At 65.9% G+C, this 56935-nt stretch carries 55 protein-coding genes (1 of these 55 running past the window's edge); 18 read left to right on the top strand and 37 right to left on the bottom strand.

Annotated features, from left to right (window positions below):
• The 12 genes from ACWEO2_RS29965 to ACWEO2_RS29910 form a co-directional block, all read right to left on the bottom strand.
• Positions 1-1273 carry the 5' portion of a serine/threonine-protein kinase gene (locus tag ACWEO2_RS29965; RefSeq protein ID WP_452408381.1) on the bottom strand. 269 nt of this gene lie to the left of the window's left edge, so the window shows 1273 of its 1542 coding nt (coding positions 1-1273); the start codon lies at positions 1271-1273; its stop codon lies off the left edge, out of view.
• Between the two features lie 4 nt (positions 1274-1277).
• Positions 1278-2522, bottom strand: coding sequence for a DUF7373 family lipoprotein (locus ACWEO2_RS29960; protein WP_452408380.1), 1245 nt, complete (start codon positions 2520-2522; stop codon positions 1278-1280).
• Between the two features lie 19 nt (positions 2523-2541).
• Entirely contained in the window at positions 2542-4038 is a 1497-nt protein-coding gene (locus tag ACWEO2_RS29955; RefSeq protein ID WP_452408379.1) for a serine/threonine-protein kinase, read from the bottom strand.
• 23 nt (positions 4039-4061) lie between these two features.
• The gene (locus ACWEO2_RS29950) at positions 4062-5624 is read right to left on the bottom strand and encodes a serine/threonine-protein kinase (protein ID WP_452408378.1); all 1563 of its coding nucleotides are present in this window, start codon (positions 5622-5624) and stop codon (positions 4062-4064) included.
• Positions 5621-6880 carry a DUF7373 family lipoprotein gene (locus tag ACWEO2_RS29945; RefSeq protein ID WP_452408377.1) on the bottom strand — a complete coding sequence of 420 codons (1260 nt, stop codon included), beginning with the start codon at positions 6878-6880 and terminating at the stop codon, positions 5621-5623. The genes ACWEO2_RS29950 and ACWEO2_RS29945 overlap by 4 nt, the downstream gene beginning before the upstream one ends.
• Positions 6867-8336, bottom strand: a complete 1470-nt coding sequence (locus ACWEO2_RS29940) for a serine/threonine-protein kinase (protein ID WP_452408376.1) — start codon at positions 8334-8336, stop codon at positions 6867-6869. The genes ACWEO2_RS29945 and ACWEO2_RS29940 overlap by 14 nt, the downstream gene beginning before the upstream one ends.
• Positions 8337-8458: 122 nt before the next feature.
• On the bottom strand, positions 8459-9394 hold the full coding sequence (gene era / locus ACWEO2_RS29935; RefSeq protein ID WP_452408375.1) for a GTPase Era: 936 nt from the start codon (positions 9392-9394) through the stop codon (positions 8459-8461).
• Positions 9363-9722: a cytidine deaminase gene (locus ACWEO2_RS29930; RefSeq protein WP_452408374.1), complete on the bottom strand. Its 360-nt coding sequence runs from the start codon at positions 9720-9722 to the stop codon at positions 9363-9365. Before ACWEO2_RS29930 ends, era begins: the two co-directional genes overlap by 32 nt.
• The gene (locus tag ACWEO2_RS29925; protein WP_452408373.1) at positions 9715-11067 is read right to left on the bottom strand and encodes a hemolysin family protein; all 1353 of its coding nucleotides are present in this window, start codon (positions 11065-11067) and stop codon (positions 9715-9717) included. The genes ACWEO2_RS29930 and ACWEO2_RS29925 overlap by 8 nt, the downstream gene beginning before the upstream one ends.
• Positions 11064-11618 (bottom strand): rRNA maturation RNase YbeY, encoded by a 555-nt coding sequence (gene ybeY, locus ACWEO2_RS29920; RefSeq protein WP_354952823.1) that lies wholly within the window; start codon positions 11616-11618, stop codon positions 11064-11066. Before ybeY ends, ACWEO2_RS29925 begins: the two co-directional genes overlap by 4 nt.
• A 22-nt stretch (positions 11619-11640) precedes the next feature.
• A complete protein-coding gene (locus tag ACWEO2_RS29915) occupies positions 11641-12729 on the bottom strand; it encodes a PhoH family protein (protein ID WP_452408424.1) in 1089 nt (362 codons plus the stop codon).
• A 219-nt stretch (positions 12730-12948) separates the two neighbouring features.
• Positions 12949-13866: a LysR family transcriptional regulator gene (locus tag ACWEO2_RS29910; protein ID WP_452408372.1), complete on the bottom strand. Its 918-nt coding sequence runs from the start codon at positions 13864-13866 to the stop codon at positions 12949-12951.
• Between the two features lie 98 nt (positions 13867-13964).
• Here ACWEO2_RS29910 and ACWEO2_RS29905 point away from each other — a divergent pair, with 98 nt between their 5' ends.
• Together ACWEO2_RS29905 and ACWEO2_RS29900 are read left to right on the top strand one after the other, a co-directional pair.
• Positions 13965-15206 (top strand): MFS transporter, encoded by a 1242-nt coding sequence (locus ACWEO2_RS29905; protein ID WP_452408371.1) that lies wholly within the window; start codon positions 13965-13967, stop codon positions 15204-15206.
• Between the two features lie 38 nt (positions 15207-15244).
• The gene (locus tag ACWEO2_RS29900; RefSeq protein WP_452408370.1) at positions 15245-15655 is read left to right on the top strand and encodes a hypothetical protein; all 411 of its coding nucleotides are present in this window, start codon (positions 15245-15247) and stop codon (positions 15653-15655) included.
• A gap of 54 nt (positions 15656-15709) precedes the next feature.
• Here the strand turns inward: ACWEO2_RS29900 and ACWEO2_RS29895 are convergent, their stop codons facing one another.
• A complete protein-coding gene (locus tag ACWEO2_RS29895) occupies positions 15710-16336 on the bottom strand; it encodes a TetR/AcrR family transcriptional regulator (protein WP_354952832.1) in 627 nt (208 codons plus the stop codon).
• Between the two features lie 248 nt (positions 16337-16584).
• On the opposite strand from ACWEO2_RS29895, the gene ACWEO2_RS29890 reads away from it, so the two are divergent.
• Both ACWEO2_RS29890 and ACWEO2_RS29885 read left to right on the top strand, forming a co-directional pair.
• Complete coding sequence (locus tag ACWEO2_RS29890) at positions 16585-17520, top strand: metal-dependent hydrolase (protein WP_452408369.1); 936 nt, start codon at positions 16585-16587, stop codon at positions 17518-17520.
• Positions 17520-18707 (top strand): hypothetical protein, encoded by a 1188-nt coding sequence (locus tag ACWEO2_RS29885; protein ID WP_452408368.1) that lies wholly within the window; start codon positions 17520-17522, stop codon positions 18705-18707. The genes ACWEO2_RS29890 and ACWEO2_RS29885 overlap by 1 nt, the downstream gene beginning before the upstream one ends.
• On the opposite strand, the gene ACWEO2_RS29880 is transcribed toward ACWEO2_RS29885, so the two are convergent.
• Positions 18678-19133, bottom strand: a complete 456-nt coding sequence (locus tag ACWEO2_RS29880) for a MerR family transcriptional regulator (protein ID WP_452408367.1) — start codon at positions 19131-19133, stop codon at positions 18678-18680. The genes ACWEO2_RS29885 and ACWEO2_RS29880 overlap by 30 nt on opposite strands.
• Positions 19134-19213: 80 nt before the next feature.
• Here ACWEO2_RS29880 and ACWEO2_RS29875 point away from each other — a divergent pair, with 80 nt between their 5' ends.
• Positions 19214-19828, top strand: coding sequence for a class I SAM-dependent methyltransferase (locus tag ACWEO2_RS29875; RefSeq protein ID WP_452408366.1), 615 nt, complete (start codon positions 19214-19216; stop codon positions 19826-19828).
• 2 nt (positions 19829-19830) lie between these two features.
• Here ACWEO2_RS29875 and ACWEO2_RS29870 read toward each other — a convergent pair whose 3' ends face one another.
• From ACWEO2_RS29870 to ACWEO2_RS29855, 4 genes are all read right to left on the bottom strand, one after another.
• Positions 19831-20571: a 16S rRNA (uracil(1498)-N(3))-methyltransferase gene (locus ACWEO2_RS29870; RefSeq protein ID WP_452408365.1), complete on the bottom strand. Its 741-nt coding sequence runs from the start codon at positions 20569-20571 to the stop codon at positions 19831-19833.
• Positions 20572-20574: 3 nt separating this feature from the next.
• The gene (dnaJ, locus tag ACWEO2_RS29865; protein WP_354952843.1) at positions 20575-21726 is read right to left on the bottom strand and encodes a molecular chaperone DnaJ; all 1152 of its coding nucleotides are present in this window, start codon (positions 21724-21726) and stop codon (positions 20575-20577) included.
• Between the two features lie 142 nt (positions 21727-21868).
• Positions 21869-22900 carry a heat-inducible transcriptional repressor HrcA gene (gene hrcA / locus ACWEO2_RS29860; protein WP_452408364.1) on the bottom strand — a complete coding sequence of 344 codons (1032 nt, stop codon included), beginning with the start codon at positions 22898-22900 and terminating at the stop codon, positions 21869-21871.
• Between the two features lie 424 nt (positions 22901-23324).
• On the bottom strand, positions 23325-24128 hold the full coding sequence (locus ACWEO2_RS29855; RefSeq protein WP_452408363.1) for an alpha/beta fold hydrolase: 804 nt from the start codon (positions 24126-24128) through the stop codon (positions 23325-23327).
• A 180-nt stretch (positions 24129-24308) separates the two neighbouring features.
• On the opposite strand from ACWEO2_RS29855, the gene ACWEO2_RS29850 reads away from it, so the two are divergent.
• A complete protein-coding gene (locus tag ACWEO2_RS29850; RefSeq protein WP_452408423.1) occupies positions 24309-24599 on the top strand; it encodes an AraC family transcriptional regulator in 291 nt (96 codons plus the stop codon).
• Here ACWEO2_RS29850 and ACWEO2_RS29845 read toward each other — a convergent pair.
• The 3 genes from ACWEO2_RS29845 to ACWEO2_RS29835 form a co-directional block, all read right to left on the bottom strand.
• Entirely contained in the window at positions 24596-24814 is a 219-nt protein-coding gene (locus ACWEO2_RS29845) for a hypothetical protein (protein ID WP_354952849.1), read from the bottom strand. The two genes, ACWEO2_RS29850 and ACWEO2_RS29845, sit on opposite strands and share 4 nt — an antisense overlap.
• Positions 24815-25073: 259 nt before the next feature.
• Complete coding sequence (hemW, locus tag ACWEO2_RS29840) at positions 25074-26276, bottom strand: radical SAM family heme chaperone HemW (protein WP_452408362.1); 1203 nt, start codon at positions 26274-26276, stop codon at positions 25074-25076.
• 243 nt (positions 26277-26519) lie between these two features.
• A complete protein-coding gene (locus ACWEO2_RS29835; RefSeq protein ID WP_354952851.1) occupies positions 26520-26924 on the bottom strand; it encodes an SgcJ/EcaC family oxidoreductase in 405 nt (134 codons plus the stop codon).
• Positions 26925-27028: 104 nt separating this feature from the next.
• On the opposite strand from ACWEO2_RS29835, the gene ACWEO2_RS29830 reads away from it, so the two are divergent.
• From ACWEO2_RS29830 to ACWEO2_RS29805, 6 genes are all read left to right on the top strand, one after another.
• Positions 27029-27229: an Ms4527A family Cys-rich leader peptide gene (locus ACWEO2_RS29830; protein WP_452408361.1), complete on the top strand. Its 201-nt coding sequence runs from the start codon at positions 27029-27031 to the stop codon at positions 27227-27229.
• A 134-nt stretch (positions 27230-27363) separates the two neighbouring features.
• Entirely contained in the window at positions 27364-29163 is a 1800-nt protein-coding gene (locus ACWEO2_RS29825; RefSeq protein WP_452408360.1) for a nitrite/sulfite reductase, read from the top strand.
• Positions 29127-29912, top strand: a complete 786-nt coding sequence (locus ACWEO2_RS29820; RefSeq protein WP_452408359.1) for a phosphoadenylyl-sulfate reductase — start codon at positions 29127-29129, stop codon at positions 29910-29912. Before ACWEO2_RS29825 ends, ACWEO2_RS29820 begins: the two co-directional genes overlap by 37 nt.
• 73 nt (positions 29913-29985) lie before the next feature.
• A complete protein-coding gene (gene cysD, locus ACWEO2_RS29815; protein ID WP_452408358.1) occupies positions 29986-30915 on the top strand; it encodes a sulfate adenylyltransferase subunit CysD in 930 nt (309 codons plus the stop codon).
• Between the two features lie 117 nt (positions 30916-31032).
• Positions 31033-32322, top strand: coding sequence for a sulfate adenylyltransferase subunit 1 (locus ACWEO2_RS29810; RefSeq protein WP_452408357.1), 1290 nt, complete (start codon positions 31033-31035; stop codon positions 32320-32322).
• A 58-nt stretch (positions 32323-32380) separates the two neighbouring features.
• Positions 32381-33145 carry a sirohydrochlorin chelatase gene (locus ACWEO2_RS29805; RefSeq protein ID WP_452408422.1) on the top strand — a complete coding sequence of 255 codons (765 nt, stop codon included), beginning with the start codon at positions 32381-32383 and terminating at the stop codon, positions 33143-33145.
• A 60-nt stretch (positions 33146-33205) separates the two neighbouring features.
• Here the strand turns inward: ACWEO2_RS29805 and ACWEO2_RS29800 are convergent, their stop codons facing one another.
• Together ACWEO2_RS29800 and ACWEO2_RS29795 are read right to left on the bottom strand one after the other, a co-directional pair.
• Positions 33206-33517, bottom strand: coding sequence for a hypothetical protein (locus ACWEO2_RS29800; RefSeq protein WP_452408356.1), 312 nt, complete (start codon positions 33515-33517; stop codon positions 33206-33208).
• A gap of 27 nt (positions 33518-33544) precedes the next feature.
• The gene (locus tag ACWEO2_RS29795) at positions 33545-33949 is read right to left on the bottom strand and encodes a spore-associated protein A (protein ID WP_354952868.1); all 405 of its coding nucleotides are present in this window, start codon (positions 33947-33949) and stop codon (positions 33545-33547) included.
• A 218-nt stretch (positions 33950-34167) separates the two neighbouring features.
• On the opposite strand from ACWEO2_RS29795, the gene ACWEO2_RS29790 reads away from it, so the two are divergent.
• On the top strand, positions 34168-35118 hold the full coding sequence (locus tag ACWEO2_RS29790) for an AraC family transcriptional regulator (protein WP_452408355.1): 951 nt from the start codon (positions 34168-34170) through the stop codon (positions 35116-35118).
• Positions 35119-35170: 52 nt separating this feature from the next.
• On the opposite strand, the gene ACWEO2_RS29785 is transcribed toward ACWEO2_RS29790, so the two are convergent.
• Complete coding sequence (locus tag ACWEO2_RS29785; RefSeq protein WP_452408421.1) at positions 35171-35782, bottom strand: TetR/AcrR family transcriptional regulator; 612 nt, start codon at positions 35780-35782, stop codon at positions 35171-35173.
• A 106-nt stretch (positions 35783-35888) separates the two neighbouring features.
• On the opposite strand from ACWEO2_RS29785, the gene ACWEO2_RS29780 reads away from it, so the two are divergent.
• Both ACWEO2_RS29780 and ACWEO2_RS29775 read left to right on the top strand, forming a co-directional pair.
• Positions 35889-37313: an MFS transporter gene (locus ACWEO2_RS29780; protein ID WP_452408354.1), complete on the top strand. Its 1425-nt coding sequence runs from the start codon at positions 35889-35891 to the stop codon at positions 37311-37313.
• 11 nt (positions 37314-37324) lie between these two features.
• Positions 37325-38014, top strand: coding sequence for an SGNH/GDSL hydrolase family protein (locus ACWEO2_RS29775; protein WP_452408353.1), 690 nt, complete (start codon positions 37325-37327; stop codon positions 38012-38014).
• A gap of 72 nt (positions 38015-38086) precedes the next feature.
• On the opposite strand, the gene ACWEO2_RS29770 is transcribed toward ACWEO2_RS29775, so the two are convergent.
• Positions 38087-38530, bottom strand: a complete 444-nt coding sequence (locus ACWEO2_RS29770) for a hypothetical protein (RefSeq protein WP_452408352.1) — start codon at positions 38528-38530, stop codon at positions 38087-38089.
• Between the two features lie 171 nt (positions 38531-38701).
• The gene (locus tag ACWEO2_RS29765; protein ID WP_452408351.1) at positions 38702-39643 is read right to left on the bottom strand and encodes a helix-turn-helix transcriptional regulator; all 942 of its coding nucleotides are present in this window, start codon (positions 39641-39643) and stop codon (positions 38702-38704) included.
• 98 nt (positions 39644-39741) lie between these two features.
• Between ACWEO2_RS29765 and ACWEO2_RS29760 the strand changes: the two genes are divergently transcribed.
• Positions 39742-40149: a VOC family protein gene (locus tag ACWEO2_RS29760; protein ID WP_452408350.1), complete on the top strand. Its 408-nt coding sequence runs from the start codon at positions 39742-39744 to the stop codon at positions 40147-40149.
• A 519-nt stretch (positions 40150-40668) separates the two neighbouring features.
• Here ACWEO2_RS29760 and ACWEO2_RS29755 read toward each other — a convergent pair.
• Together ACWEO2_RS29755 and ACWEO2_RS29750 are read right to left on the bottom strand one after the other, a co-directional pair.
• Complete coding sequence (locus ACWEO2_RS29755) at positions 40669-41463, bottom strand: HAD family hydrolase (RefSeq protein ID WP_452408349.1); 795 nt, start codon at positions 41461-41463, stop codon at positions 40669-40671.
• A gap of 228 nt (positions 41464-41691) precedes the next feature.
• On the bottom strand, positions 41692-44424 hold the full coding sequence (locus ACWEO2_RS29750; protein WP_452408348.1) for an Hsp70 family protein: 2733 nt from the start codon (positions 44422-44424) through the stop codon (positions 41692-41694).
• A gap of 599 nt (positions 44425-45023) precedes the next feature.
• On the opposite strand from ACWEO2_RS29750, the gene ACWEO2_RS29745 reads away from it, so the two are divergent.
• On the top strand, positions 45024-45785 hold the full coding sequence (locus ACWEO2_RS29745) for a glucose 1-dehydrogenase (RefSeq protein ID WP_452408347.1): 762 nt from the start codon (positions 45024-45026) through the stop codon (positions 45783-45785).
• A 162-nt stretch (positions 45786-45947) separates the two neighbouring features.
• Here the strand turns inward: ACWEO2_RS29745 and ACWEO2_RS29740 are convergent, their stop codons facing one another.
• The 9 genes from ACWEO2_RS29740 to ACWEO2_RS29700 form a co-directional block, all read right to left on the bottom strand.
• A complete protein-coding gene (locus tag ACWEO2_RS29740) occupies positions 45948-47567 on the bottom strand; it encodes an FAD-dependent oxidoreductase (protein WP_452408346.1) in 1620 nt (539 codons plus the stop codon).
• Between the two features lies 1 nt (position 47568).
• Positions 47569-48573 carry an AurF N-oxygenase family protein gene (locus ACWEO2_RS29735; protein WP_452408420.1) on the bottom strand — a complete coding sequence of 335 codons (1005 nt, stop codon included), beginning with the start codon at positions 48571-48573 and terminating at the stop codon, positions 47569-47571.
• Between the two features lie 127 nt (positions 48574-48700).
• Positions 48701-49846 carry an Hsp70 family protein gene (locus ACWEO2_RS29730; protein ID WP_452408345.1) on the bottom strand — a complete coding sequence of 382 codons (1146 nt, stop codon included), beginning with the start codon at positions 49844-49846 and terminating at the stop codon, positions 48701-48703.
• Between the two features lie 491 nt (positions 49847-50337).
• Positions 50338-51057, bottom strand: coding sequence for a hypothetical protein (locus tag ACWEO2_RS29725; RefSeq protein ID WP_452408344.1), 720 nt, complete (start codon positions 51055-51057; stop codon positions 50338-50340).
• Positions 51058-51361: 304 nt separating this feature from the next.
• Positions 51362-52357 (bottom strand): sulfate/molybdate ABC transporter ATP-binding protein, encoded by a 996-nt coding sequence (locus ACWEO2_RS29720; protein WP_452408343.1) that lies wholly within the window; start codon positions 52355-52357, stop codon positions 51362-51364.
• On the bottom strand, positions 52354-53160 hold the full coding sequence (gene cysW / locus ACWEO2_RS29715) for a sulfate ABC transporter permease subunit CysW (protein ID WP_355184104.1): 807 nt from the start codon (positions 53158-53160) through the stop codon (positions 52354-52356). Before cysW ends, ACWEO2_RS29720 begins: the two co-directional genes overlap by 4 nt.
• Entirely contained in the window at positions 53157-53957 is an 801-nt protein-coding gene (gene cysT, locus ACWEO2_RS29710; protein WP_452408419.1) for a sulfate ABC transporter permease subunit CysT, read from the bottom strand. Before cysT ends, cysW begins: the two co-directional genes overlap by 4 nt.
• A gap of 215 nt (positions 53958-54172) precedes the next feature.
• Positions 54173-55231, bottom strand: a complete 1059-nt coding sequence (locus tag ACWEO2_RS29705) for a sulfate ABC transporter substrate-binding protein (RefSeq protein ID WP_452408342.1) — start codon at positions 55229-55231, stop codon at positions 54173-54175.
• A gap of 170 nt (positions 55232-55401) precedes the next feature.
• A complete protein-coding gene (locus tag ACWEO2_RS29700) occupies positions 55402-55491 on the bottom strand; it encodes an Ms4533A family Cys-rich leader peptide (RefSeq protein WP_309546086.1) in 90 nt (29 codons plus the stop codon).
• Positions 55492-55597: 106 nt separating this feature from the next.
• On the opposite strand from ACWEO2_RS29700, the gene ACWEO2_RS29695 reads away from it, so the two are divergent.
• Positions 55598-56668 carry a M48 family metallopeptidase gene (locus ACWEO2_RS29695; RefSeq protein ID WP_452408341.1) on the top strand — a complete coding sequence of 357 codons (1071 nt, stop codon included), beginning with the start codon at positions 55598-55600 and terminating at the stop codon, positions 56666-56668.
• Positions 56669-56935 lie beyond the last annotated feature (267 nt).

Genomic DNA, 56935 nt, shown 5'->3' with positions numbered 1-56935 from the left:
GTTCCAGCGGATTGCGGTCACCGTTGCAAGATAGGTAAGTTGTCGCGCCCACCGCCTGGTTTACATCGATCGGCCGCTTGTCCGCGTCCACCGCGACACATCGCATCCCCTGATAGCCGCTGTCCGCCGGGGTCCTGGGCAGCAGCTCGGGCAGCACCCGCACCATGTAGTTATGACCGCCCCACGATGCGGCGCCAGCGGCGACCGTAGTTGCCGGTGGCATCGTGGCACTGGTTGGCGAGACCACCGTACTCGACCCCGCCGTCATACCGGTCGACCGTACGTCACTCGAATTCCTGTTCAGTGCAAGCGCACTCGCGACGCCGAGCGCGACGACCGATGCCGCGATACCAAAAGCCACCGCGATGTGACGACGGGACCGCTGCTTCGTTCGCGGCCAAGGATCAAGCGCGGCCACATCCCCCCGACGACCGAAAGCGGCCGCCGCCGCAAGCGCGAGCGCACCACAGGAGTGATGGCGATGGTGCGGGTTCTTCGCCATCGCCTGCGCGATCACGTCATCGATAGCCCGCGGCAGTGCCGGATTCGCTATGGAGGCACGTGGGGGCCGATCCTGGATATGCGCCTGCATCACCGCGACGGCGGTAGTCCGCGGAAAGGGCTTCTGTCCGGTCAGCAGTTCGTACAGTGTGCAGCCCAGCGCGTAGACATCGGCCCGGTGATCGATCTGGCCCGCCATCAGCTGCTCCGGCGCGGCATAGGCGAGCGTAGCCAGGACGGCCCCCGCCTCGGTCAGCGCCGTGGTTTCGATTGCGGCCCTTGCAATTCCGAAATCGGTGACATACACGCGATCCGGCTGACCGGGCCGGGGCTGCAGCAAGATATTCGCCGGTTTGACGTCGCGGTGCAGCATCCCGACCCGATGCGCCTCGTCGAGACCGCGCGCGGCGGCATCGATAATGTGCAGCGCCCGTTCGGGGGTCAGCTCCGCGGGGCCGCGGCGGATGAGCTGCGCGGCGTCGATACCGTCGACGAACTGCATCGCGATCCAGAGACGGCCGTCCTGCACGCCGCGGTCGTGCACGGCCACGACATTCGGATGGTCCAGCCGGGCAGCGAGATCGGCCTCGCGAATGAACCGCGCGCGAAACTCCGCGTCCGCACCGTGCTCATCCGAGAGCACCTTCAGCGCATCGTGGCGCGGCAGCCGCGGATGTTTTGCCACATACACCGAACCCATCCCGCCACTGCCGAGCATCCGCTCGATCACATATCCGGCGAAAACCGTCCCCGGAACGAGCCTTCCAGCCATATCCCTACTCGCTGTTCAACAGCAGACCGAGCTGCGCCGCGACCCGCTGATGGGTGCTCTTCAGATCGCGGCCGCGAATCAGCGCGATGTAGCGGCCGTGCATGAGCCTGCAGGTGAATCGGAGCGGGATCTGCGGGGGAACGTCGAGCTGCTCGAAGCAGCGGACGTCGGGCACTGCCTCCGGCGTAGGCGCGACACGCAGTTCCGGCTCCTGTCCCCGCGCGGGATCCGAGAATGCCCGGCGGGCGGCAACCGCATCCGGATAGCGTTCGAGCTCATTCCAGCCGTTGACGGCGTTGAGCTCGATCGAGCTCGGGCGCTGGCGCGAGCCGTACAGGTAGGTACCACGCAGGCCGTAGACGATCCCCGTCACGGTGGCGGCGACCTGCCAGCCCGCATTCTGCTCATAGTCGGTCATCGCCACCGTCGGAAAGGGCCAGCGCCCAGGTACTTCGGCGATCAACCTGCCCAGCATGCCGTCGCTGTCGAGCGGCAGCGCGGTGAGCCGGTCCCGCGGTGTGGCCGAATAGTCGCGCAACCGGGTCGACTGTGCTTCGAAAGCCTGGCGCGCCACTGTGGTGAGCACGGCGAGATCCGGACTCGTATGCCCGACGAGCACACTGATCACGAAGGATTCGTGCGCCATCGTCGCGGCCAGTGTCGGCACGTTCGGACGCCAATGCGCGGACGCCGACGGCTGATCCGGGATGGCAACGGACACATTGTCGGGACTCGCCGCGGCATCGGTCGCGTCCATCTCCCGAGCGGCCTGCCGAGCCGCGGCCGCATCCGGGAAGCGAAGCAGCACAACAGTCAGCAATCGGGACCGACCGATGACGGGTGGACCGATCTGTTCCTTGTCCGCGCCGCCGACCATGAAACCGGCCAGCATCCCGTACCGTTCGAGCACCGGGCGGACCGATTTCGCGAGCACTCGGGTCGCCTTCGCGGGCGTCGGTAGCGGCATTGCGCCGCCGGTCTCGAATGTGAATTTCAGGGATGCGTCGGCCTCGACCGGATCGATGATCGCCTCCGCCATCCGGACCGATTCCAGTGTCCGCCCATAGCTTTCGTTGTCGTTGGGCGGCACCTCGAGGGGTTCGATGCTGTTCAGGCCGACATCGAGTGCCTTCGGATTCGGGTTCGCCGGTACCGGATGCCCCTGGAGCGCACAACCCGCCGTCAAGACCAGCACCATGACCGCTACCGCCGTGGCAGCCACCGAACGAGTCCGGTCGGCGCGGTTCATTCTCGCGCGATCGTTCACCTCACAGTGGCGCATCGAGCCACCACCGCGTCCGCAGATCCGCACCGGACCGATCGCCGATTACCCGCATCCGACAGAAGTTCCGATTCGGACTATCGAACGACACCTCCAACTCGCCCAACACGCCTCCCAGCCGGTTCGTGTAGTTGCCCCAGTGCAGTTCGCCCGAACCGGACGGCCGGCTCCAGCGCTCGGCGCCCTCGGACCGTTCTTGCGCAGCTGCCGCCGGCATGACCGAACGATCGGTGTTGCAGGTGAGGATGACCTGTTCCATCGGATCCTGGTCGCCGGTGCAGTTCAGCCGATCGATCGGCACCCGCGCATCGAACGACATGGGGTTACCCTGCTGATCGAGGAACTTGCAATCGTGCAATTCCCGATAGCCGACACCCAGTGGTGTGGCCGGTAGCAGATCGGAAAATGCCGCGAAGACGGTGGCATGCGGGCTCCATGCCGCGGCCGATGCGGCGGCCGCACGGTCGACGCTGGTGGTCGGCCCCGGCGCGGCGGTCGTGGCCGATGTGTCGCGACCGATCCGGTGCACCGCCGAAACCACCACCGCGACAAGGGCAATGGCGAGCACCGTCGCACCGAGCAGCAGCCGCCGATCCCGCCCGCGCGATGCGGGAGCTGGTGCGACCGCGGTCGGATCCGATTCGGGCAGCAGCGCTGCCGTCGCCGCGGTCGCGAGTGCTCCGCAGCTCGGGTACCGATCCGGCGGCTGCTTTGCCATGGCCTTGGCGATCACTGCATCGAATGCCGTTGGCACGCTGGGGTTTCTGCGCGAGGGCCGGGGCGGGGGATCGTTCAGATGCGCGTGCATCACCGCCCCCGGACTGTCCCGAGGGAACGGGACCGAGCCGGTGAGCATGTGGTACAGCGTGCAGCCGAGCGAATACACATCGGCGCGGTCGTCCACGGCGTCACCGCTGATCTGCTCCGGCGCCGCATAGGCCACCGTCCCGGGCATACCGCCGCCACCGGCCACTGTCGTCACATCGCCGACGGCGCGGGCGATGCCGACATCGGCGACCAGCACCCGCTCCGGCCCATCCTCCTGTTCGGCGACGAGGATGCTGCCCGGCCGCACATCCCCGTGCAGCAGGCCCGCACGATGGATCTCGTCCAGTCCGCGGGCGGCCTCAACGACTATGTGAACAGCGCGCTCCACGTTCAGCTCGGTTCGGCCGCGCCGGATCAACTCACCGACATCGACGCCACCCACATACTGCATCGCAATCCACAGTCGGCCGTCCTGTTCACCGCAATCCCGGACCGCGGCGACATTGGGATGCTGCAGCCGCCCGGCGACTTCGGCCTCGCGCAGGAAGCGCGCGCGGAAATCGGGCTCGGCGGCATAGTCATCGGACAGAATCTTCAGCGCGTCCCGACGCGGCAGCCTCGGATGCTGCGCCAGATAGGTGGTGCCCATATCGTCGGCGCCGAGGCGGCGCTCGATGCGATATCCGGCGAATGTGGTGCCTCCGGCAATATCCACGGCGTCTTCCTCCCTAACTCGGTTCAGAACGGCGCGCTACCCCACCAGCGGTCGTACAGGTCTTTGCCGGAGTTCCCGCCGAATACGAACAGCGAACAGAAATTCCGCTGGGGATCGTCGAACAGAATCCGGATCAGGCCCTGGGGCCGGTTGGGGCCCAAGGGGTCATTGTCCGGAGTGCTGGTGTCGAACCAGAGAATTCGGCCGCGCCCGGATCGGCGCTCCCATCGTTCATCACCGATCGGGACGAAATCGGGGTCCGCGCGGTAGTTGGTCGGACTGCGATTCGAATTGCAGCCCACGAAGATCGTCTCCACCGGATCCCGGTTTCCGGTGCAATCCAGATTGGCGACCGCGGGCGCGGTTTGGTTCACATCGACGGGACGATTTTCCAAGTCCCGCGCGACGCACCTGAGGCCCTGATACCCGCCCTCGACCGGACTGGCGGGAAGCAGTTCGGGAAAGGCTTGCGCGATAAAGGTGTGGCTGCCCCACGACAGCCGAGCGTTGCTGGTCGTTGCGGTGGCGGCGGGCGGGCTGGTCGCCGCCACCGCGGTGCTCGATCCGATCGTGGCGGTGGTCGCCGCTGGTTGCGTCGAATTCCTCATCAGCGCAACAGAACTCGCGATTCCGATGACAACGACCGATGCGGCGATACCGATCGCGAGCCCGACGCGCCGCCGACGCACCGGAGGTCGCGGCTCGGCATTGGGCACCTCGACGGTGACCGCCTCCGCGCGGCCGTCGAGCGCGGCCGCCGCCGCATCGGCCAGCGCACCACACGACGGATAGCGATCATTCGGGTTCTTCGCCAACGCCCGCGCAATCACCCGATCAATGACCTGCGGCAGCAACGGATTCGCCGCGGTGGCACGGGGCGGCGGGTCCTGGATGTGCGCCTGCATCACCGCGACGGCGGTCTTGCGTGGAAACGGCTTTGTGCGGGTGAGCAGTTCATAGAGCGTGCAGCCCAGCGCGTACACATCGGCCCGCTGATCGACCACGCCACCCATGAGCTGTTCCGGCGCGGCGTAGGCCAAGGTCGCGAGCACCGACCCTACCGAGGTCAGTGCGGTCGATTGTCCAGCGGCCCTGGCTATTCCGAAATCGGAAAGGAAAACTCGATCGGGTTCGCCGGGTCGCGACTCGAGCAGGATATTGGCCGGTTTGACGTCACGGTGCAGCAGTCCCGCGCGATGCGCGGCATCCAGACCACGCGCTGCCGATCCGACAATGTGCGACGCCCGCTCCGGTGGCAGCTCGGCGGCATCGTGGCGGATGAGTTCGGCCGCATCGATACCGTCGACGAACTGCATCGCGATCCACAGCCGACCGTCGTACACGCCTCGGTCGTGCACTGCGACGATATTGGGATGTTCGAGCCTGGCCGCGAGTTCGGCCTCTCGAATGAATCGAGCACGGAACTCGTCATCACCACTGTGGATCTGCGCGAGCACCTTGAGCGCGTCGTGGCGCGGGAGCCGCGGGTGGCGCGCGACGTACACCGTTCCCATCCCGCCGGTGCCCAGCACCCGCTCTATCAGATACCCGGCGAATACCGTGCCCGGAGCAAGGGTCTCGGTCATGTACCCCGCTCACTGTTCACCAGCAGCCCGTATTGAGCAGCGACCCGCTGTTGGAAGTCGCGCAGATCCCGACCGAAAAGCACTGCGACATAACGCCCGTACAACACAGTGCAGCTGTAGACGAACGGACGCGCGGTCAGCTCGCCCGGATCCTTCGCGCAGGCGACATCCGGCACCCCGGTTGGGCCGGGGATCGATCGCCGCCCGTTCTTATCGACTCCGTCCTGCGCCTTCGCGAAGGACTTGCGCGCGGCAGCCACATCGGGGAATCGCATCAGACCCTCTAAACCATTGAAGGCCATGAGCTCCGGCGGATTCGGTTTTCCGACACCCCGGTACAACAAGGTGGCATGTGTGCCGTATACGACGCCACTTGCCTGGGGAGCGCTATTCCACCCCGCGTTTTCCTGTTCGGTACCGAAGGCCACGGCGGGAAACGGCCAGCGCCCCGGCGCTTTCGGCACCATGCGCGCGACCATGCCGTCGCGGTCCAGCGGCAGGGCCGCGAGCTGTTCGCGCGGAGTGAGCGCGAACCCGCGCAGTCTGGGCAGCTGGGCATCGAATGCCTTGCGCGCCAACATGGTAAGGGCGTTGAGGTCGGCAGCGGTATGTCCACCGAGCAGCGTGACGACAAACGACTCGTGCGCGAGCGAGACCGCTATCGTCGGCACATTCGGACGCCAATGTCCGTGTGCGGCCGGATATTCCGGGATGGTGACGGACACATTCTCGGGACTGACCGACGCATCGACCGAGTCGATCTCCTCGGCGGCCCGCTGCGCCGCGGTGGGGTCGGGGAATCGCAGCACCAGCACGGTCAACAGCCGGGCGGTGCCGACGACCGGCGTAAGCTCGACCTCCTTGTCGATGCGACCGACGGCAAAACCGGCCAGCATTCCCCACTTTTCCAGGACCGGACGGACCGGGGCCGCGAGATACGCACCCGCTTTGGCGGACGTCGGAAGCGGCACGGCCGTGAAGCCACTCAGCGGGAAGGTCAAGGTCGAATCCGCCTCTGAAGGATCGGCCATGACCTCGCCCAGCCGCATCGATTCCATAACCCTGCCGAATCTCTCATTATCGACGGCCGGTTCGCGGAGCGGTTCGAGGCTGTATCCGCCGATATCGAGCGAGCCGAGGTCGGGCCGTTGCGGCATCGGCTGCCCGTGCGCGGTACAGCCGGTGGCGAGCGCCAGCACCGCCACCGTGCTGGCCAGGGCGGCACGGACTTTGCGTACCCGATCACAGCGGCGCATCAGGCCACCACCGGTCGTGTAGCTCGGTGCCCGACGCGGCACCGTCCACCTGCACCGTGCAGAAATTCCGGCCCGGATCGTCGAAGTAGACCTCCAATTGACCGCGGATCTTGCCATCGATTTCGATATCGGAACCCCAGTTCACATGCCCCGTGCCGGACGAGCGGACCCAGCGTTCATCGCCCTCTATCCGAGCGAAGAAGCGATCGGGGAAGATCGCCGACCGGTTGGCATTGCATTTGACGGTCATGGTGCGCGCCGGGTCGCCATCACCGATGCAGAACACTTCGCCGACTACGGCAGGTGCGTCGAAGGAAGCGGCATGGCCTTCCTTGTCGAGTGGAATACAGCCCCCGACATCCTTGTACCCGGTCGCCAATGGCGAGGGCGGCAGCAGTTCGGGAAATGCCTGCGCCATATAGGCGTAGGCACCCCACTCGGCGGTGTTCACATTCGGCGGACCCGCGGTGGTCGAGGGTGGTGGCATGCTCGCCGGTGCACCGCCGGTCCACAGAACCGTCGAAATCGCGCTTGCCACAACGACGACAACCAGCAGCCCCGCCGCGAGCAACCGGTCGCGGCGCTTGGTCCGAGCCGCGTCCGGTCCGGAACCGGTGAGCGCGCCCCCCACCAGTGCGGCCCGCGCCGCCGCCGCGAACGCCGCACAACTGGAGAACCGCTCGTCCGGCTGCTTTGCCATGGCCTTGGCGATCACCGCGTCGAATGCCGGTGGCACGCTGGGATTTCCGAGCGAGGGCCGGGGCGGGGGATCGTTCAGATGCGCGTACATCACCGCCCCCGGACTGTCCCGAGGAAACGGGACCGAGCCGGTGAGCATGTGATAAAGCGTGCAGCCCAGTGCGTAGACATCGCCCCGATGGTCCATCGGATCACCGCTGATCTGCTCCGGCGGCGCATAGGCCAGGGTGGCTGTGGTCCCACCGGAGGCGAGGGTGGTCGAATCATCAGCGGCACGGGCGATTCCGAAGTCGGTGACGAGCACCCGATCCGACCCGTCAGGCTGCGCGGCGACGAGGATATTGGCCGGCTTCACGTCGCGGTGCAGCAGGCCCGCCTGGTGGATCTCATCCAGACCGCGCGCCGCCTCCCCGAAAATCCGAACGGCACGTTCGATGGGGAGCGCGTTCATCTTGATCAACTGGGCGACATCGACACCGTCCACATACTGCATCGCGATCCACAATCGACCATCCTGCTCACCCCTGTCCCGCACGGCGACCAGATTGGGATGTTGCAGCCGCGCGGCGATTTCGGCCTCACGCAGGAATCTGGCCCGGAACTCCGGGTCTCCGGCATGGACATCGGCGAGGATCTTCAGCGCGTCCTTGCGCGGCAGCCGCGGATGCTGGACGAGGAAGACGGTGCCCATCCCGCCTGCACCGAGACGGCGTTCGATCTGGTACCCGGCGAATACCGCGCCCTCGACCACGTCCACAGCTCAGCCCTCCGTATGCGTCGGGACCCTTCCGACGCACGTACGGCCCCGGAATGATCACGGACAGCCGCCAACGGGCCGACTATAGCAGCGGCTCGGGCATCACATCCCATGTTTCCAGGTCAGAACCCAAGTTTGCCAAGCTGTTTCGGGTCGCGCTGCCAATCCTTGGCAACCTTGACGTGCAGATGCAGGTAGATGCGGACGCCGAGAATGTGTTCGATCTGTTTGCGCGCGTTGGTGCCGACCTCCTTGAGGCGGGCACCGCCCTTGCCGATAATGATGGCCTTCTGCGACGGACGTTCGACATACAGCAGGGCATGCACGTCGAGCATGTCTTCGTTCTCTTCGCGTGGCAGCACCTCTTCGATGACCACCGCGAGCGAGTGCGGAAGTTCATCGCGGACACCTTCCAGGGCGGCCTCGCGAATGAGCTCGGCCATAAGGGTTTCCTCGGGCTCGTCGGTGAGCTCGCCATCGGGGTAGAAGGCCGGGCCCTCCGGCATTTTGGAGGCGATGACGTCGACGAGAACCTCGACCTGTTCCCCCTTGACCGCGGAAACCGGCACCACATCGTGGTCCGGACCGAGCAGCTGCGATAGCGCCATCAGCTGTTCGGCGACCTGGTCGCGGCTCACCTTATCGATCTTGGTAACCACACCCAGCAGCGTCGTCTTCGGCGCCATCTGCTTGATCTGCTGCAGGATCCACTTATCGCCGGGACCGATCTTCTCGTCGGCCGGAATACACAGCGCGATCACATCGACCTCGGAATAGGTATCGCGGACGAGGTCGTTCAGGCGCTGGCCGAGCAGGGTGCGCGGGCGGTGCAGGCCGGGGGTGTCGACCAGAATGAGCTGGGCGTGGTCGCGGTGCACGATGCCGCGGATGGTGTGGCGGGTGGTCTGCGGACGCGAGGAGGTAATCGCGATCTTCTGGCCGACCAGGGCATTGGTCAGCGTCGATTTGCCGGTATTCGGGCGGCCGACGAAACAGACGAAGCCGGAACGGAATTCGGCGCTGTTATCAGCCACCCTGCACCTCCGCACCCTCGGCATCGTCGACGATCTCGAAGACCGCGCCCGAGCGGTCGGTGAAGATGATGCGCGCCTCGGCCGCCACCTCGCGCACCGCGAAGACCCCGGCGTCCGACAACCTGCCCCCGACGACCACGGCCGCCTCGAACCCCTCCGCGCCGCTGGAGATCGCGGCCGCGACGGCGGCCTGCAGCGCGGTCAGCCGCAGCGACGACAGGGAAACCTCACCGGCGGAGTACGTGCGGCCGTCGGTATCGCGGATGGCCGCGCCCGAACTGCCACCGGTGCGGCCGAGCGCCCCCTTCGCCAGCACCAGTAGCTTATTGTCCTCGGCATCCAGTTCAGCCATCGCTGTCTCCGTTCTGATCACGATCGTTCGGGATATCCCGTTCTGACCCGTTACTTTTGCGCCTGCCATTGGACTTCTCGGCATGCGATTTCTCCGGCGCCTTGCGCACGACAATGGTGTGCACTCGCACCCGACCCCGCGCGTCCGCGCCGCCTTCACCGCGCAGTACCAAGCCGTGCGCAACGGCTTTGGAGCCGGGCAGCGGCACCCGGCCCAGTGCGTGTGCGAGCAGTCCGCCGACGGTATCGACGTCCTCCTCCTCGATCTCCAGGCCGTACAGCTCGGCCAGATCATCGACCGACAGCCGCGCCGACACCCGGTAGCGGCCCTCGCCGAGGTCCTCGATGGGCGGGGTCTCATCGGTGTCGTACTCGTCGGCGATCTCACCGACGATCTCCTCGAGCACATCCTCGATGGTCACCAGTCCGGCAATGCCGCCGTATTCATCGACCAGCAGCGCCATATGGTTTCGCCTGCGCTGCATTTCGTCGAGCAGACTGTCCAGCGGTTTGGAGTCGGGCATGAACACGGCCGGGCGCATCGCATCGCGCACCTGTACCTTGCGACTCCTATCCGCATACGGCACAAGGTCTTTCAGATACACCACGCCGAGAATATCGTCGACGTTCTCCCCGATCACCGGAATGCGGGAGTGCCCACTGCGCACCGCGAGCGACATCGCCTGTGCCGCGGTCTTATCCGCTTCGATCCAGACCATCTCGGTGCGCGGCACCATGACCGCGCGGGCCGGGGTGTCGCCGAGTTCGAAGACGGACTGGATCATCCGGCGTTCGTCATCGGCCACCACGCCGCGTTCGCTGGCCATCTCGAACACTTCGCGCAGCTCGATCTCGGATGCGAAGGGGCCGTTGCGAAATCCCTTACCGGGGGTGATCGCATTGCCGATCAGGATCAGCAGCCTGCTGACCGGACCGAGTACCGTGCCGATGAACTGCAGCGGCAGCGCCGAGGCCAGTGCGATGGAGTAGGCGTGCTGGCGGCCGAGCGTGCGCGGGCCGACCCCGATCACCACATAGTCCACCAACACCATGACGACGGCGGTGAAAAGCAGCGCCCAATCGTCGTCCCAGAGCGGAATCAGTGCCGCCGCCAGCAGTATCGTCGCGCTGATCTCGCACAGAATACGAAGCAGCACAAGAAGATTCACATACCGCGGCCGGTCGGCCACGATTCTGGTCAGCCGCACCGCGCCCGGCCGCTCGGCCCGGACCATATCCTCGAGTCGTGCCGGTGAGATGGTGTTCAGCGCCGAATCGACACCGGCGAAAACCCCGCCCACCGGGACGAGCAGCACCGCCAGCAGGATGAGGGTCAGCGAATTCACGCGGGGCCCAGCGCCTCACCCGGTGTGGTGAAGCCCGCCTTCCCCAGCAGCCTGGCATCGCGTTCGGCCAATTCGGCCCGCAATTGCGCCTCGCGCAGGCTCTCGTACCACTCCTCGAGCAGCCGGGCCTGTAGCGCGAACATCTCCTTCTCCTCCTCGGGCTCGGCATGGTCGTAACCGAGGAGGTGCAGCACGCCGTGCACGGTGAGCAGCGCGAGTTCATGATCGAGCGAATGACCGGCCTTGCGGGCCTGACCCGCGGCGAATTCCGGGCACAGCACGATATCGCCGAGCATGGACGGACCCGGTTCGGCGCTGTCGGGGCGACCACCCGGCTCCAGTTCGTCCATCGGGAACGACATCACATCGGTCGGGCCGGGTAGGTCCATCCAGCGCATGTGCAGATCGGCCATGGTGTCGAGATCGACGAGCACCATCGACAGCTCGGCCGCGGGGTGCACGTCCATCCGGCCGATGACAAATCGCGCGACACTGACCAGGTCTTCTTCGGGTACGTCGATACCCGATTCGTTGGCGATCTCGATGCTCACCGCATCAGCCTATAAGCCGACGTCAGCGCCGATCTCCCCGGCTCGCGGCGCGACGCTGGGCGCGATTGCCCGGATAGTGCGGCCCGACCTGGGGGACCCGCTCGGCTTCGGCCCGTTCGTAGGCGTCGACAATATCGGAGACCAACCGGTGCCGAACCACATCGCTGCTGGTCAGCAGGGAGAAATGGATATCATCAATGCCGTTGAGGATCTCGCTGGCCACGCGCAGACCCGAACGCGCGCCATTGGGCAGGTCGACCTGGGTGACGTCACCGGTCACCACGATCTTCGAACCGAATCCGAGCCGGGTGAGGAACATCTTCATCTGCTCGGCCGTGGTGTTCTGCGCCTCGTCGAGAATGATGAACGAATCGTTCAGCGTGCGTCCGCGCATATACGCCAGCGGTGCGACCTCGATGACACCGGCCGCCATCAGCTTCGGAATGGCCTCCGGATCCATCATGTCGTGCAGCGCATCGTAGAGCGGGCGCAGGTACGGATCGATCTTCTCGTTGAGCGTGCCGGGCAGGAAGCCGAGCCGCTCACCCGCCTCGACCGCGGGACGGGTGAGGATGATCCGGTTGACCTGCTTGGTCTGCAGCGCCTGCACGGCCTTGGCCATCGCCAGATACGTCTTGCCGGTGCCAGCGGGGCCGATGCCGAACACGATGGTGTGGGCATCGATCGCGTCGACATAGCGCTTCTGATTGAGCGTCTTGGGCCGGATGGTCTTGCCGCGGCGGGACAGGATGTCCAGGCTCAGCACCTCGGCCGGGGATTCCGAGGAACCCTCGGTGAGCATCGATACGGTGTGGCGCACCGCCTCCGGAGTCACCACTCGATTGCGACCGGTCAGCGCGACGAGCTGTTCGATCACCCGTTCGGCGAGGGCGACATCGGCCGCCTTACCGGTGAGTGTGACGGAATTGCCGCGGACGTGGATATCCGCATCCAGCAGCTGCTCGAGTTCACGCAGGTTCTGGTCGGCCGCACCAAGGAACGGGAACACGGATTCGGGAGCGAGTTCGATGCTGGAGCGCACGGTGCGTGCTGCCGGACCCGAGCCGTTGTCCGCTCCACCGGGGATGGAAGCCGGGGTGGCTGAGCTGATGCCTGCCGCGGGTGTAGTTGGGTCGCCGATCTCGCCTTGTGTTCTCAAAAGTGGTTATAGCCTGCTTCCGGTCTCGAATTGCTGCGTCGTTGATGAAAGTTTAACGCGCCCCACCGACAAGACGCAGTGAATAAACGGCTACCCCGCCCGTCACGACCGCGCGCAGATCGCTCGAAACGGCCAGCCGTCCGGCGCGGGCGATAGCCTGCGGATCGCTCGCTACCGCCGTGGCATCTGGATTCCCCCGCGCCGCCGGGCCCAATCCTCGGTGAAGTCACGAAATCGACGCACGGCGTCCGATGGCGGGGCGGTCGCCGACCAGATCAGCCCGACATCGCGTACGGCCCCCGCATCGGCGAGCGGGACGGTCACCAGGCCCGATAGTGCGCCCGTGGCCGGAATCGGATCTTCCAGCGGTAGCACCGCAACGCCGAGCCCGGCCGCGACCAGACCCGCGACCGTGACCAGATCGGTCGACTCGAAGGCGATGCGCGGACGGATATTCGCGGCCGCGGACAATTCCTCGAGTATTCGGCGCATACCGAAACCCGTTGGCATCGTGATGAATTCCGTATCGGCGAGATCGGCGAACCGAATATGCCGACGCGCGGCCAGCCGGTGTTCGGCGGGGACGGCGAGCACCAGCGGCTGGTCCAGCAGTTTGTGCCAGCCCAGTCCGGCGGCCGATGGCCGGGGCGACACGATCGCCAAATCCGCTGTGCCATCGAGTATCTGATCGACCACCGCGTCGAACGCGCCCTGCCAGAGGGTGCACGAGATGCGGGCCGAACCGCGGCGGAAGCCGCCGATCAGCTGCGGCACCAGCCAGCGGCCGAAGCTGTGCAAAAATGACAGGCGGACAACACCTTTCGCGGGATCGGTGCGGTCGGCGACAGCCTGGGCGGCCGCGTCGAGTTCGGACTGTGCGCGACGGGCGTGCTCATAGTAGATGCGGCCGCAGTCGTTGAGCTCGATGCGTTTGCCGTGGCGGTCGAACAGTTCGGCGCCGAGGCGGCGTTCCAGGCGCGCGAGCATGCGCGAGAGCGTCGGCTGGGCGATGTGCAGCCGTTCGGCGGCCGCGCCGACGCGCTCCAGTTCGGCGAGTGTCGTGAACCACAGCAGGTCGTCACCCAGCACGATCGGAGCTCTCCTTATGCGTTCGAGGCATTAGATACCAGATTACTATTCATTTCCTTTCTTGAAGTCGGCTGCCGATCCTGGATGCAGGAGGCGCCATGACCAGCACGGATACCCGCTCGACCAGTGTCTCGGGCACATCGCACGAACGTCGGATCACCACCGCACTGTTCGCCGCGGGGCTGACCACCTTCGCCTCGATGTACAGCGCGCAGGCATTGCTGCCCAGCCTGTCGGCGGCCTTCGGCGCCGATCCGGCGCACGCGGCCTTGGCGGTCTCACTGACCACCGGATTTCTGGCACTGGCGATCATCCCGGCAGGCGCACTGTCCTCGCGGCTCGGACGCACACGCGTCATGACGGCATCCGCGGTGCTCGCGGCGGCGGTCGGTTTGCTACTGCCGCTGAGCCCGTCGCTGGACGTATTGCTCGCGGGCCGAGCTGTGCAAGGAGTGGTGCTGGCCGGAGTACCCGCCGTCGCGATGGCCTACCTCGCCGAGGAGATCGGCAGCGCCGGATTGGGTGCCGCGATGGGGGTATATGTCGCGGGCACCTCGATCGGCGGGCTGGCGGGGCGGTTGATTCCGGCCTTCGCCCTCGAGCTGACATCCTGGCGGATGGCCCAGGCCGCGATCGCGATCGCGGCGGCCATCTGCACGATCTGGTTCGTGCGCGGGTTGCCGCCCTCGCGCGGATTCGTCGCTCGACCCGCCGGAATGCGTACCGTGCTCGGCGATCTCGGCACGTCGGTGCGCCACCGCGGACTGCTCGCACTGTTCGCGCTGGCGTTCGTGCTGATGGGTGGCTTCGTATCGATCTACAACTTCCTCGGCTACCGCTTGGCCCGGCCGCCCTTCGAATTGCCTGCCGCCGTAGTGGGTTCGTTGTTCCTGCTGTATCTGGCCGGCACATTCGCCTCGGCCGCCGCCGGACGCATGGCCGATCGCATCGGCAAGCACCGAGTGCTCGCGGCATCGGTCGCGCTGATGGGCGTCGGCGTTCTCGTTACCATCCCGGACCAGCTGATCGCCGTCGTTGTGGGGATAGCGCTATGTACCGCAGGGTTTTTCGGCGCCCACGCGGTGGCCAGCACCTGGGTCGGCGCGATGGCGCCCGGCAACCGTGGCGCCGCATCATCGCTGTACCTGTTCACCTACTACCTCGGTAGCGCGGTCATCGGCAGTGCCGCGGGCTTCGCCTATGCGAAGGGCGGTTGGATCGAACTGGCAGGCTGTGTCGGCGCGCTGGTGGCAATCGCGGGAGTCCTGGTGTGGTACCTGACGGGCCACACGCGGTCGGCCGTCGGCATGGCGGGTCCGCCGACCCGGGCGAGCGGGTAGGGTAACCGGCGTCAGATTTTCTATCTCGGGGGTTTCACATGCTCATCTGGGGCTGGCAGAAGCGCATTCACACGCTCGCCATGATCACCTTGGTCTGCGGCAACTGCGGCAATCCCGCCGCACACGCACTGCGCAAACTCGTCACCAAATTCACGCTCTTCTTCATCCCGCTGTTCCCGATCAGCACCAAGCACTCGCTGGAATGCACATGGTGCGGTGCGTCGTCGAACGTATCCGGCGACCGCGTCAATGAACTGCTCGCGCAGGCCAACAGCGCAGGTATGCCGGGGCAGTACCAGCAGCCCGCACCGCAGCAACCGAACGCGCAGTGGCCGCAGCAGCCGAACGCGCAATGGCAGCAGCCGAACGCGCAATGGCAGCAGCCCAATGCACAGTGGCCGCAGCAGCCCACCCCCGGCGCACCCGACGCCCACCGGCAGCAATACTGACCCGAGCGACATACGCTCGCCGACAGCGGTTTTGCGCCGCCGTCGGCGAGCGGGTCAATCGGTGCGTTCGCCGTCCGACTTCGGTTGCGCGATGATCGCGGCCCCCATCCAGCGCCGTAGATATCGACGCAGCTCATCGTCGCTGCGTGGCGGATTGCCCGGAGCGATGAAGAACGACTGCATCGTTCGCAGGATGTATTCGACGAGTTCCTGCAGAGCTGCGTCGTCGTACCCGTACTGCGCCCAATCGACATCGAAGCGTTTGATCATCGTCATTCCGAAGATTTGCGCCTCTTCGGAGGTAAGGCTTTCGGGGTGCACATTCGAATATGTGCTCGAGAGCAGAATCCCCAGGTGGGGCGTCCGGCGTACCTCGGCAAGCGTGTAGACCACGCCCTCGGTCATGGCTTCGACCGGGTCCTCGATGCCGCTCACCTGTTGTGTCAGCCGGTCCAGAAAACCATCGACCGACGCGATCGCCGCGGCCCGCATCAGCGCGTCCGCACTGGGGAAGTATCGGTACACCGTCTGACGGATGACACCGAGTGACTCCGCGACGTCGGCAATGCTGATCTCCGAACCCGTTCGTCCGATCAACTCGACCGCGGCGGTGACTATTCGACGGGACGCTTCTGCATCGCTGGTCGGTGGACTCCCGCCCCACCCACGCCTTCCTGCCACTGCTCGCTTCCTCGGCTCGAACCTATGTCCGTCGCGTGCGAAACCGACTGCGGGCCGAGCCCGCCGACTGTCCGGATCAGGGGCTCGACGCTACCACAGGGTCGCCCCATCGCCGTTGTCCCAGTTCAGGCCAGCAAATACGATTTAGATCATACACATGCATCGATGTATGTATGATCAGCCGCATCGAGGCTTCGGCGCGTCCGAACACGGCTACCAGACCATTTCCGAAACAGAGGTATAGCCAAGTGACCGATCTACAAGTCCGAAAGATGCGATTCGCCTTCGCGGACTACGACGTACCGTTCCTGTGGAACGAAGCGAATCCGGCCTTCTCGTCCATGGCCAATGCGGTGTCCTTCCTGGCGATCGGCTTCGAGAAGATGATCGTCAATATGATTCGCGAGGCCATGCCGCGGATCACCGATCCCGCGGTCGCGGCGGAGGCGGATGCGTTCGTGCGTCAGGAGGGGCAGCACTCGACCGCCCACCGCCAGCACGCCAACGCTCTGATCAGGCGATACCCAGGGCTGCAAGAGACACTCAACGAAGTGATCGCGGAATTCGACCGCCTCACCGTGCACACCTCGCTGGAATATCGGCTCGCCTACACCGCCGATCTGGAGGCAACCTTCACCCCGGTGTTCAAACTGATGCTCGACAACGATGCGACCCTGTTCCGGCCGGGCGACGACCGGGTCGCATCGCTGTTCATCTGGCACTTCGTCGAAGAAGTCGAGCATCGAAGTTCCGCGCTGATCATCTTCGATTCCATGGTCGGCAGCGATGCCTACCGGATGCGCATGGCACCGTCGATCTTCCGGCACGTCATGAAGGTCATCCGGGTGGCGTGCGCCGGCTTCAATAAGCATGTGCCGCTGGCGGATCGGGGCATCGATGCACTGGCAATGTTCGCGACGCACCGGGGTAAGCAGAAGCTGCGCAAGTGGTTGCGGCTGCACGTCGAGGACAACGGCCCGATGTCGCGCGCATTCGATGATCTACGACTCGGCGAACAACTCATCGCGCTGGTAGGGATCATTCGCAGTCAATTGCCCAGGCACAATCCGGACCACGAGAAGCTGCCCGCACTCGCCGATGTGTGGTTCGAGCGCTATGACGCAGGTTACGACGTATCGCACTGGTACACCGCCGATACCGCCGCAGCGCCGCAGGGGGACTGATGGCCGATCATTGCGCACCCACCTTCGACCAACTCGCGAAGGCGCTCGGCTTTTCCTGTCAGGAGGCCGGTGGACTCGTCGAGGTGCGAAACCCTGCTGCATTGGAGAACTGGACGCTGCCGGTTCTCGAGTTCACCATCGTCCTCGGCGCGGTGCTCGCGCTGATCTACGCGATTGTACGCTTGCGTCGTCACGGCGATCCCACCAACCTCGTGGTCTGGTTCGGCGCGACGGCCTACCTGTTCATTATCGAACCGCCGCTGTACTTTCCCGCGGCCTTCGGTATCGACGCACACGTCGACACCATGTTCGCGCACAACGTTTTCACCGTGGATTTCCTCTGGGGCCGACTCCCGCTCTATATCGTCGCGATCTACCCGCTGATGGCCACACTGGCCTTCGAAATCGTCAGAATGCTCGGCGTTTTCCGTCGGTACGGCGTTCTCGTCGGTGCCGTCTGCGTGGGCTTCGTCCACCACAGCTTTTATGAGATCTTCGACCATCTCGGACCGCAGCTGCGCTGGTGGGAATGGTCGATCGAAAACCCGCTCAATCAACCGATGTTCGATTCGGTACCACTGCCGAGCGTGGTGGTTTTCGCCGCGCTGTGGCCGATGTCGCTGGCGTTCTTCGTCCAGTTGATCGTCGGTCGCCATGTCGATGCGGGTCGCACCTTCGCCGGACCGCAATTGGTCTGGCGCACTGCCGTTATCGGCATACTCGGGTCTTTGGGGACGGCTGTATTGCCCATCCCGGCAACGCTGTTCGGCGTCGGGAACACCCCGTTGCGGGGATTTCTCTATGCGGCCGAACTGGTCATTGTCAGCATTGTCGCGATCCCGGTTCTCACTCGCCAGTGGCTCCGGCTGCGCCAAAACGACTCGGACACACCGCACTACACGAATGGCTTCGTGCGAATTTACAGCGTGGTGTATCTGTGCGTAATGGCGTTGCTCTGGGTGACCGCATTGCCCGATTACTTCGACGCCGTGGACGGCTCGACGAGCAAAGGCGACCCCATCGGGAACCTCTGGTACACGCTGGCGTGCTGCACGGTCGCAATCCTCTGCGTGGTCGCCGTCTTCACCGTGCCACACCGAGCATCCGACCCGCTACCAGCGGAACGTCAACGCGTCCAAGGCGATGGCGGCGGAATTTCAGCCCGGGGCGGGCTCGTCGGATCGTGACCGATCGCCGTGTTCGGCGGTCAGTTGTTCGAAGGTCATACCTTCGACGAGCCGGTCCAGCCCGCCCATCATCGTCGCGCATTCGCGAGCGGGATGGTCGGTCGGGCAGTGCAGCGCGTGATTCAGGAACTCCTGCGCGCTGCGCGCCTGCTCGATCACCTGCTCCAGCTCGGCGATCCGCGCACGGACGGTCTCGCGCCACTGCGTGCCCGGAGCGTCGAGTACGGCGGCCGCGGTGTCCAGCGGCAGACCCAGCCGGTGCACGACCTTGATGAACGCCAGGCGGCGTAGCTCTTCGGGGCCGTACATGCGGCGGCCCGCCTGCCGCGTCCGCGGGCGCACCAAACCCCGCTCGTCGTAGTACCGCAGGGCCGACTGGCTCAGCCCGAGCCGAGCCGCGGCCGCGCCGATCGGAATCAGTTCCATGTCGCCATTTGACTTCAAGTCGACCTGAACCGGCAAGGTCGGTGGTACCCACGAGCAGGTTTCACGAGAAGGGACGACCGATGGACATTTCGCCAACCACCGCCGCCAACCACCACGCCGACCACCCCGGTTTCGCCGGGGCCGCCGGACTATTCTTCGGCCTCGTGATGGCGGTCATGGGGCGCGCCAAGGCTCGGTTGGTGCTGGATCTGGCCGCGGTATCGGATGCGGATCGCGTCATCGACATCGGCTGCGGCCCCGGTACCGCGGCCCGGGCGGCCGCCCGCCGCGGCGCGCACGTGACCGGTGTGGATCCGGCGCCGGTAATGCTCCGGCTCGCGCGGCGCCTGACCCGCGACCCCCGCATTGTCTGGGCCGAAGGCACTGCCGAGCATATCCCGGTCCAAGACGGTTCCGCGACGGTTGTCTGGTCGATGGCCTCGATACACCACTGGCGCGATGTCGCCGCAGGAGTGGGCGAAGTGCACCGAGTGCTGTTGTCCGGCGGGCGATTTCTCGCCATCGAGCGCCAGGTGCTGCCCGGCGCCACCGGCCTGGCGACCCATGGGTGGACCGAACAGCAGGCCGAATCGTTCGCGGCATGCTGCCGCGCGGGCGGCTTCGACGACATACGCACCGAACGCCACGGGAACGGACGAGGTGCCGTGTGGGTGATCAGCGCCGTCCGGCCCTGACTTCACCAACGAGAGGTCAGTGCCCCCAGGGCACCGAGGGCGACGGCGGCCGCGGTCGAGGTGCGCAAAACGGTTGGGCCGAGCAAGGTTATGTCCGCACCCGCGTCCGCGAAGGCGGTGAGTTCCGACTCGTCCAGTCCGCCTTCGGGGCCGACGATCAGCATGATCTCGGTGGCCTTGTCGAAGGGGAGTTCGACGAAGCGGGCGGCGCCGGATTCGTGCAGGGCCACCACGATTCCGCCCGCGGCGATGATTTCGCGGATGGTGTCGAGCAGGTCGCGGGTGTGATGTAGGTCGGCCACCTCGGGGATGTAGGCGCGCCGGGATTGCCTGGCAGCCGAGCGGGCGGCGGCACGCCATTTCTCGACGGCCTTGTGCGCCTTGCCTTCCCAGTTCGCGATGCAGCGGTGCGCCTGCCACGGAACGATGGCGTCGGCACCCGCCTCGGTCATCAGCTCGACCGCCAGCTCGGAACGGTCGGACTTCGGCAGTGCCTGCACAACCGTCACCCCCGGCCGCGGCGGGTCGGTCCGCACCCGGTTCAGGACCGTCAGTTCCAACCGGTCCTTCTGTGCCGCAACGACTTCCGATTCGGCCAGCAAACCGTTCCCGTCGGACAGCGTGATCGCCTCGCCGACCCGGATGCGGCGCACCGTCGCGGCGTGCCGCCCCTCCGGGCCGTCGAGGATCGCGATGGCGCCGGGCTCCGGTATGTCGTCGAGATAGAAGACCGTGGCGGCCAACGGCTATCGCCCGCTGAACGACGCCCGCAGGCGGGCGAACAGACCGCTGTTGTGCTCGGACTGCGCCGACATCACCTCGGCACGTTCACCGGTGCGCATGCCCTTGTACTTGCGCAGCATGTCGGTCGACTTGGCATCGAGTTTGGTCGGCACCACGATGTCCAGATGCGCGAGCAGATCACCGCGCGCACCCGAGCGCAGTCGCGGCATGCCGTGGCCGCGCAGCACCGAGATCTCACCCGGCTGGGTGCCCGGCGGAATGGTCAGCTCGGTCGGCCCGTCCAGGATGGTGTCGACGACGACGGTGGTGCCGAGTGCGGCATCGACCATCGGCACCCGAATGGTGCAGTGCAGATCGTCGCCGTCGCGGACGAAGACGTCATGCGGCTGCTCGACGATCTCCACGTACAGATCACCCGCATGTCCGCCGCCGGGTCCGACCTCACCCTGCGCGGCCAGCCGCACCCGCATGCCATTGGCAACACCCGCCGGAATCGGCGCGGCGATCTCGCGGCGCGCCCGCACCCGACCGTCACCGCCGCATTTGTGGCACGGATCGGGGATGGTCTCGCCCGCACCACGACAGGTCGGACACGGCCGCGAGGTCAGCACCTGACCGAGGAACGAACGCTGCACGGACTGGACTTCACCGGCACCACCACAGGTTTCACAGCGCACCGGCTTGGACTTGCCGTTGGTGCCAGCGCCGTGGCAGATATCGCACAGAATGGCGGTGTCGACGGTCAGATGCTTGGTGACACCGACCGCGCATTCGGCCAGGCTGAGCCGGGTCCGCAGCAGCGAATCCGCACCGGGCTGCACCCGGCCGCGCGCCTTGCGCGTCCCGCCGGAGCCGCCCATACCGCCGAAGAACGCCTCGAAGACATCGCCGAGCCCGCCGAATCCGGCACCCGAGAAGCCCGCGCCGCCGCCGCCGGACTCCAGCGGGTCACCGCCCATATCGACGATGCGCCGCTTCTCCGGGTCCGACAGCACCTCGTAGGCGGTCGACACTTCCTTGAACTTGGCCTGCGCCGTCTCGTCGGGGTTGACGTCGGGGTGGAGTTCCCGCGCCAGCTTGCGGTAGGCGCGCTTGATCTCCTGGTCGGTCGCGTTCTTCGCGACGCCGAGCAGTCCGTAGTAGTCCCGTGCCACTTGAGTTCTCTAGTCCTTGGTTTGCAACAGCATTAGTCGGATGCACTCAACTTTATCCGCCGAAAGGTCGAGGGTAACAGCGACGCCGGCTGACCGTTTCGAGCGACCTGCAAGCAATCGCTGAACGGCCTGCCGCCGCCCCTCAGCGCTCCGCGAGCACCTCACCGATATAACGGGCGACGGCCGCGACCGATGCAATGGTCCCCGGATAGTCCATCCGGGTCGGGCCGAGCACGCCCATGCCGCCGAGAACCGCACCCGCCGCACCATAGCCGGTCGACACCACCGAGGTCCCGCGCATCTGCTCGACCTGGGTCTCCTCGCCGATGCGCACCGTCACGGTGCCGGGGTGCTGTGCCGCCGCGAGCAGCTTCAGCACGATCACCTGCTCCTCCAGCGCCTCGAGCACATCCCGCAGCGAACCGGGGAAGACGAAGTCGGCGGCATTGCGGGTCAGGTTGGCGGTACCGCCGAGGACCAGACGCTCTTCCGGATGCTCGACCAGGGTCTCGACGAGTACGGTCGAAACGCGCACCAGCACGTCCTTGAGTCGCTGCGGAGCCCGCTCGGGTAGTTCGGAGACAGCCGCCGAGGCTTCGGACAGTCGCTTGCCATCCATCGCGCCGCCGAGCATGCCACGCAGCGCGGCGAGATCCTGGTCATCGACGAGCGCGCCGAGTTCGACGAGACGCTGATCGACGCGACCGGTATCGGTGATCACCACCAGCAGCAGCCGCGCCGGATTCAGCGCGACCACCTCGATGTGGCGGACCGTCGAGGCCGAAACGGTCGGATACTGCACGACCGCGACCTGCCGGGTGAGCTGGGCCAGCAGACGCACCCCGCGGCGCAGCACATCGTCCAGATCGACGCCGGACTCCAGGAATTCCATGATCGCCCGGCGCTCGGCGGGCGAGAGCGGCTTCACCTCGGAGATGCGATCGACGAACTGCCGATAGCCCTTGTCCGTGGGAATGCGGCCGGAACTGGTGTGCGGCTGGGTGATATAGCCCTCCGCCTCCAACACCGCCATATCGTTGCGGACCGTCGCGCTGGACACCCCGAGGTTGTGCCGCTCTACCAGCGTCTTCGACCCGATCGGTTCCTTGGTCGCGACATAGTCCGCGACGATCGCCCGTAGGACCTCGAAGCGCCGATCCTCGGTGCTCGACATGGCCCCACCTCCTCGCTCGTCCTCGGGTACGTCTGTTTATCCAGTCTAATTGCCCGCCCGACAATTGCCGTTCCCATGCCCGCGAACTACCGGGCCTCCTGTGATCTGGGTCTCACCCGCTACTGCGCCGCACGCCGCGAACTCCGCAGGGCCAGTTCGAAACCTGCCGCAGCGCACCGAGACCTGTTGCCGGATCGACCGATCCCCGTCATGATCCGAGGCTCCGGAATCCGGCGATGCCCCGGCCCGCGTAGTCGCCCTCCTGGACCGACACTGCAGCCGCGGTACCTGGACGAGCTTCGCCGCGGGTGTTCACGCCCGCGGCGAAGCTCGTCCGATATCGCCGGCCGTCGACCGAGCCCACACGAAACGTGCTGGTGCGTCCGTTGGGAGCTGTCGACCGCACCACTCGACAGGCCAGTGGTCATTGGCCGGCGGCGGACTCCACCACGGCGGCAACCTCGGCGGGGTGGGAGACCAGGGAGGCATGGGATGATGCGATTTCGGAGGTGGTCGCGCCCATTCGGTTTGCCATGAAGCGTTGGGCGGCAGGGGGAATCACGTGGTCGTAGGCCGAGACGAGGAACCGGCTCGGGATCGAGGACCATGCGGGTGCGCCGGAGGGTTCGATGTTGGCGGCGACGGCGAGGGAGCGTTGGTGGGCGATCAGATCGGCCGCGACGTCGGGGCCTACGTCTTGGGCGAAGACTTCGTTGAAGCGGTCGGGTGCGATATAGCTGTCGAGATTCCTGCCCGCCAAGCCATTTGGATCGTCAACGACGCTGAATTGCAGTGTCGGCGGCACCAGCTGGCTGCCGGGGAAGCGGATCGGGTCGAGTTCGAGCAGCCCGATTTCACCCTGCACCGGGGCGAAGGCCGCGATGTAGACCAGCGCTTGAACTTTCGGGTCGTGCACATTGCTGATGACGAAACCGCCGTATGAATGACCGACCAGCACAATGGGTCCCGAGATCGTGTCCAGGGCCCGCTGCACGGCTGCGGCGTCGTTCGCCGGGCCGCGCAGCGGATTGTCGGGAACAACCACCGGATAACCGTGGTCGCGCAGCACCGCGGCGACGCCGTTCCAGCTCGTGGTGTCGGCGAAGGCGCCGTGCACCAGCACGATCGTCGGCAGGGGTGCGGCGGTCGCGGGAGCAACCGCCAGGACGGGCGTGAAAGCGAGGATGAGCGCTGCAAGAGCGGCGCGGAAGCTACGGGTGATCTTCATTCGGAGTCCCTACCCTTTCGCTGATGAGTCGTTCTTCGCCAGGAAATCCAGTGCGGCATCGTGAACCGGCCGTATCAGCGGTCGGGACACGAGACCTCTTCGGGATAGGTGGAGCCAACCTGCGTCGATCACTGTTTCGAAGCCTAGAAGCGGCCGCGCCAGCAGTCCCGACTTTGCACGATTCTCGACCGACAGTGCACGACCGGCCGCTATCGGCGAGCGAAACCGGCCGGTGACAGCGCCGCACCGCCGAACGCCGGATACCGCCGCGAGCAGCGGATCATCAGCCAGTGGCGGGACCGGGTGCGCGGCGAACTGGTCCGCGCCCAGACAGCAGACATCGCTCTATCCGCGATGATCGCGCGCCGCTGGGGCCTGCACGACCCATCGCATTTCGCCCGCCGATTCCGCACGGCATACGGCATGTCGCCGCGCGAATGGCGGCAGGTGGCCGCACTCGCGGGAGGTTAGAGCTGGGCCTGCGCGCTCTTGGCCATCTTGCCCGCCATCGCGTCCAGACCGAGCATTGCCAATAAGGCCACACAGTCTGCGGCATTCTCGGCGTGGCTGGCGACGGTCCGCGCGGCAATCGCACTCTGACGTGCGTTTTCCGCCTTTTCGGCGGCCCGCGACTCGGCGAATTCACCTTGTTCGGAGATCAGCGTGATGTGACGTGCCGGTGGCATAAGACTCCTTGGGTTGCTGCGCAGCCTACGCGCCTTTACCGATCTGTGATAGTGCAACCAACATTATTCGGCGGGCCTACCGCAGACATTCGGAGAACTCACAAGACCCGGATGTCCCACCAGCGGATGCACCACCGAAGACGGGACCTTGTCGACCGCACGCACTGTCGGATCGCCGCGATCCGCTGCCGTGTGCCCACCGCTGATCGAAGAAGAGTCCGGTAGCGGCGCGCAAGCGTTGGCGGCAGAAAGAATGCGGTCAGGTCAGGAGATCGCGGACGACGCCGTCGGCGAGCAGTCGGCCGCGGTCGGTGAGGATCAGCCGATCGCCGGACCGAATTGCCAGGCCGTCTGCGATGATTCGGTCTGCGGCGGCGGTTTCCGCTGGGGCCAGTTCGTTCAGCGGTAGGCCGGTGCGCAATCGGACGGTGAGCATGACGCGTTCGGTGTGCTGTTCGTCGGCGGTGAGGGTTTCCCAGCCTGCCGCGGGCAGTCCGCCGCGAGCGACCGTATCGGCATAGCGCGCCGGGTGTTTGACATTCCACCAGCGGACACCACCGACATGACTGTGTGCGCCGGGGCCAGCGCCGAGCCAGTCACCGCCGTCCCAGTAGCCCAGGTTGTGGCGGCAGCGGGCGGCATCGCTTGCAGCCCAATTGGATACCTCGTACCAGGCCAGGCCCGCCGCGCTCAGCCGGGAGTCGATGCGCTCATACCTGGCGGCGAGCACATCGTCATCGGGGGCGGGCAGTTCACCGCGGCGGACGCGGCGCGCCAGGGCGGTGCCGTCCTCGACGATGAGCGAGTACGCCGAGACGTGATCGACGCCCGCACTCAGCACCGCGTCCAAACTCGCGTCGAGATCGCCGTCGCGCTCGCCGGGGGTGCCGTAGATCAGGTCCAGGTTCACATGGTCGAATCCGGCGGCGCGCGCTTCCCATGCCGCGGCGACGGCTCGGCCCGGCGTATGGGTCCGATCCAGCACCTTCAGCACATGCTCGGCGGCGGACTGCATCCCCAGCGACACCCGGGTGAACCCGGCCGCACGGATCCGCTCGAAGAACTCCGGCGACGTCGACTCCGGGTTGGATTCGGTGGTCACCTCGGCATCGGCGGCGAGGGTGAAATGCGCGCGCACCGCGGCCAGCACGGCGGCCAAACCGTCACCGCCGAGCAGCGACGGCGTGCCACCGCCGACGAAGATCGTCGCCACCTCGGGCGTCGCCGTCGGCAGCGCCGCGAACCGCTCGGCCGCCGTCGCCAATTCACCGCGCAGCGCATCCAGCCAGGATTGCGGTGACGCCGACGTGCCCAACTCCCCGGCGGTGTAGGTGTTGAAATCGCAGTACCCACAGCGTGTCGCACAGAACGGCACGTGGATATAGATCCCGAACGGCCCGCCCCCGAAGTCGCGCAGCACGAGGGCCGGCGTCTCGGCTTCGATCGGGGCAGCAGAACTCACCCCACCATTTTGATTCCTCCCCCGCCTGAAGCTGAAGGCGGGGGCTACCTGGCTCGAGGGTCGCTCAGCGAGCGCCCCGGTGGCGGCGCCCGCTCAGCATTTCGAGCGGCAGGCCCAGCCACACGTGTGAACCGGGACCGCGTCGGGCGCAGAGTCGACGCGTTTCTCCTCGCCCTGAAGGACGAGGTATTCACGCTGCGTTCCTGCGGTGCCCGCCGCTCCCCCGAGCCGATGCCAGTGGGTTCAGTCGGCGACGACGGTGTTCTGGTTCGCGGTGAGCAGCCAGCGGCCGCTTTCCTTGGACATGACGTACATGGGCGACCCCTGCCCGGACAGCTGCCCGTCACCGTCGAAATAGCGCTGGACCACCTTGACCGCGGCGACATCCGGGCGGATGAACAGCACATGTTCGACCTCGTAGGTCGCGGTGCCGTTGCGCATCGCACCCGGCAGCACCTGGGCGGTGAATTCGGCGATGGCCGCACGCCCGAACAGCCGCTTACCGCCACCGGTGGTCCAGATCGCGTCTTCGCGGAACAGGCCGACGAATTCGTCGACGAGTTCGTTCTGCTGTGAGTGCTGGATGGTGGCGACGACCTCGCGGATAGCGTCGAGGTCGGTATCGGTGGCGGCAGCTGTGGTACTCATGGCACAGAGCGTGCAACCTCGAGGTAGCTCGAGGTCAATATGCCGTGAGACGGGTCACCTACGATGATCATGACGAATCATGCGACGCATTCAGCCCGCTAACTATGACCACCATCACAATCGACACCGACAGTCCAGGGAATTTCCCTCGATTTCGCGGGAAATACGGCCTGGCGGTCCGAACGGCCATCCTGACGTGGCACAATAGGCGCATGCGCGGATCTGGAGTACGACTTGTGGCACGTCGCCACGTCGACTACAAGCGCGTATGCAGTGCCTGCTGTCTGCCCGGTTCCTCCCGGTAGCTCAGCGGCGCCCATTCCCGGATTTCCCGGTCATCTCCCGATTCCGATGGACATCGGCCCGCTGACACCGCACGCGTGAGTCAGCCCCTCACGCTCTCAGCACGGATGTACCCCCACCCAGCAGGAGCGACCCCATGACGTCGAGCACCGACGCCGGTCACCCGGATCAGCCCGGTTCCGGGCCGCACGCGCGCCCGCAGCGCCCGGCCTCCGAGCGGCGCGTCCGCCCGGACCGTCCCCGCAGCGAGGCGCCGGCCGGCCCGCGTGCCCGCACCGGTAAGCCGGTGCGCCGCAAGGCCGAGGGCCAGTGGGCGCTCGGCTACCGCGAGCCGCTGAACCCGAACGAGCAGTCCAAGAAGGACGACAACCCGCTCAACGTCCGGGCCCGGATCGAGAACATCTATTCCAAACAGGGTTTCGACAGCATCGACAAGGGCGATCTGCGCGGCCGGTTCCGCTGGTGGGGTCTCTACACCCAGCGCGAACAGGGTTATGACGGCACCTGGACCGGTGACGAGAACATCGACATTCTCGAGGCCAGGTACTTCATGATGCGCATCCGCTGCGATGCGGGCGCGCTGAATGTCGCACAGCTGAAGACCCTCGGCCAGATCTCCACCGAGTTCGCCCGCGATACCGCCGACCTGTCCGATCGCGAGAACGTCCAGTACCACTGGATCGAGGTGGAGAACGTCCCCGAGATCTGGAAGCGGATCGAGGGCGTCGGACTCAAGACGACTGAAGCATGCGGCGACTGCCCACGCGTGGTGCTCGGTTCGCCGCTGGCCGGTGAATCGCTGAACGAGATCATCGACCCGACGCCCGCGATCGATGAGATCGTGCGCCGCTACATCGGCAAGAAGGAGTACTCCAACCTGCCGCGCAAATTCAAGACCGCGATCTCGGGCCAGCAGGATGTGGTGCACGAGATCAATGACGTCGCGTTCGTCGGAGTGAATCACCCGGAACACGGTCCCGGTCTGGATCTGTGGGTCGGCGGCGGTCTGTCGACGAATCCGATGCTGGCCCAGCGCGTCGGCGTGTGGGTGCCGCTGGACGAGGTGCCCGATGTGTGGGAGGCCGTCGTCTCGCTGTTCCGCGATTACGGCTACCGTCGCCTGCGCACCAAGGCGCGGCTGAAGTTCCTGATCAAGGACTGGGGCATCGAAAAGTTCCGTCAGGTGCTCGAGGACGAGTTCCTGAAGCGCAAGCTGATCGACGGTCCGGCGCCGGAGCAGCCCAAGAAGCCGATCGATCACGTCGGCGTGCAGAAGCTGCGCAACGGGCTCAATGCGATCGGCTTCTCCCCCATCGCGGGCCGGGTGTCGGGCACCGTCTTGACCAAGGTCGCCGAGGCGGCGGAAAAGTACGGCTCGGACCGCATCCGGTTCACCCCCTATCAGAAGTTGATCATTCTCGATATCGCCGACGATAAGGTCGACGCGCTGATCGACGAACTGGAACCCCTTGGCCTGCAGGCACGTCCGTCGCTGTGGCGCCGGAACCTGATGGCCTGCTCGGGCATCGAATTCTGCAAGCTCTCCTTCGCCGAGACCCGCAAGCGCTCCCAGGCGCTGGTGCCGGAGCTGGAGGAGCGGCTCGCCGATCTCAATGCGCAGCTGGATGTTCCGGTGACCATCAATATCAATGGCTGCCCGAACTCCTGCGCGCGTGCGCAGATCGCCGATATCGGTTTCAAGGGTCAGCTGATCGATGACGGCGCCGGGAATCACGTCGAGGGTTTCCAGGTTCATCTCGGTGGCAGCCTCGGCTTCGACAGCGCCTTCGGTCGCAAACTGCGTCAGCACAAGGTGACCACCGACGAACTCGGTGACTACATCGAGCGGGTGGTGCGCAACTTCATCAAGCACCGCGAGGACGGCGAGCGGTTCGCCCAATGGGCCGTTCGCGCCGACGAGGCCGACCTCAGGTGAACGGGAGACCAAGCGTGACAACAGATCAAGTAACGGCGGACCTGCCCGCGAAGCTGTCCGAAGACGAGTTGCGGGCGATCGCCGAAAAAGGCGCGGCCGAACTCGGGTCCAACGCTTCGGCTGCGGAGCTGCTGCAATGGACCGAGGACACCTTCGGCACCGGCTACATCGTCGCCTCGAATATGCAGGACGGTGTGCTGGTTCACCTTGCCGCCCAAGTGCATTCGGGCGTGGACGTGCTGTTCCTGGACACCGGATACCACTTCGCCGAGACCATCGGCACCCGCGATGCGGTGGAGGCCGTGTACGGCGTGAATGTGATCAATGTGCGGCCAGAAAACACGGTGGCCGAACAGGATCAGCTGCTGGGCAAGGATTTGTTCGCGCGTGACGCCGGTGAATGCTGCCGGTTGCGCAAGGTTGTGCCGCTGCAGCGCTCGCTCGTCGGTTACAACGCCTGGGTCACCGGCATCCGCCGCGTGGAGGCCCCGACTCGGGCCAACGCCCCGCTCATCTCGTTCGACGAGGCGTTCGGACTGGTGAAGATCAACCCGCTCGCCGCCTGGTCCGACGACGAGATGCAGGCCTATATCGAACAGCACGGCATCCTCGTCAATCCCCTGGTGGAGGAGGGATATCCGTCCATCGGCTGCGCTCCGTGCACGCGGAAGCCGGAGCCGGGATCCGATCCGCGAAGCGGCCGCTGGGCTGGCCTCGCCAAGACCGAATGCGGGTTGCACACCGCATGACCGAGTCAGGGCCCGGAGGAGGCAGCCTGCGTAACCACGTAGCGCCCCTCGGGCATGCGAAGAAGGACACAGCATGACCGAGACCATCAGCACACGTTCTCTTGGTATCACCGATTTCGACACCCTCGCGGCGCTCGAATCGGAATCGATCCATATCTTCCGTGAGGTGGCGGGCGAATTCGAGCGGCCGGTGATCCTGTTCTCCGGCGGCAAGGATTCCACCGTGCTGCTGCATCTGGCGCTCAAGGCCTTCTGGCCCGCACCGCTGCCATTCGCACTGCTGCACGTCGACACCGGGCACAACCTGCCCGAGGTGCTGGAGTTCCGCGACAAGGTGGTCGAGAAGTACGGCCTGCGACTGCATGTCGCGAAGGTCGAGGACTACCTCGCCGACGGTCGCCTGACCGAGCGCCCGGACGGTATCCGCAATCCGCTGCAGACCGTTCCGCTGCTGGACGCCATTGCCGAACACCGCTTCGACGCGGTCTTCGGCGGCGGCCGCCGCGATGAGGAGCGTTCGCGCGCCAAGGAGCGGATCTTCTCACTGCGCAACTCCTTCGGGCAGTGGGATCCGAAGCGGCAGCGGCCCGAACTGTGGAACCTGTACAACGGCAAGCACGCTCCGGGCGAGCATGTGCGGGTATTCCCGCTGAGCAACTGGACCGAACTCGATATCTGGCGCTATATCGCCCGCGAGGATGTCGACCTGGCGAGCATCTACTACTCGCACGAGCGTCCGGTGTACCAGCGTGACGGCATGTGGATGACGCCCGGTGTCTGGGGCGGTCCGCGCGACGGTGAGGTGCTGCAGACCCGTTCGGTGCGCTATCGCACCGTCGGCGACGGATCCTCCACCGGCGCAATACTTTCCGACGCGGCCGATAACGAGGCGATTCTCGCCGAGGTGGCCGCGTCCCGTTTGACCGAACGCGGCGCGACCCGTGGCGACGACCGAGTCTCGGAAGCCGCGATGGAAGACCGCAAACGAGAAGGCTACTTCTGATGCGTTCCGAGCCACTCACCGGACCGAACGCGGCGCACAGCGTCGAATCCGGGGTGAGCGACGACCGAGTGTCCGAAGCCGCCATGGAAGACCGCAAACGAGAGGGTTATTTCTGATATGTCCGACCTATTGAGGCTGGCCACCGCCGGTTCTGTCGACGACGGTAAGTCCACCCTGGTCGGACGGCTGCTCTACGACACGAAATCCGTACTGGCCGACCAGATCGACGCCGTCACCCGCGCATCGGTCGACAAGGGCCTTGCCACACCGGATCTTTCGCTGCTCGTCGACGGGCTGCGCGCGGAACGCGAACAGGGCATCACCATCGATGTCGCCTACCGCTACTTCGCAACGCCCAAGCGGTCTTTCGTGCTCGCGGACACCCCCGGGCATGTGCAGTACACCCGCAATACCGTCTCCGGCGCGTCCACCGCGCAGCTGGTGATCCTGCTGGTCGACGCGCGCAAGGGGGTCATCGAGCAGACCCGTCGGCATGCCGCGGTGCTCGCGCTGCTCGGTGTGCCGAAGCTGGTACTCGCGGTCAACAAGATCGACCTGGTGGACGATCCGGCGACCGTCTTCGCCCAGATCTCGGCCGAATTCAACACCCTCACCAGCACGCTCGGCTGGTCGAGCGAGGACGTGCTGGGGATTCCGGTCTCCGCGCTGCACGGTGACAATATCGCGTCGCGTTCGGAGAACACCCCGTACTACGACGGGCCGTCGCTGATCGAGCATCTGGAATCGGTGCCCGTCGATGCCGACAGCTCGGGCGCGCACGCGATCGGCCTGCGCTTTCCGGTGCAGTATGTGATCCGGCCGCGCACCGCCGAATATCCGGACTACCGCGGCTATGCGGGCCAGATCGCGGCGGGCTCGGTTTCGCCCGGCGATGAGATCGTGGTACTGCCCTCGGGCATTCGCTCCACCGTCGAGCGCGTCGATACGCCCGATGGTGAGCTCGCCGTCGCACAGGTCGGCCGCAGCGTCACGCTGATCCTGGCCGACGATGTGGACATCTCGCGCGGCGACATCATCGCCTCGCCCACCGATGCGCCGGAGCCGATCGACTCGTTCGACGCGACCGTCTGCTGGCTCGGCGATAAGCCGCTGCGTGCCGGCGCGCGCCTGTGGCTCAAGCACGGCACGCGCACCACGCAGGCCATTGTCGGTGCGCTGGTCGAGCGGTTCGACGAGCAGAACCTGACCGCGGCACCGAATCCGGAGTCGTTGGAGCTCAACGATATCGGCCGGATCTCGGTGCGCGTCGCCGAACCCATCGCCGCCGATGACTACCGCGTCAACCGGCATACCGGCAGCTTCCTGCTCATCGATCCGGCCGGTGGCAATACGCTGGCCGCCGGTCTGGTCGGCGATGTGCTGACCGCCGTCGAGGTCGGAGCCTGAGATGACTTCGCCCGGCAGCGGCGCTGTCTCGGCCGTGGGACTGCCGGGCGGTAGATCCATGTGGGCGCAGCTCGAGCGGCTGTCGACTCCGGTCGATGGATATCCGGCGCTGATCGCGGTCGCGCACGGCAGCCGTGATCCGCGCTCGGCGGCAACGATGTCGGCGGTTGTCGCCGATATCGCCGCCGCCCGACCGGATCTCGATGTCCGGCTCGCCTTCCTCGATCTGAACGCACCCTCGATCGATCAGGTGGTGGATGTGGTTGCGGCACAAGGGCATACGCATGCCGTAGTGGCTCCACTGCTATTGGGCAACGCCTTCCACGCACGGGTGGACCTGCCCGGGTTGCTAGCGGCCGCGCGCCTGCGCCACCCGCGGCTGCGGCTCACCCAAGCCGATGTCCTCGGGCCCGATGCGCGGCTGATCGCCGCCCTACGTGATCGGGTGCTGGCGGTGGATGGCATGGATCGCAATGTCGGCGTGGCGATAGCGGCGGTGGGTTCATCTTCGGTCGCCGCCAATGCCTGCACCGCCGCGGTGGCGCGCCAGCTCACGGCGATCACCGGCTGGCGCACCGAGATCTGCTTCGCTACCACCGACCCCGGTCTCGCCCATGCGGTTTCGCGCCTGCGCGGCAGAGGCGCCGAGCGCGTGCTGGTGGCGCCATGGTTCCTCGCACCGGGGCTGCTCACCGATCGGCTGACAGCGGCCGGACCCGATCTGGTGCACGCGCCGGTCATCGGTTCGCATCCGGCGCTCGCCGATATCGTTTGGGACCGTTATGACAACGCGCTCACCGACGTCCTCAGCCTGTCGGCCTGACCCAGCGCGGGCGGAGTCGAATCGCCGACACCGCCCGCGTTCCAAGAGAGCGAAATCGGGTCACTCACCGACCACTTGGGTGACGTCGCCGCAGCGGACTACCTCATTGCCCTTCGCATCGCCCTCGATGTAGAGCTCGATCTTGTCGTCGTTGCACGGTGAGTTGCTTGCGCGGTAGATGGTGAGTTTGCGCATCACCCCGCAGCGGTTGTGGTAGTAGACGGTGGTGGTAAAGGTGCCGGGCTCGTACGAGTAGGAGAAGCAACCGCTTTCGCCGCGTTCGGCGGAGGCCGTCGCGGCGGTGGCGACGGTACACCCGATCGAGGCGACCGCAATGGCGATTCCCGCGAGTAGCCTGTTCGTTTTGCGCATGATGACCTTTCGAAGAAACTCAGTGGCTCACTGGCAGTGCACGTTGAAGATCTGCCACTTGTCGTCGCCGATGATTCCGCCCCAGTCGATGCAGCGCCCCTTCGCCGAAACGTAAACCGGCCCTGCGAATTCGGTGAACTGGCCCTCGTCGATGGTCACGTCCTTCTTGCCCTCGGACAATTCCAGTCCGGCCGCCATGCGCACCGCGGCACCCGGCTGGTCCCGCACCGTGACGACGCAGTTCTTCTCGCCGTTATAGGTGAGGAAGATCGTGCCGCCACGCAGATCGTGGGTATCGATCACGTTGTATCCGGCACCGCATTGATTGCCATACGTCGCCGCCGCGGCGGTACCGGGCACGAAAAACGCTGCTCCGGCGGCAATTCCGGCCGCGGCCACACCGGACGCGACAATCTTCAGTGCGTTGCTCACGCAGTACTCCTCTATTGCTGTGATCGTGAGATCACGATGCTAGGGGCGGTCGGCGGGCTCCAATTGCCGGTGAGCGCAGCAAAATTGTCGCTGAGCGCAACGTCGTCGGTGTCCTGGACCACGTTTAGCGCACAGCGGATCGAGCCAACTCTATGGAGGCGCCAAACCAACCGGTATGTGGCGTGCCAATAGATCGCGACGGGCGGGAGATGGTGCCGATGAAAGAAGGAGTCGACCTCGTCGAGACCGCCACCACCAGCGCCGTCGCGCCACATGAGCGCACCGACTACTGGGGCGAACTGATCCAGCTGTGCCACCGCCGACGCGTGGGCTACGCATTCCCCCGTCGAAGCGACTTCCGAGGACGGGTGGCGCTGCGCCGCACGGACAATTACCAAATCGTCGGTTGGCAGGCCGATGCCGTCACCTATTACCGCACTGCCGGACATGTGCGCGAAGATGCCGACGGGGACTATCGCCTGATGCTGCCGACGACCGGGCACGTCACCATCTGGCAGGACGACCAACACGTCCCCATGCCGCCCGGCATCGGCGCCCTGGTGACCATCGACCAACCATTCGCATTCACACAGATCGGCGGTACCGAGGGCCTGACCATGACCATCCCGAGGGGCGAGGTCGACCACCGCCTCGGCCGCGCCGCGCCACCCGCACCGCTGGTGGACCTCACCTCGGGGCTCGGACGGGTGGTCGCCGACCTCGCCACCGGCTTGGTCGCCGAGCGCGACACCCTCACCCATAGCCAGTTCGACGCGGTATCCGAGCGGCTGGTCGAGCTGCTGTGCATGCATATCGCCGGCGACCACCCCACCGAACACTGTCATCTCACCGATGTGGAATCCCGAGTCCGCCACTACATTCGCACCAATGCCCACGACCCCGAACTGACCCCGGCCGCCGTCGCCCGCGCCCTCGGCTGGTCGCTGCGCCAGGTCCAACTCGCACTGCAACACGGCGGCACCACACCTCGCGAACTCATCAAGGAAGAACGCCTGCGACTCGCCCACGCCCGGCTGCGGAATCCGGCGTATCACCACTGGAGCATCGCTAGCCTCGCCGCCGGACTCGGCTTCAGCTCCGCCAGCGCCTTCAGCACCGCCTTCCGCCGCCGCTTCGGCGCGACCCCTCGCGATATCCGCCGATCCTGACCCGGCCCCGACGAAGGCGCTGTAATCGGTTGCACTGCAGCGCTATTGCGCTTCAGGCGAACAGGCCGTCGACAATGGCACGTGCGGTGGTGACGCCGCGGTCATCGCCCATTTGCTGAGCGGTATTGGCGGCACTGAGCAGGGCGTCCAGTTCGAAGGCAACTGCTTCGGGGGTGCGGCCGTTGAGATGCCCCTCGTCTTGGGCATGGCGAATCTGTTCGGCCAGGAAGGTAAGCCAGTCGGCATGGTCCTCGGCAATGACGTCGCGGACGTGGCCCGGTTTGCTGTCGAACTCGGCAATGGTGGCAACGCGGAAGCAGCCGCCGGGGAAGGTCGGGTCGGTGATGTGGTCGAACCAGCGGTCCATGAGAGCGCGCAGGCGGGTCAGGCCACCCGGTTCGGTCATAGCGGGAGCGATGACGCGCTCGATGAAGGCCTCGCGGGCGGACTTCACCGCCGCCACCTGCAGCGCCTCCTTGGTGCCGAACAGGGTGGCGATGCCGCTCTTGCTGATGCCGAGATCGATGGCCAACCTGCCGATACTCAGGCCGGTCAGCCCCTCGACGGAGGCGAGATCGGCGGCGCGCCTGGCGATCGATGCCCGCGATCGCGCCCCCTTCGCCAAGCGTTGGTCCTGCTCAGGGGCGCTCATCGACTCGGCCATGACCACATTCTTCCATTCAGCGCTTGCAAATACGAACGTACGGTCGTACGTTAATTGCACGAACGATCGTACGTTTTGTTTGCTGCTCCTGCCGAAGGATCTCCTCATGACCGAAGTGTCCACGCGGACCGATAGTCCGCCGACCGCGAAAGCCGCCGTGCGAACGCTCGTAATCGCCTGCGGCGCGGCATTTATCGCCTTTCTCGACCTCTCCGTCGTCAATATCGCCTTTCCATCCATCGCGCGTGACTTCCCCGATACCGCGACGACCACGCTCACCTGGGTCGTCAGCGGATATGCGATAGCCTTCGCGGCCCTGCTCACCCCGGCGGGCCGGTTCGCCGACACCCTCGGACGACGCAGGCTGTTCCTGATCGCACTGGCGGGTTTCGCGCTGACCTCCCTGCTGTGCGGGCTAGCGCCCACCGCGGGTTGGCTCATCGCCGGCCGTCTGCTGCAAGGTGCGACGGCGGCGCTGATGGTGCCGTCCGCGCTGGGACTGGTGCTCAGCGTCACGCCGCGCGAGAAGATCGGCGCGGCCATCGGAGCCTGGTCTGCCGCAGGCGGTTTCGCCGCCGTGGTGGGTCCGGCGATCGGTGGTGCGCTGGTCGAGGCGTTCGGCTGGCGGGCGGTATTCGTGATCAATATTCCGGTGGCGATTCTGCTGATCGCGCCGGGGCTGCGCATTCCGGTGCCCGATACCCGACAGCCGGGCAGTGCGCTGCCCGACCCGCTCGGGACGGCCGCGATCGCCCTCGGCCTCGGCGGTCTGGTCGCCGGTGTCACCGAGGGCCAGCGGTGGGGCTGGACCGCGCCCGGTACGCTCGCCGCACTCGGCATCGGTGCGGTGCTGATCCTGGCGGCGCTGCTGCGTTCGGCGCGCCACCACAATCCGGCCATCGCGGTCGAGCTATGGCAGAGCAGGCCCTATGCGCTGGCCAATGCCGCCTCGTTCGTCTTCGGCGCGACCATGTTCGCCTGGTTGCTCGCCGGTCCGCTGTTCCTCGACGCGATCTGGCAGTATTCGGTGCTCGGTTCGGCAGCCGCGCTGACCGTGGGTGCGGTGTCCTCGATGGTGACCGCAACCATCGCCGGGCGCATCACGGCACCGACCACCCGGCGCTGGTTCGGTGTGCTCGGCGCGCTGATGTACACCGGCACCACCGTCTGGATGAGCACCGATTCCTTCGGCGCGACACCGGCCCTGTGGTCGGCCTGGGTGCCCGCCGGACTGCTCGGCGGCGGTGGTGTCGGCATTGTCGTCACGGTCCTCGGTACGGCGGCCGCAAGTTCGCTTCCGCCGCAACGCTTCGCGGCGGGTATCGGAATGAATTTGACCGCCAGGCAGGTGGGCGGCGCACTCGGTGTCGCGGTACTTGCCGCGGTATTCGCCGCCGATGCCGACGATGTGCTGGCCGCGTTCCATACGCTTTTCGCCGTCTGTGCGGGCATCGGCGCCGTGGCCGCGGTGGTAATGGCGATTCCGGCGCGCATCCCGGTTCCGCCCCTCGCCGTTCCCGCGCAGAACTAGGAGTTACCTTGATGCACAATGATATTCGCACCGAAGCCAGTGATCCGATGCTGCTGTCCGCCGCGGCGGCGCGCAACCTGCTGGCCGATGCCCCATGGCAGCGCTATGCGGTGCTGGGGGATTCGATCGCCCAGGGCGTCGGCGACCCGAGTCCCGGCTATGACACCGTCGGGTGGGCCGATCGCGTCGCCGCGGTACTGACGGCGACGAATCCCGCACTGGCATATCTGAATACCGGCCGCATCGGCGCGACATCCGCGCAGGTGCTCGCCGACCAACTGCCACTGGTCCTCGAATTCGTCCCGGACCTGGTGCATCTGAGCTGCGGCGGAAACGATCTGTTCGTACCGGGCGCCAGCCTCGACGAGTTGCGAGCCGATCTCGACGCGCTGTTCGCCGCACTGGCCCGCAGCGGGGCCCAGATCAGCACATTCACCCTCGCCGATGTGTGGGAAGCGGAGCGGATGGCGCCGATGCGGCCGATGCGCGAGCGGATGTCGGCGCTCAATGACATCGTGCGCGAACTGGCCGTGCGCTATGACGCGATCCTGGTGGAGTTCTGGGACCATCCGCTGCGACTGCGCCCGGAGGTCATGAGCGAAGACCTCATTCACTTCACCATGAGCGGACATGCGGTGGTGGCCACCGAGATGGTCCGCGCGTTGGCCGAACGTCTGCCTACGCACGCACCGGCACACTGACAGGCACCGGGCCGCGTCCGAGCAGATGTGCTCGGGGCGCGGCCCGGTGGTGTTCTTCTCAATAGACCCCGGTCAGGGCAGCACCTGCGGCACCGCATCCGGGTCGATGACGCCGACCAGGAGGCCGAAGACCGTGCCCCACAGGGCACCGGCGATCGCACTGCTGATACCGCACGGAATCGCCATCACGATCAATCCGGGCAGGCACGCGGCAGCACCGAGAACTCCCGAACCGGCGGCGCCGGCGAGCGCGCCGGCGGCGGCTCCGTTGGCCAGCGGATCGTGGTTCTCCGCATCCGGATTGGTTGCAACATTCTGCAGCGGGATCCCTGCCGCGACCGGCTCGAGGATCGGAGTCGACTCCGCGACCAACTGCACTACCGCGGCCGGTGTCTGTTGCGCAGGGACGGTTCCCGGGTCGGCCGAAGCCACCCCGGCGAATGTGACCGCCACTGCCAGCGGCAGCATTCCGGCGATCATCTTGCGGCCTGCGTTCTTGAAGGTCCGACGGACCATATGCTTACCCACTCCTCCCCGATCCCGAATCACTCGAACGCCGTATGAATCAACCGGCCGATTCATCGGGAACCAGCCGATCTCAGTTCATAGCGGACTGCTTATGCGATAGCAAGGAGGCTCGCACGGTGATCATTCGCCGTGCACGACTCGGTCTGCAAGACTCGCCCGTCATTCGCCATACCGGTCGACCAGTTCAGCACCGAGGACGGCCAGTTCCGCCTGCACCGATCGCGGTGCGAGCACCTCGATTTCGGCGCCCCAGCCCGCCAATTGCTGCGCGATCATGCGCGGCGTCGGAGCGGTGACGCGGACCTGCATACGACCGTCGGCGACCGGGCCGTCCACCTCGCAGTGTCGGCCCTGCTGCTTGCGCAGGATCGGCAGGAGTCCCGGCGCGACGAGTGCGGTGGCCGAAGTCGCGGCGCGGCGTTGCTCGACCTCGCCGACCACCTCTTCCCATACCGTCGACAGATCGAAATCTGTTGGGCGATGGGCGATTTCGTCGATGATCGCGGCATCCACGATGCGATCGACGCGGAAGGTGCGACGACCGTGATCGGTGCCGGCCACGAGGTACCAGACGGCATCCTTATCGACCAGGCCCCACGGGTCGACGCTGCGCTGGCTGCGCTCCCCCGCCCGCTCGTACTCCATGTGCACCTTGCGCCGTTCGACGACCGCGCGCTGTAGCAGATCCACGAGTTTCGGCCGCTGCTGATCGTGCTCACCCCAGCGCGCGGGATCGATGACCACCGCATCGGCCGCGGCCTCGGCATCGGTGCGGAAGGTCTGCGGCAAGGCGCGCACCAGCTTTCGCAATGCCGACTTCACCTCGGGCACCGCGCTTGCGGACGGTCCGGCCAGCAGGAACAGCGCGCGGGCCTCCGGTTCGGTCAGGCCACTGAGATCGGTCCGCGCGCCGCCGACCAGCGACCAGCCGCCGCCGCGCCCCGGCTGCGGATAGACCGGAACACCGGCGGCCGACAGCGCCTCCAGATCGCGGCGCGCGGTCGCGACCGATACCTCGAGTTCGGCGGCGATCTCGGCGGCCGTCACCCGTCCCCGCGTCTGCATCAACAACAGGGTCGCCACCAATCGGTCCGCTCGCATGCGCACAATTCTGCCGAAAAAAGTGCTCATTTGATGAGCACTTTGAGCCGAAAGATGGATCGCACAAGGCAAACAAGACCCGATCAGAGGAGACCAACATGTTGCGAGGAATGGCCACCGTTTCGTTCTATGCCGACGACCTCGAGGCCGCGAAGAGCTGGTACACCGAAGTCCTCGGCTTCGCCCCCTACTACGCCGTCCCCGGCGGATACTACGAATTCCGCATCGGCGACTACCAACACGAACTCGGAATCATCAACCGCAAATTCGCACCCGCAGCCGCCCAGAACCAACCAGGCGGCGCCATCCTCCACTGGCACGTAGACGACCTCCAGCAGAGTTTCAACCGCCTCCTGGCACTCGGAGCCAAGCAATACGCCCCCATCACCCCCCACGGCGACGGAACCTTCATCACAGCATCCGTAATAGACCCCTTCGGCAACATCCTCGGCATCATGCAAAACCCCCACTACCTCGACATCTTGACCAAAACCCACCCCGCCTAACCCCCCTCCGCACCGTCCGCATTGCCACGAAATGCGCGCTGACGCAGGCCCCCTTCGCCCGCGTCAGCGCCACTCCCACCCCGCCCCCAGCCACCGAGAATTCTCTACTCCAGTGCCTCTCGACACTCACCTGCACCAGCACATGATGAACACCCGTCCAAGTCTGCGGGGAATGATCAGCCCGCCCCCCACATATCCCCCCACCTCCGGTCGTCGAGAATGTTGTGGTGCAGGGCGCACTCGGCGTTTGCCTGCACCAGCACATGGTGAACACTCGTCCAAGTCTGTGGGCGATCGAGACGCACCGCGCGCATCCACAGCCTCCAGTCATCGAGAATGCCCTGGTACAAGGCGCACTCGGCGTTCGCCTGCACCAGCACATGGTGAGCACTGGGGGTGGATGGTCGGGACGCACCCGCGGGTCCCCCTACCTCCGGTCGTCGAGAATGTTGTGGTGCGGGGCGCACTCGGCGTTGCCTGTGGCAGAGCGTGGTGAGCGGGTGTTCAGGTTGGGTGGGGTTAGGGGGTGAACCAGCGTTCTAGGATTTTTGCTACGCCGTCGTCGGTTACGTCGGCGGCCACTTCGTGTGCCCAGTTGCGGACTTCGTGTGGGGCGTTTGCCATTGCTACGGAATGGCCTGCCCAGTGGAGCATTTCGCGGTCGTTGTAGCCGTCGCCGATGGCGAGGGTGGCGGCGCGGGGGATGCAGAGTGCGGTGCGTAGGCGCTCCAGCGCCCAGCCCTTGGAGACACCGCGCCGCGAAACGGTGAGCCACGGGCCGAATTCGCCGTGCACCCAGCTCGCGCCGGGTACGTGCAATTGGGCGAGCAGCCGCAGCATCTCCTCGAGGGAACCCTCGGGCCACCAGCCGTTGAGTCGCGGGGTCGGCTCACTGCTCAGTGCACCGTCATCGACGAGAACGTATTCACCGATGGAGAATTCGCCCGGACTGACCCCGGTGGCCCAGGTGCCGACACCGACCTTCTCCACCGCGAAGATCATCTCTGGAAACAGCGCGCGCAAGGCGGCGACGGCCGGTCCCGGATCGAATGTCTGCACGGCCACCGGCTCCCCTTTCGCCACATCGATGTGCACCGCACCGTTGGAGCACAACGCATGTCCTTCGACCAGACCCAGCTCCTCCAGCACTGGACGCGTAGTCATCAACGTCCGCCCCGTAGTCACGACAACATGCGCACCCGCCGCCACCGCAGCCCGCACAGCATCGACCACCCGCGCACTGATCGCCGCCCCCGGCACCAGCAACGTCCCATCAATATCCAGCGCAATGAGCTGAGGACCCCCATCGACCACCAACCCATTGTGCATCGCTATGACACTCCGTGTCATACAAACTAAACCGGTCCAATCAGCCGAGAATGCGTTGGTGCAGGAGCGCTCTCGGCGTTTGCCTGCACCGGAGCATGGTGAGTGCCGGTCCATGTTGGAGGGTTTGGGGTTTGGGTGGGGGGATGGGGTTGGGGTTGGGGGGATGTCACTTGGGGTGGGGGTTTCGGTTTGGGGCGGAGGTGAGCGCGGTGGTTACTTGTGGGCTCTGCCGCTTCCACCGATGTGGCCGCTGCCTCCGGCGTTTCCGCCGCTGTGGGCTCCACCCCCGCCGCCGAACCCGCCCGACGTGGAACCGCCGGACAAGCTGCCGCCGGAGTTGCTGCCGCCGGATGTCGAACCGGCGGAGGAGGTTCCGCCGAATGGGGTGCTATTGGAAGAGGTACCCCCGGTTGAGCCGCCTGACATACCGCCGACATTGGTTGGACCACCTGAGGTACCGCCGCTCGTCGAGCCGCCATAGGTATGACCGCCGTTCGAACCAGCCAGGGCACCACCACCATTCAAGCCACCCGAACCACCCAACGTATGACCGCTGCTCGAACCCCCTGAGGTACCACCGCCATTCAAACCACCCAAGCCACCACTGCTGTCCGAACCGCCCAAGGCACCACCGCCATTCAAACCACCCAAGGCACCACCGCTATTCGAACCACCGGGGGCACCCGAGGTATGACCGCTATTCGCAGCCCCCGAGGTACCACCACCATTCGAACCACCCAAGCCACCACCGCTATCCGAACCACCCAAGGCACCACCACCATTCGAACCACCGGGGGCACCCGAGGTATGACCGCTATTCGCAGCCCCCGAGGTACCACCACCATTCGAACCACCCAAGCCACCACCGCTATCCGAACCACCCAAGGCACCACCACCATTCGAACCACCGGGGGCACCCGAGGTATGACCGCTATTCGCAGCCCCCGAGCCACCACCGCTGTCCGAACCACCCAAGGCACCACCGCTATCCGAACCACCCGAGCCACCCGAGGTATGACCGCTATTCGCAGCCCCCGAGGTACCACCACCGTTCGAACTACCGGGGGCACCCGAGGTATGACCGCTGTTCGAACCCCCCTGGGTACCATCGCCGTTCGAACCACCCGAGCCACCCGGGGTATGACCGCTGTTCGAACCACTCGAGGTGCCGCCGCTTGGAGAGCCACCCGATGTGCTTCCACTGGTCGAACCGCCTGATGTACCACTGCCGGTCGGACCGGAGGTACCACTCGTCGATCCGTTCGTAGATCCGCCTGATGTCGAACCCTTCGTACCGCTCGAACCGTTCGAAGACGTACCGCCCCAAGTACTCCCGTGCGTATTTCCCGACGCGGTGCCGGACCAACTGTCCGCGGAGGACGTTCCACCCGGAGTCGCGGTTCCGGAGGGGGTTTGGCCTGACGGGGTGCCTGTTGCAGGACCGCCGGAAGTCGGGATGTCGCCGACGTGCGTGCCTGCGGTTCCGGATCCGGGGATCGTGGTACCGGATCCACCAGTGGGCGGCGATGCCGGGGCGGTGGGGGCCGAATTGTTCGGGGCGGGAATGGATCCCGGAATGCTCACGCGCGGGATGGGCATGGGAGCCGCGGGGATGGCGGGCAGCTCGGGGGCAGGTTGCGGGGTTTGGACGAAGGGTAAGGGGTTCAGGAACTGGGCCGGGTTGGCGTAGGTGCCACCCTCGGATTGCATCGGCCCACTTCGCGGATTCTGGTGGCTGCCCCAGTGCGCCTCGGCCACCGACGGACCGATCGTTGTCACGTGGTCTACCGGCGCGATCCCGTAGGCGGGGCGACCCGAGTAGCCGAAGCCCGCGGCATTGCTCGCCCAGTCGACGGCCCTGGATACCGCGGAACCGGCATCGGCCAGCGCCTCGATATGGGGCTCGAACAGCAGGTTGTCCATCGGGTGCCGACCATGCGGGAAAGCGTCGACCAGGGACGGCCCCTCCGGGATGGTCGGGCCGCCGAATACCGTGACGGCCGATACCGCCACCGCGGATGCCACTGCGGCACTGGAGAATACGGCGACCTTCGGGGCACGATGCCGACCGCCCGTCGACACCGGGGCGAAGTTGCGGGCGGCATAGCCGGCGGCACCGACGGCGACGGTCTGGCCCGGATCGGTCGACATCACCACGGGACGCCCGAGTTCGGCGATGGTGCGCGCGACCTCGACGGGACGGGTCGCGCCGCCGACCAGCAGGATGCAGTCGACATCGGACAGGCTGCGTCCCGTCGATTCCACACACTCGCGGACCACGTCGAAGGAATCCCGGATGTGCTGGGTGCGTAGCCCCCCGATATCGACGATCGAGGTCATCTGCAGCATCGACCCGTTATCGCCGGGCGTGGCGACCCGCGCATACCGCGCGATCATCGAACCGAGCGGACGGCCGCCGAAATCGTAGGAGCGCACGGACCTTCCGACGATCGGATGATCGTCCCAGTCCGGTCCGACCCGGACCATTGAGACGTCGAGGCTGGCCCCGCCGAGATCGTAGACCAGCACGAAACCCGACTCCAGCGGCCCGCGCTCGTGTTCGAGCCACTCCGCGGCCGCGACGGGTTCGGGCACCAGCATCACATCCGCGGCCCCGGCCAAGTTGAGCGCCTGTCGCAGCAGCGACAGCTGCTTATCGGAATAGCATGCGGGATAGGTCGCTACCGCGCCCACGGTCGGCGGGAACGATTCGAGCAGGCCGTTCACCACTGCGGCGACCAGGTTCGCGGGCGACCAGAGTCGGCCACCCACGATCATCGGCTCCGGGTCCCGCGCCAGATCGGCGAAATCCGTTACCGCCATGGTGAATTGGGGGATCCCACCGATCCGGATGCCACCCGCGCTGTCGAACGTCACCGCCGTGCGGCGCGGCCGCACCGATGACCATGATCGCTCACCGGTCACCATGGCGGATATCGAGTTCACTGAACCGATGCTGAAACCCAGACTTGTCGTCATTCGCTATCCCGTCAACGCACCGAGACCACGTCCATCACATAGGAGATCCATGTGGCCGCGGTCGCTTCCCAAACAGCTCCCACAGGTTAGCTGCTATCGGATCGAATGGGATGCCTAATTGATATGAAACGTTCGACTTCCGTTGATGAAGATTCAAACTCCCAGCTAAATGGCTCGAACAAACGCGATTAAGTCCCCTGGACGATCGGCGTTTCGCAACCAATACCCGATTTCACTGCGGTAGGCCAGATTCCGCTACCTCCCAGTAACCCAACCGACGACCTCGATCGGCCCGTGCGCGATAGACGATCATCGAAACCGCGCAGAAGCGACAACACACACCGACTGGTCGGTAACGGAATAGTTGCCAGCACTAGGCATTTCATTGCATGGCCGCCCCGCGTCGCTAGTCATGACGCGTCAAACGCCATGACCGTTTTGCGCCAGCAGCATGATCCGCCAACGACTTGACTGGGTCGAGCGATGACGAAGCGCGCGGCCGAGCCGAGACCCCGCCCACCTCATCGAACATGAAATCGCAAGGACGAGAAGGGAAAACGAAAACGATGTCTACACGTTTCGTGGACAAGGTCGTGCTGATCACCGGAGCGAGTTCGGGTGTCGGCAAGGCAGTGGCGCTGCGGGCGGCGGCCGAGGGCGCGGCGGTGGTGCTCGGCGCTCGCGGTAAGGACGCGGGTGAACAGCTCGCGGCCGATATCCGCGCGACGGGAGGCCGGGCGGTCTTCGTGCCGACCGATGTCACCGTCGAGGACGATGTGGCTCGCCTGACGCAGGCGGCGCTCACCGAATACGGACGGTTGGACGCCGCCTTCAACAACGCGGGTGCCGTCAATGCCTTCGGCCCGATAGCACAGATCGACGAGGCGGGTTGGCGCGCCGATCTCGAACTCAACCTGACCAGCGTGTTCTACGGTCTGCGGCACCAGGTTCCGGCCATTGTCGCCGCCGGTGGCGGCGCAATTCTCAACAACGCCTCGAATCTGGGCGTGGTCGGCATGGGTTCGGTGGCGCCGTATGTGGCGGCCAAACACGGTGTTGTCGGGCTGACCCGTGCGGTTGCACTGGAGGCCGCCGACCAGGGCGTGCGGGTGAACGCGCTGGTCTCCGGCGCGGTCGACACTCCGGCATTCCGCAATTCGATGGGTGCGACACCCGAGGGTGCGGCCGCCATCGCCGCACTGCATCCACTCGGCCGGATCAGCAAGCCGGAGGAGATCGCATCCTTCTGCGCCTATCTGCTCAGCGATGAGGCCAGTTTCATCACCGGCGCGGCGCTCGCGATCGATGGCGGGTTCACCGCCAGATAATTCGCCAACCGGCACCTCGGCGCGGCGCACGCCCTCATCGCATGCCCGAACGCCGAGGTGCCGATCATCCCTCGGACCCTACCTCGCACATGTCATGTCGGCGGGGGGCAAGAACTGTTACGCATCACCAATGCGTCATCGGCGCGAATGCGCCGCGACCGCTCACACGCGGGCGAGCAGGCGGCGCATCCTACCGGTCCGCACCACGGCACCACTGGCCACCACCGCGGGCCGACGGCCGCGCACCAAGTGGTCGAAGTCCATCGCGCCGCCGACGGGTTCACGCAACCGCCCCGCATTGAAATCGTCGGCCAGCTGCCGAACAGTCTCCTGCGCACAGGACTTATTGGTACCGATGAACCCGGTGGGGCCGCGCTTGATCCAGCCCGTGACATACGTACCCGGCAGCACCGCGCCGCCGGACTGCTCGAGCACCCGACCATTGCGGTTCGGGATAACGGCGGCCTGTTCGTCAAATGGCAAGCCGGGCAATGCCATACCGCGATAACCGACCGAGGTGAGCACCAACCCGGCATCCAGCCGCTCGGTCTCCCCCGTCGCGACGGCACGCACGCGACCGTCCGGATCGGTGACGAGGACATTGCGGCTCACTTCGATACCGGTCACCGCATCGGTGCCGAGAATCTCGGTGGGCGCGGCCAGATACCGGAAGACGATCCGCTTGCGCGCACCGAAGGGCCGCTCGGAGGCGCCGACCCTTTCGAGCGACCTGTGAGCAGTCGCTACGGAGCGCAACAGCCGCAGCTTCTGCTCGACCTGGAACGGCAGTCCCTCCGTCAACTCCGGGAGCTCACCTTCGATGGCGATATCGACATCGGCGCCGAGCAGACCGACGAGCTCCGGGACGGTGCAGGCGGATTCGGCCGGACCACGGCGACCGAGGATGACCACTTCCTCGATCTTGCTCTCCCGCAAGGCTTTCAGCGCATGGGGTGCGATATCGGTACCCGCCAACACTTCCGGATCACTGGCCAGAATGCGCGCCACATCGAGGGCCACATTGCCATTGCCGACGATGACGGCCCGGCGATGCGACAGATCGAAGGTCCGCCCCGCGTGATCGGGATGTCCGTTGTACCAGGCGACGAAGTCGGTGGCGGATACATTGCCCGCCACCCCCTCTCCGGTGATGTCGAGCTTGCGATCCGCGGACGCGCCGACCGCGTAGATGACCGCATGGAAGTGCGCGAGCAGCTCGGCATGCGAAATATGCTTGCCCACTACGACATTCAGATACGACCCGAAACCGGGCTGCGCCGAGATGATGTCGAAGAGCTTATTGACCTGCCTGGTCTTGACATGGTCCGGTGCGACGCCGTACCTGGCCAGCCCATGGGGTACCGGAAGTCGGTCGAAGACCGTCACAGTGACATCGGGCTGGGTCAGCAATTCATCGGCCGCATACATGGCCGAGGGCCCCGATCCGATGATCGCCACCCGCAGCGGCTGGCGCTCGGTGCGGATCTCGGCCGCGGGTACCGGCTTCGCGAGTAGCGGCCGCGGTCGCGTCTGGCGATAGAAGTCGGCATTGATCTCGATGAACGGCTTCTGCTCGTCGGTCAGCTTCTTCGACGAGGTAATGGCATCCACCGGGCACGCCGTGGCGCAGGCACCGCAGTCCACACACGCCTGCGGGTCCACGTACAGCATCTCCGCCGTCAGGAAGTCCGGTTCATCGGGCGTGGGATGAATGCAGTTGACCGGGCAGGCGTATACGCAGGACGCGTCGCTACAACAGGACTGCGTGACGACGTAGGGCACGTCAGCCAGCCTTCGCCGTGCGCAACGGCTCGGAGCGGTAGCGGGTGGTGTGGCCGTCGATCTTCAGCAGCTTCCACACCGCCTTGCCGATGGGGCTCATCAGGCCGATGTCATTGGCCAGCGTGCGCACATCGCCGAAGAAATCGCTGAACTCCTGCTTCGCCTGCTCCGACCCATAGAACAGTTCCTTGCGCACCGCATCCGGGATATCGAACTCCCGGAAGAACGACCGGGGCGGTGTGTAGATGGAGCGGCCGAGAATCCACATGACGATCGGCATGGCGACCGAGAGCACCAGCTTATTGAACGCATTCGCATCGGGCACGTGCTGCTTCAGGAATTCGTGCGCGAAGGAGATGTGGCGCGCCTCCTCGGCGACATGGATGGCCATTACGCCACGCATGATCGGATGCACTTCCTCACCCGAGCGCAGAATCGCCTTCTGAATGTGATCGATCGGCTCCTCGCCCGCGAGTACGGCCATGAAGAACAGATTCGGGAACAGCGCGGCCACCGGCGCGCCGATGTACTTGAACTTGCGCACCAGCGGGCCCATGCCGGGGACATCGATCCCGATCCGGTTGACCATCTCCTGGAACATCAGGGTGTGGTTGTGCTCCTCGATCATCTCGTGGGAGCAGTAGCGGAACTCGGGCGAGCCGTTGGGCAGGCCGAAACTGTGCGTCACCATGCCGCTGATCAGGATGGATTCGAACTGCAGACCGACCTTGGCGACATTGGCCTGGCGGTACTTGCCGATGGCGATCTTGCGGTCGAGCGGCAGCGCCTGGTACCAGGGGTGGCGACCGAGCGCATCACCGGATACCGGGAGGACCCAGCGCTCTTCTCCGGCATCGGCGGCAAAGTCGGGGTTGTCCCAGTCGATGTCCTCGAAGGGGTCGAAGTGCTTGTTCACCGAGCCCTCGGAGAGCAGCAGCAGCTTGGCGGCATACTCCTGCGCCTTCGCCAGATCGGGATCGACTGCGGGCGTCACGGCTGTAGACATCGTCGTCACTGCCTCTCCTCGTGGGACATGTTTAATGTATCCCATAGTTACACTTACGAGGAGTCACGTCAACCTGGCACATAATCGGCATCCCCGGCGACGGTGCGGCTCGCCGCCGGGAATGCCGCTACCGCAGCCCGAGCTGCGACAACCCCGCGACCACCGCGTCGGCGGGCAGCACCAGCGCGAGCGCCACCCCAGCGGCCGACATTCCCGCCGCGATCACCACCCGGGTCAAGCGGCGCCTGGTGCGCCGGGAAAGTAAGAGGGCCCGCGCCGTCGCTCTGCGGTGCGCGCCGTGATGTCTGCGTCGGTGGTGATGTCCGGCCGCCTCCTCCGCCGCAGCAGCGGCGCGACGCGCCATGATGGCGGCGCCGTCGGCGATGGTGCGCTCCGGATCCGGCGCCGTGATCACCGGACGCGCGAGTTCACCGGCGAGCACCTGGGACACCTCGACCGGGCGGGCAGCGCCGCCGACCACCAGGACACAGTCCACATCGGCCATGGTCACATCGGCCATCCGCAGGCAGCGGTACACCAACTCCAGTGAGGATCGAATGTGGTTGGCCCGCAACTCATCCGCGGTCGCACTGGAGATAGCGGCCGCGGCGGTGCTACTCCCGGCCCGCGCGGCGACCAGCGCGCCGAAGGCGCGGCCGCCGAATTCCGATGAACGAATCGGCACCCCGACGATCGGATTGCGCGGACAGCCCGGCCCGACCCGCACCAAAGTGATATCGAGGTTGGCGCCACCCAGGTCATAGACCAGCGCTAGGCCCGGCATCAGCGGACCGCGTTCGACCTCCAGCCAGGTCGCCGCCGCGACGGGTTCGGCGACCAGCGCGACCTGCCCCAGGCCGATCGCGTCCAAAGCCGCGCGCAGCTCCCCCACCTGCCCCTCGGAGTAGCCCGCCGGATGTGTCAGCGTGACCCCGGCATCGGCCGCCCGGCGATCACGGCGCGCCTCGGTGATCAGACAGTCCGCGACGACCGCGATCAGATCGGCGGCGGTCAGCGCCCGATGCCCGACCCTTGCCCGCGTGGCCTTGCACTGACCCAGGTCGGCGAATTCGGCGATCGCGCGCCCGTGCCGCGGAATCATGCCGACTCGGGCCATGCCGGTGCTGTCGAAGGCGAGGGTGGTGCGACGGGTGATGGCGGGTGAGCACTCGGCGGCGGAGCGGCGCCCCGGGGGAGCCTTGGCCGAACCCTCCTCCGCGAGCGCGGAAACCGTGTTCACCGTGCCGATGCTCAAACCAAGACCAACCGCCATCGCAATCCTCTGATCGCCGAGCCGATTTGCTTCGAACCCTATTCACGCAACCACTCCGCGACCCGCCTGCCAACCACCGGACATACGATTGTCCGCATGCCGCCGGTACTGACACAGGTTGCACAGCAAAGCACCGAACCCGGCTCAGCTGCACGGTGGCCACGCGCGCGGCGATCATGGTCGGATCCCATTACGGCGCGCCGAAATTCAACGATGACCCGATAGCGTTCGCCGGCCGATGCCGACTCCGCCATCTCAGCTATCGCCACACGTTTCTACATGCACAAACACCTCCTTGCAGCTCCCCTGATCAATGGTTGCCGGACAGCTGCCACAAGCGGGTTGGCGAGGCTTATCGATACTGACCAGTCCGTGCACGCCAAGGCGCCGCGATCGAATCTCGCACTCGCCCGAGTTCCGACTCCCCGCACCGGAATTCGTGTCCGATTCCGGTGTGGGAAAACAAAACCTTTGCGGCCGTTGGCGACTGATCAGCAACATTGCAGCACCGCCTGAGCATTCGCCGCGTATGTCGCGCGCGGCACCGGTCCCTGCTCCGGCCCGAGCAACCGCAGCACCATCTGCGCGGCCTGTTCCTGCCACCGCGCGTACGCCACCGCAACGCCGGAACGCTGCGCGGCCTGCGCCGCCTGCCACAGCGGCATCGCCAGGTAGTCCGGCGCGTTGACCAGTAATGCGTCCAGGAATCGCGCGGTCGCGTAGCGCGCATCGATGAGCTGTTCCGGCGTACCCCAACCCGCGGAGGGACGCTGCTGGAACAGCCCGAGCGAGTCGTGATCGACCGGCTCGGTCAGGTTGCGCAGCATCGATTCCTGTAGTGCGGTGGCCAGTGCGACCACCGCCGCATAGGCGGGCAGGCCGCGGCGCTGGACCACCCCGACAATCGTTCGCGCGTTATCCCACTGCTCCGGATTCGGCGTGAAATGCAGTTGATCACCCACGATTCCGTAAGGCAGCAACTGCGCGAGGGTACGGCTGGTAGCGGAGTTCGGGATCGGCTTCCCCACCGATTCCGGGCTCTGCACGGCCACTTCGGGCGAATCCACCGGAATCTCGATGATCACCGGCCCATCCGGTGCGCGCACTGCGGGCGTTCCGGGTGGTGGTGCAGCCGTGGCCGAACCGGATTGGATTATCACCGCGACACTGGCAATGGCCAGCGCGGGAAATAACTGTCTTCGAATTGACATGGCGATCGATCAACTCCTCGCCACCTGCACACGACCTGCGTCGTGAGCCCTGACCTACCGACAGCAGGTCGAGCAGGCTGCGATCGGGCGGCCGGATATCGGTTATCCGGGCCGCGTTCGACGACCATTGCGAATAGCTCACTTCGGATAGCGTTCCGATAACCCACCGGAACCCACTAGCGCGTGTTTCGCATTCAGCACGATATGAGAAGTTGAAAGCAGAGTTCGGTTTCGACACGCCATAAATGGGTATGGATTTTGCCCACACAGAAATCCGGCCGATAAAGCGGAGTCGAATTCGCCCTTATCCGGCAGGCAGTTCCGGAATGCGAGTGGCCCGCGCGTAGACGGTTTCCCCGTCGCTGAGCCGCAATGCCTCGGCATCGCCGCGGGTCACCTGGGCGGCGAACAGATCGCCGGTGGCGGCATTGCGCAGTTCCACGCGCACCTCGAAACCCAGATGCACAACGCGTTCCACGGTGGCGCGGGTGACACCCGCCGATTCCGCGGTGCCCTCGTGCGCGGCCAGCGCCATGCTGGGGTCACGGCCGACCCGAATATCGTGCGGACGCACCAGATGCCCGTTGAGCCGGGCCACCGCGCCGAGGAAGGACATGACGAATTCGTTGGCGGGACGGTCGTAGACATCCTCCGGGCTGCCGACCTGTTCGATGCGCCCCTTGTTCATCACCGCGATCCGGTCGGCGACGTCGAGCGCCTCCTCCTGGTCGTGAGTGACCAGCACGGTGGTCACGTGGACCTCCTCGTGCAGGCGGCGCAGCCAGATGCGCAGATCGGCGCGCACCTTGGCATCGAGGGCGCCGAACGGCTCGTCGAGCAGCAGCACCTGCGGGTCGACGGCGAGCGCGCGTGCCAGTGCCATGCGCTGGCGCTGGCCGCCGGAGAGCTGGGCCGGATAGCGGTGCTGGAAGCCGTCGAGGCCGACGATGCCGAGCAGTTCGTCCACGCGCTTGGCGATCTCCGCCTTGGGGCGCTTGCGGATCTTGAGTCCGAAGGCGACATTATCGCGCACGGTCATGTGCTTGAACGCGGCGTAGTGCTGAAATACGAAGCCGATATCGCGCTTCTGCGGCGGCACATGCGTGACATCGCTGCCCGCGATGGCGACGACGCCGGAGTCCAGCGACTCCAGGCCCGCGATCGAGCGCAGCAGGGTCGATTTGCCCGAACCCGACGGGCCGAGCAGTGCGGTCAGCTCCCCGGACGGGATATCGATACTGACATCGTTCAGGGCGGCGAAGGAACCGTAGTTCTTCTTCGCATTGGTCACGGTGATCACTTGGTGCCCCGCTTACGTTCGAGGAGGGTCATCAACAGAAGGACTACGAGGGCCAGGCCCATCAGCAGGGTGGCGGCGGAGTAGGCGCCGAAGGTGTTGTGGTCGTTGATGTATCGACCGTGTACGAGCAGCGTCAGCGTCTGCGATTTACCCGGCAGCGCCGAGGACACCATGATCACCGCGCCGAATTCGCCGAGTGCGCGCGCGACGGTCAACACCACACCGTAGGTCAGGCCCCAGCGGATGGCGGGCAGGGTGATCCGCCAGAACGTCTGCCAGCGCGAGGCTCCGAGGGTCGCAGCGGCCTGCTCCTGATCATCGCCGATCTCGTGCAGCACCGGCTCGACCTCGCGCACCACGAACGGCAACGTGACGAAGATGGTGGCGATCACCATGCCGGGCAGGTTGAAGATCACCTTGAAGCCGAAGTCTTCCAGTCCGCCGAACCAGCCGTCCGCACCCCACAGCAGGATCAACGCGACGCCGACCACCACCGGCGAGACGGCGAAGGGCAGATCCACGATGCCCTGCACCAGGGTGCGGCCCGGGAACTTGCCGCGTACCAGGGCAATCGCGGTAACGATGCCGAAGACGACGTTCACCGGGACCACGATCGCCACGATGAGGATCGACAGCTGGAATGCCGAGATCGCCGCCGGTGTGGAGATCGAGTCGATGAACGCACCGATCCCCTTTTCGAAGGTGCGCCACAGAATGATGATCAGCGGCAGCACCAGCAGTACGAACAGGTAGCCCAGCGCAACGGTGCGCAGCGAGATACGGGTCGGCCAGGACAGATTCATTGCGCCTCCTGCTCCTTGCGTGCGGTGCGCTCGGCCCACAGCCGCAGCACCAGCAGGGTCGCGAACGAGACGGCCAGCAGCGCGACCGAAACAGCGGCCGCATTCACCGGCCGGTCGATCTCGATCTGTTTCTGGATGTACTGCGAGGCCATCTCGGTCTTGCGCGGGATGGCGCCGCCGATCAGCACCACCGAACCGTATTCGCCGATGGCGCGGGCGAAGGCGAGACCGCCGCCGCTGATGATGGCGGGTGCAAGGGTCGGTAGGACGATGCGGCGGAAGGTGGTCCAGTTGTCCGCGCCGAGGGACAGCGCGGCCTGCTCGACCTCGCGGTCGGCCTCGATGAGCACCGGCTGCACCGAGCGGACCACGAACGGCAATGTGACGAACGCCAATGCCACGACCAGGCCGGGCTGGGTGGCGTTGAGGTGGATATCGATCGGACTCTGCGGCCCGTACAGTGACAGCAGCACAATGCTGGCGACGATGGTCGGCAGTGCGAACGGCAGGTCGATGAGCGCGTTGACGATGCTCTTACCTGGGAATTCGTCGCGCACCAGAACCCAGGCGATGAGCGTGCCCATCAGCACATTGATGACCGCAACCACCACCGAGACGACAACGGTGATGCGCAGCGAATCGATGGCGGCGGGCGCGGTGATGGCATCCCAGAACCCGGACCAGCCGTCGTCGAATGAGGTGACGGTGAGCGCGGCCAGTGGTAGCAGCACGATAATGCTGAGCCACAGCACCGCGGTGGCGATGCCGAGCGGACCCACCGAACCGGTCACCCGCAGCCACGACCAGCTTCGGCTCGTGGGTTTGGGCGCGGATTCCCCCGCGTCTTCGAAGCCACCGGGATCGGGCGCGTGCCCGATCCCGGTGCTGCTGCTTTCTGTCACAGTCGTCCAGTATCCCGTGTAGATGTGCGGCGCACGCGAGGCCCTTTGTGGTTACGAGCGGCCTCTTCCGGGCCGGTCGCGCACGCCGCGGGGTATTTCAGCGCACCGAGTTACTTGGTGGCTTTGTCGTAGATGACCGCGACGGTTCCGGTGTTCGGGGTGAACAGCTCCTTGTCGACGGTCTTCCAGCCACCGAGGTCGGCGATCGTCCACAGCTTCTGCGGAGTCGGGAAGTCCTTGGCGTAGTCGGCGGCCACCTTCGGGTCGACCGGGCGGAATCCGGCCGAGGCCCAGGCCTTTTGCCCGGCCGGGGTGAACAGGAAGTCGCGGAAGGCGTTCGCCAGCTCCAGATGCTTGCTGCTCTTCAGCACCGCGACCGGGTTCTCGATCTTGAAGGTGGTCGGCGGCACGATGTGCTCGATGGGATCGCCATTGCGCTCGGAGAAGATCGCCTCGTTCTCATAGCTCAGCAGCACGTCACCGGTGCCCTGTAGGAAGGTCTCGGTCGCTTCGCGCCCCGACTTCGGCTGCACCTGCACATGCTCCTTGGAGATGAGCTGGCTCAGGTAATCCAGACCCGCCTGCGGGTTCTTGCCGCCATCGCTCTTGGCCGCGTACGGGGCGAGCAGATTCCACTTGGCCGAGCCCGAGCTGAACGGGTTCGGGGTGACCACCTGGATGCCCGGCTTCAGCAGATCGTCCCAGTCCTTGATGCCCTTCGGGTTGCCCTTGCGCACGACGATCGCGACCACCGACCCGAACGGAATTCCCTTGGTGGCGTCCGCATTCCAGCTCGAGTCGACCAGACCGGCGTCGACGAGGCGGGTGATATCGGGCTCGACCGAGAAGTTGACGATATCGGCCTCGGCGCCGTCCTTGACCTTGCGGGACTGATCGCCCGATGCGCCGTAGGAGCCGTTGATCTGGACGCCCTTGCCCTTATCGGTCTTATTGAATTCGGGGACGACCTTGTCGAAGCCGGGCTTGGGGACGGCGTAGGCGTAGAGGTTGAGCGTGCCGCCGCTGCCGTCGGCCCCACCACCGCCCACGGTGTCACTGGCTCCGCCACCGCACGCGGTGAGCACGACGGCGGCGACCGCGGTCAGCGCGGCGACCATCGGGCGACGGTGCGATCGGGACGATCCGAACAACAAGGACCTGGGTGACATGGGTGGAACCTTTCCTGAGCGCTCCGCCGCGCGGCGTGGACGAGGGGTCGCGACGGTCGAACTGCGGCACGACTACCGACCGAGGGGTCGTTGGGGTTCGGACACTGCTGCGAAAAAGCTTGCGCGCCAGTTTAGAGAGAAGATGGGTGCACAGCAGTGCCCGGCGCCGATCAGCGACAGAGAATGTCCGCGACCGCGAGATTGCCGACAGCGATCAACGCCAATTCATGGCGGACCTGCGGGACGGCACTCGAAGACACGGGCAGACTGTAGCAGAGGAAACGTCACCAATTCGAATCAACGCCAGCTATCCGCTTGCAGGCGGCAAAAACCGACAAAGTTCCAGGAAGAGGGGGGTTTCATCCCATGACTACCAGCCCGGACCGGGTACGCACCCGGTTCCCCGATATCAGCACTCGCGCGTGGGAACATCCCGCCGACCGCACCGCCCTGGTGACGCTGCGCTCACTCGCCGGGTTCGACACCATTCTGCGTACCCTGTCCGGTTTGCTTCAGGAACGCCAGCATCGGCTGCTTTACCTCGCCACGGCGGTGCGGGTGGACGAACGCCAGTTCCGCTCGCTGCACCAGTTGCGTCAGGACTGTGTGGAGATCCTGGACGCGCGCACCACACCCGAGATGTTCGTACTGCAGAGCCCGCATGTGAACGCCTTCACCATCGGCATGGACCAGCCGTTCATCGTGCTGACCACAGGGCTGATCGATCTGATGGACACCGAGGAGCTGCGCTTCATCGTCGGCCACGAACTCGGGCACGCGCTGTCCGGACACGCGGTGTACCGCACCATGCTCATGCATCTGCTGCGCATCTCGGCCAATCTGGGCTGGATGCCGGTGGGCGGCTGGGCCCTGCGCGCGATCGTGGCCGCGCTGATGGAATGGAGCCGCAAGTCCGAACTCTCCGGCGACCGTGCCGGGCTGCTGTGCGGCCAGGATGTCGAGGCGTCGGTGCGGGTGCATATGAAGACCGCGGGCGGCACCTGGATCAAGGAGATGAACCACGGCGCGTTCCTGCAGCAGGCCGATGACTACGAGCGCTCCGGCGATCTGCGCGACGGCGTGCTCAAGCTGCTCAATCTAGAGCTGCAGAGCCATCCGTTCTCGGTGCTGCGGGCCGCGGAGCTGCGCCGCTGGATCCAGTCCGGCGAGTACAACCGCATGCTCGGCGGCGACTACCCGCGCCGCGAACACGATAAGAACACCAAGATCAGCGATGAGATCAAGGAAGCCGCGCGCACCTACCGGCAGAACTTCGACCAATCCGAGGACCCGCTGATCCGCACCGTGCGCAATCTGGGGCGCGATGTCGGATCAGCGGTGAGCACGGTGGGTCACGAGGTCGGCGCGACCGTCTCCAAGATCGGCAAGCGGTTCAACGACTGGCGCACCGATCGGGACAACTCGGCCGACGAGTGACGGCTGGGCGCAAACCACCGTCCGCGCGGTCGGTGCCCGTTCCGCTCCCGCGGTAACCGATACGCGCACGGAAACCGGGCATTAGCGTGCGCTGCGTGTGGCCCCTCGCGGCCGGTCCACTGGGCACACCATGCCGCTTTTACGCGCGTACACACCGCCCATTCTGGTCGGTCGGTTGCGGCTTTGTATCGTCCAATCGCAGGCTGCCAGCTGGTTGAGACATGACATCGGTTGTATTGCGATGCGGACACGATACCGCTGGACTGC

Source organism: Nocardia sp. NPDC004278 (assembly GCF_053602975.1).
Note: the sequence above shows the minus strand (reverse complement) of the source record. Positions and strands in the feature narration are given on the sequence as shown.

Coding starts and splice junctions, on each gene's coding strand:
- ACWEO2_RS29765 (WP_452408351.1), bottom strand. CDS start 39,643: ATGCGAGCGGACCGATTGGTGGCGACCCTGTTGTTGATGCAGACGCGG.
- hrcA (WP_452408364.1), bottom strand. CDS start 22,900: ATGTCGAGCACCGAGGATCGGCGCTTCGAGGTCCTACGGGCGATCGTC.
- ACWEO2_RS29880 (WP_452408367.1), bottom strand. CDS start 19,133: ATGGAACTGATTCCGATCGGCGCGGCCGCGGCTCGGCTCGGGCTGAGC.
- ACWEO2_RS29885 (WP_452408368.1), top strand. CDS start 17,520: ATGGCCGATCATTGCGCACCCACCTTCGACCAACTCGCGAAGGCGCTC.
- ACWEO2_RS29855 (WP_452408363.1), bottom strand. CDS start 24,128: ATGAAGATCACCCGTAGCTTCCGCGCCGCTCTTGCAGCGCTCATCCTC.
- ACWEO2_RS29830 (WP_452408361.1), top strand. CDS start 27,029: ATGACCACCATCACAATCGACACCGACAGTCCAGGGAATTTCCCTCGA.
- ACWEO2_RS29950 (WP_452408378.1), bottom strand. CDS start 5,624: ATGACCGAGACCCTTGCTCCGGGCACGGTATTCGCCGGGTATCTGATA.
- ACWEO2_RS29835 (WP_354952851.1), bottom strand. CDS start 26,924: ATGAGTACCACAGCTGCCGCCACCGATACCGACCTCGACGCTATCCGC.
- ACWEO2_RS29770 (WP_452408352.1), bottom strand. CDS start 38,530: ATGGTCCGTCGGACCTTCAAGAACGCAGGCCGCAAGATGATCGCCGGA.
- ACWEO2_RS29775 (WP_452408353.1), top strand. CDS start 37,325: ATGCACAATGATATTCGCACCGAAGCCAGTGATCCGATGCTGCTGTCC.
- ACWEO2_RS29900 (WP_452408370.1), top strand. CDS start 15,245: ATGCTCATCTGGGGCTGGCAGAAGCGCATTCACACGCTCGCCATGATC.
- ACWEO2_RS29930 (WP_452408374.1), bottom strand. CDS start 9,722: ATGGCTGAACTGGATGCCGAGGACAATAAGCTACTGGTGCTGGCGAAG.
- ACWEO2_RS29790 (WP_452408355.1), top strand. CDS start 34,168: ATGAAAGAAGGAGTCGACCTCGTCGAGACCGCCACCACCAGCGCCGTC.
- ACWEO2_RS29695 (WP_452408341.1), top strand. CDS start 55,598: ATGACTACCAGCCCGGACCGGGTACGCACCCGGTTCCCCGATATCAGC.
- ACWEO2_RS29905 (WP_452408371.1), top strand. CDS start 13,965: ATGACCAGCACGGATACCCGCTCGACCAGTGTCTCGGGCACATCGCAC.
- ACWEO2_RS29760 (WP_452408350.1), top strand. CDS start 39,742: ATGTTGCGAGGAATGGCCACCGTTTCGTTCTATGCCGACGACCTCGAG.
- ACWEO2_RS29800 (WP_452408356.1), bottom strand. CDS start 33,517: ATGCGCAAAACGAACAGGCTACTCGCGGGAATCGCCATTGCGGTCGCC.
- ACWEO2_RS29725 (WP_452408344.1), bottom strand. CDS start 51,057: ATGTCAATTCGAAGACAGTTATTTCCCGCGCTGGCCATTGCCAGTGTC.
- ACWEO2_RS29730 (WP_452408345.1), bottom strand. CDS start 49,846: ATGGCGGTTGGTCTTGGTTTGAGCATCGGCACGGTGAACACGGTTTCC.
- ACWEO2_RS29845 (WP_354952849.1), bottom strand. CDS start 24,814: ATGCCACCGGCACGTCACATCACGCTGATCTCCGAACAAGGTGAATTC.
- era (WP_452408375.1), bottom strand. CDS start 9,394: ATGCCGAGGGTGCGGAGGTGCAGGGTGGCTGATAACAGCGCCGAATTC.
- ACWEO2_RS29820 (WP_452408359.1), top strand. CDS start 29,127: ATGGGCCGTTCGCGCCGACGAGGCCGACCTCAGGTGAACGGGAGACCA.
- cysD (WP_452408358.1), top strand. CDS start 29,986: ATGACCGAGACCATCAGCACACGTTCTCTTGGTATCACCGATTTCGAC.
- ACWEO2_RS29810 (WP_452408357.1), top strand. CDS start 31,033: ATGTCCGACCTATTGAGGCTGGCCACCGCCGGTTCTGTCGACGACGGT.
- ACWEO2_RS29735 (WP_452408420.1), bottom strand. CDS start 48,573: ATGTCTACAGCCGTGACGCCCGCAGTCGATCCCGATCTGGCGAAGGCG.
- cysW (WP_355184104.1), bottom strand. CDS start 53,160: ATGAATCTGTCCTGGCCGACCCGTATCTCGCTGCGCACCGTTGCGCTG.
- ACWEO2_RS29945 (WP_452408377.1), bottom strand. CDS start 6,880: ATGCGCCGCTGTGATCGGGTACGCAAAGTCCGTGCCGCCCTGGCCAGC.
- ACWEO2_RS29875 (WP_452408366.1), top strand. CDS start 19,214: ATGGACATTTCGCCAACCACCGCCGCCAACCACCACGCCGACCACCCC.
- ACWEO2_RS29780 (WP_452408354.1), top strand. CDS start 35,889: ATGACCGAAGTGTCCACGCGGACCGATAGTCCGCCGACCGCGAAAGCC.
- ACWEO2_RS29705 (WP_452408342.1), bottom strand. CDS start 55,231: ATGTCACCCAGGTCCTTGTTGTTCGGATCGTCCCGATCGCACCGTCGC.
- ACWEO2_RS29805 (WP_452408422.1), top strand. CDS start 32,381: ATGTGGGCGCAGCTCGAGCGGCTGTCGACTCCGGTCGATGGATATCCG.
- ACWEO2_RS29745 (WP_452408347.1), top strand. CDS start 45,024: ATGTCTACACGTTTCGTGGACAAGGTCGTGCTGATCACCGGAGCGAGT.
- ACWEO2_RS29825 (WP_452408360.1), top strand. CDS start 27,364: ATGACGTCGAGCACCGACGCCGGTCACCCGGATCAGCCCGGTTCCGGG.
- ACWEO2_RS29960 (WP_452408380.1), bottom strand. CDS start 2,522: ATGAACCGCGCCGACCGGACTCGTTCGGTGGCTGCCACGGCGGTAGCG.
- ACWEO2_RS29785 (WP_452408421.1), bottom strand. CDS start 35,782: ATGGCCGAGTCGATGAGCGCCCCTGAGCAGGACCAACGCTTGGCGAAG.